Source organism: Dapis brunnea BLCC-M229 (genome assembly GCF_050015995.1).
GTDB lineage: Bacteria > Cyanobacteriota > Cyanobacteriia > Cyanobacteriales > Microcoleaceae > Trichodesmium.
This window is the reverse complement of record NZ_JBNHEP010000011.1, coordinates 1-56118: the sequence shown is the minus strand read 5'-3', so window position 1 is coordinate 56118 and position 56118 is coordinate 1. Positions and strand designations below refer to the sequence as shown.

Here is a 56118-nt window from a genome sequence, read left to right as displayed (position 1 = left end):
GGTAAGAGAAACTTTTGTTTTTGAGAGAGGGGAAGATTTCAATTTAGAGGAAATTCTATATTAGCTTCCTCCTAGAAATTTTTTGTCTGTGAGTTTTTACCTTTACCTGAGTTTTGTAAGATAAACCAAAGGAGGTAAGAGAAACTTTTACCTTAGGAGATGTTTAATTAGCTTCCTCCTATAAATTTTTTCCCTCTGAATTTTCTCTCTAGTTGAGTTTTTTAGATAAACCAATTAGAGGAAATACTATATCAGTTTCCTCCTGGAAAATTTTTCCCTCTTACCTTTACCTTATTCCTTACTTTAAAAAATGAAGCAAATACTCAAAAAAAAATTTATTATTTCCGTCTTACAAATTTTTATCCTAGGCTTAATTTTTGGAATTTCCTATACTCAAGATCCCCTATATACCTCAAATCAACATACTAAATTTTTACAAGGATTAGCAAAAGCTAGTAATGGTTATTTAAATAAAGATTGGTTAGCTAATACATTAGACCCTCTACCTGCTTTTACTTTTTTGGTTAAAATCACTTATGCCTACTTCCATCAAAATTTTTTCTACTTTTATTACATTCTGATTTTTGGGATTTATGTTTATAGTCTCCTTGGCATTGCTTCAGTGATTTTTAAAATTAATACTTCCCGATTGAAGCTGCTAATTTATTTTCTCCTTATCCTGACTATCCACTGTCTACAAATCAGAATTTTTGACTTTAAAACTCATGTACATCTTCACTATGGTTTAGCAGAGCAATATATTCTCGGTGGATATTTTCAACCTTGTACATTTGGAGTATTAATTATCTTTTCTATCCATGCTTTTCTGAGAAAAAAGTCTTTTTTAGCAGTCTTGGCTTTAGGAATAGCTGCAACTTTTCATCCCACATATCTCCCTAGTGCAGCTTTAGCGACTTTAGCTTATATGATTCTCACCTATAAAAATGAAAAGAATCTCCAAAAATCATTATTAATAGGTACCTTTTCATTCATCTTAGTTTTACCAGTAGTCAGCTATATGACTATTACTTTTAAACCCACATCTCCCGAACTTTTTCAAATATCTGAAAGTTTACTTGTTAATAGAATTCCTCATCATTCCTTCCCCGATATTTGGTTAACCGAACCTGCTGCTCCAATTCAGATTTTAGTAGTAGCGATCGCTCTCTATCTTCTCCGCAAAACTAAACTATTTTTTATCTTATTTTTTCCTTTTGCCACAGCAACTATTCTGACAATAATTCAAGTTTTTTCTAGCAGCAATACTTTGGCATTTCTTACCCCGTGGCGGGTTTCTGCTTTTTTAGCTCCTATTTCTACTTGTATGATATTGGCTTTTATTTTGGCTGTTGTTTTTGACAGGTATCATCTTTGGATTAGGCAATACAAAAAATCGATAGAAATTTTCTCTGTTATAGCAATATATCTGTTCATTCTTTCAGGAGTAGGAAAGCAATTAGAGAAACTAACTATTAATCAGGAAGATACACCAATTATTATGGAATATGTCAAAGAAAATAAACAAGCAGGTGATACTTATTTAGTTCCCATAGCTTCGGGGAAATTTGTTGATTTTAGAATTGTTACAGGTGCGCCGATTTTAATTAATCTTAAGTCTCATCCCTACAAAGATATAGAAGTTATTGAATGGCACGACAGATTATTAATGGCACAACAATTTTATGATAATTCTGGTATAGCTCAATGTCAGGCTTTACAGAATTTAATCGATAAATATCAGATAACTCATGTCATTATTGAAAATAATGATTCTGTTAACTGTCTAGGAGTAGAAAAAACTTATATCGATAATTTATATCAGATGTATAGAGTAATTGATAATTGATGATGAAAGAATAATACAATGGCTTTTTCGTGCTTGAATAAGCTTTTAACTTCTGGTATAAGTTGTCATTAATTAACATTATTCATTATCTAGCAATATGATTTGAGTTTTGAGATATTGGATACTTTTAGGGAATAGGGAATAGGGAACAGAGAAGAAGAAAAAATGAATATATATGAATATGATAAATGCTATATTAGACTTCTTGTAGAAGTCAGGGAATAGGGGAATAGGTATGGAGGGAGATTAAATTGTTTATTTTAGATATTGAATTGATTTAATTAAAACTTTTGCAAGAGGTCTATTCTATACTTTTAAGGAATACCTAAATTCTCACATCTAATTCCTGATTACTATCTATTAATTAAATTATCCATTATCCGTGCCAAAAATCCTTGTCATGCCGTGCCTTCCTTTTTGAAGTTAATTTCAAGAAGAATGTTATAGTGTTTCTCAAGTTATTCAGATAAATTCGTGTATCCGTGGCAAAATCTGTGTCTTGCCGTGCCATGCTTTCCTTTTTAAAATCAATTTAAAAATGTTCCAGAAAAAACTTTATTTTACTTGGTTAAAAATATTTATTGCCATCATCTTAGTCTTAGGTATATGTTTCAGATTCATCAATATTGACCGTAAAGTTTACTGGTACGATGAAACAATTACATCCTTAAGAATTGTCAGTTACACGAGGGGCGAATTTGACGACTTACTCTTAAATGCAGGAAGTATTACTGTAGAAAAATTACAGCAATATCAAGATATTAATCCTGATAAAAATACAATCAATCTTATCGGTTCCCTAGCAAGAGATAATCCCGAACACTTACCAATTTATTTTGTACTTTTGAGATGGTGGGTAAAATTATTCGGTAACTCTGTAACCGTAATTAGAAATTTCTCAGCCATAACGAGTTTACTAATTTTCCCCTGTATTTATTGGTTATGTAGAGAATTATTTGGTAAATCATTAGTCGGATGGATAGCAATTTCTCTCACAGCAGTTTCTCCAATTTTAGTATTATATGCTCAGGAAGCACGAGCTTATACTCTTTTTTCCGTCGTCGTTTTACTATCAAGTATTGCCTTACTCCGAGCAATGCGAATTAACACTAAACGTACCTGGCAAATTTATATAGCAAGTCTCATCTTTGCTTTATATACTCATCTCTTTTCTGTATTAGTAGCCTTTGGTCATGGATTATATGTAATCCTCACTGAAAAATTTAAACTAACCCAGAAACTAAAAGCTTATTTACTAGCATCTTTCTACGGATTTTTAGGATTTTTACCTTGGCTAATCTTGATAATCACCCATTTTGACGGCATTAATTGGGTTTCCAAAAATCTGCCATTCTTAGATTTGCTGAAAAGATGGTTTATCAATCTAGGTTTTACATTTATTGATATTCAAATTGGTTCGCCTGAGAGATTATTCGATGTTAAGAAACTTGTTTTTGATAATAATGCTTTATTACAACTAAATACTATCTGGCCGTACATTTTGGGATTGGTTTTAGTATTAATTGTCTACTCTATTTATTTCCTCCTAAAAAACGCACCTCAACAGGTAAATATTTTTATCTTAACCTTAATGGCTGTCACCCCCATAAGTTTAATAATTCCCGACTTAATATCTGGCGGGCAACGTTCTACTATTCCTCGTTATTCAATACCAGCTTATTTAGGAATTCAATTATCTGTGGCTTATTTATTAGGAACAAAACTGACTAACTTTACAAATCAAATCCAACATAAATTTTGGCAAATAGTAACTGTAGCTGTGATTTCTTTAGGCATCATATCTTGTGGAATTTCTTCTCAAGCTGAAACTTGGTGGAATAAATATAGTAGTTATTATGATGCTCAAGTAGCTAGAATAATTAATCAAACAGACCAACCACTTATTATTAGTAATCATTCTGCAAGATTAGCTACTCTAGGATATATGTTGAGACCAGATGTGAAAGTTTTATTCATCGAACAACCAGAAATTCCAAAAGTTCCAGAAGGTTTTACTGATATATTTGTATTTCGTCCTGAATGGAGTTTAATTTCAGGATTAGAAACACAAGAAAATTCTCAACTGGAGTTAGTTCATAATCCTGGGGAACTTTGGATTTTAACTAAAAAATAAAATCAATTACTTCTCCCTATTCCCTCTTTTGTGGAGATGTCTAATAGACCTCTCCAATAAGAAAAAATAAAATCAACTATTCTACATAAATCATCAATTATTTCCCCCTACTCTGTACGGACGTTCCATGCAACGTCCCTACCTACTCCTATCTAAATACTATAGGAATTTCAATAGTCAGGGAATAGGGAATTAGGATTGCTATATAATTTTTGATACTTTAAAGAAGTAGTAGCGCGTCCAGACTAAAATTGTGGGTAAAACCTTCCCCCTCTCCTCGCAGGAGAGGGGTTGGGGGAGAGGTCTTCATTACTTTATGAATATAATACCACCTTAATTCTAATAAATTTAGAACCAGACTTTCTGTCTCTCTAGAAAGTAGGTTGGGTAGAGCGACAGCGAAACCCAACAAAATCAAGTAATACTATCTTTTCTAATAGATAATTTTTTTCTTGACCTGCTTATAATCTAATAGTTTGGTTTCGTACCTCAACCCAACCTACTAAATTAATTAATGATAAATAACTATGAATAACTATGAATATTATATCGGTGGTAGTCTCCCAATTCATGCCACAACTTATGTCAACAGACAAGCTGATAACGATTTATATCAAGGTTTAAAAAATGGAGATTTTTGTTATGTTTTAAACTCCCGCCAAATGGGTAAATCTAGTTTGCGGGTCAAAACTATCCAACGTTTACAACAAGAAAATATTGCCTGTGTCACTATTGATATGACAGAAATTGGCACCCATGATATTACTCCCTCGGAATGGTATGCCAGTATTATTGATACTATTTTGACTGGCTTGAATTTGGATGATGATTTTGATATTGAGGAACTGTGGGAGGCTAATAGTCAACTTTCTCATGTCAAACGTTTTAGTAAGTTTATTGGTGAAATTTTATTACCTTCTATTTCTCAAAATATTGTGATTTTTATTGATGAAATAGATAGTACCCTTAGCCTACCTTTTAATATTGATGATTTTTTTGCAGTTGTTCGAGATTGTTATAACAAACGGGCAGATAATTCAGATTATCAAAGGTTGACTTTCGTGATGATTGGAGTCGCAACTCCCGCAGACTTAATTAAAGAGAAAAAACGTACTCCTTTTAATATTGGGAGACCGATAAAATTAACAGGTTTTCGGTTAGCTGAAGTAGAGCCACTAGCAAAAGGTTTAGTTGATCAAACTACCAATACTAATAAGTTGATGGAGGCAGTTTTAGATTGGACCGGAGGTCAACCATTTTTGACCCAGAAAGTTTGTAAATTAATTAGCAATAGTCCAGAAATTGTACCAGATGGCCAGGAAGCCGAATGGGTCGCCGATTTAGTCAGACAGAGAATAATAGAAAATTGGCAAGTACATGATGACCCAGAACATTTAAAAACAATTCGCGATCGCCTCTTGGTGAATGAAAAACGGGCGAGTCGGTTATTAGGTCTGTATCAGCAGATTTTAATCCCCCTTCCGTCCCCCTTGGAAAGGGGGAGACCAGAAGAAATCCCCCTTCCGTCCCCCTTGGAAAGGGGGAGACCAGAGAAACAAAAGCCCCCCCTTTCAAAGGGGGGGTTGGGGGGGATTCTCACAGACGACACTCCCGAACCAGAAGAGGTATCAGATGCACAACCTCAATCTAGTTCGCTCCCCCTTCCGTCCCCCTTGGAAAAGGGGAAACCAGAAGAAATCCCCTTGGAAAGGGGGAGACCAGAGAAACAAAAGCCCCCCCTTTCAAAGGGGGGGTTGGGGGGGATTCTCACAGACGACACTCCCGACCAAATGGAGTTACGCCTCACGGGTTTAGTAGTAAAACAGGAAGGGCGGTTACAAGTTGCTAACCGTATCTATCAAGAAGTGTTTAATTTGCAGTGGGTGGAAAAAGAGTTGGGAAAGTTGCGCCCCTACTCTGAGGCGTTTACTGCTTGGGAGGAGTCAGGATGTAAGGATGAGTCGCGACTGTTGCGGGGTCAAGCATTGGCAGATGCTTTAGCGTGGTCGGTTGATAAAAGTCTGAGTAATCAAGACTATCAATTTTTAGCTGCTGCTCAGGAGGTGGAGAAACAGGCGATCGAGCTGGAAAAGTTGGAAGCGCAAATAAAATTAGATGCTCAGTTAAAGGCGAATCAGATATTAGAGGAGGCGAAGCAGATAGCAGACCTGAAGTTGGCAGAAGCAGAAGCAGTGGGTAAAAGTATTACTTCTAAATTATTGTCTAATTCTGGTAAATATTTTGAGGGGTTGTTGGAAGCATTGAGAGCGGCTAGACAACTACCACCTCCTAGCCAAATATTCCAACCTCAAGCAGATAGTAAAATGCAGATAATAGATGCTCTGAGTCAAGCCATATATATAGATGATGGAAAGTACCGAGAACTCAACCGTCTTCAGGGGCATGAGGATCGGGTCTTTGATGTAGCATTTAGTCCGGATGGAGAGACTCTTGCCACTGCAAGTCGTGACAATACAGTAAAATTGTGGAACCGTCAGGGGAAATTATTGCAGACTCTGGAGGGGCATGAGGATCGGGTCTTTGATGTAGCATTTAGTCCGAATGGAGAGACTCTTGCCACTGCAAGTTGGGACAATACAGTGAAATTGTGGAACCAACAGGGGCAGTTCTTGCAGACTCTAACCGGGCATGAGTATTGGGTCTATGGTGTAGCATTTAGTCCTGATGGTCAGATGATTGCTTCTGCAAGTGATGACCAAACGGTGAAATTGTGGAACCAAGAGGGGGAGTTGTTGCAAACTTTGGTAGGGCATGAGAATTGGGTCTTGGATGTAGCATTTAGTCCTGATGGAGAGACTCTTGCCACTGCTAGTTCTGACAAGACAGTGAAATTGTGGAACCAACAGGGGGAGTTGTTGCAGACTTTGGTAGGGCATGAGGATAGGGTCTATGGTGTAGGATTTAGTCCTGATGGAGAGACCATAGCAACTGCAAGTCGTGACAAAACGGTGAAGTTATGGAACCAAGAGGGGAAATTATTGCAGACTCTCACCGGCCATGAGGATACAGTCTATGGTGTAGGATTTAGTCCGGATGGAGAGACCATAGCAACTGCCAGTTCTGACAAAACAGTGAAGTTGTGGAACCGTCAGGGGAAATTATTGCAGATTCTCACCAGCCATGAGAATTGGGTCTGGGGTGTAACATTCAGCCCTGATGGGAAGACTATTGCCACTGCAAGTGCTGACAAAACAGTGAAGTTGTGGAACCGTCAGGGGAAATTATTGCAGACTCTCACCGACCATGAGGATGCAGTCTTTGGTGTAGGATTTAGTCCTGATAGAGAGACTATTGCAACTGCTAGTTCTGACAAAACAGTGAAATTGTGGAACCGTCAGGGGAAATTATTGCAGACTCTAAGAGGGCATAATAATTCTGTCTGGGGTTTAGCATTTAGTCCGGATGGAGAGACTATTGCCACTGCTAGTTCTGACAAAACAGTGAAATTGTGGAACCAACAGGGGAAATTATTGCAGACTCTAAGAGGGCATAACAATTCGGTCTATAGTGTAGTATTTAGTCCGGATGGAGAGACTATTGCCACTGCAAGTGCTGACAAAACAGCGAAATTGTGGAACCAACAGGGGAAATTATTGCAGACTCTAAGAGGGCATAACAATTCGGTCTATAGTGTAGTATTTAGTCCGGATGGAGAGACTATTGCCACTGCAAGTGCTGACAAAACAGTGAAATTGTGGAACCAAGAGGGGAAATTATTGCAGACTCTCGTAGGGCATGAAAATTCAGTCTTTGGTGTAGTATTTAGCCCTGATGGAGAGACTATTGCTTCTGTAAGTGGTGACAAGACAGTAAAGTTGTGGAATCAAGAGGGGCAGTTGTTGCAGATTTTGCAGGGGCATGAAAATTCAGTCTTTGGTGTAGCATTTAGTCCGGATGGAGAGACTATTGCCACTGCTAGTTCTGACAAAACAGTAAAACTATGGAATATCTGGAAGTTCGATCGCCTCCACGAATGGGGTTGTAACTGGGTGCGCGACTACCTCGAAAATAACCCTAATGTCAGTGAAAGCGATAAGCATTTATGTGATGGTATTGGAGAGTAAGGTTGTGTGTAGTTTTGCTCTAGCCCCTAAAATGAGATTGCTTCTCTCCACTCCGTTCCGCTCGCTGCGGACTTGACAGTTGAAAAGTTGTCATTGCGAGTGAAGCGTAGCGTAATGTGGCAATCTCTAGAATCTACTGTGAAACCATTGAGATTACTTCTCTCTACTCTGTTACGTTCCCAATGACTTGACAGAGCAACCAGACTAAAGTTGTCATTGCGAGTGAAGGGTAGCGTAACGTGGCAATCTCTAGAATCTAGTGTGAAACCATTGAGATTGCTTCTCTCCACTCCGTTACGTTCGCTGCGGACTTCACAGTTTGACAAGTTGTATACTTATCAGTTAATGTGAGCTGAAAACTAGCTTGTTTGCAAGCTAAAGCGTTTTTGTTTGCAAGCCATTACTGATGTTTACTAAAGGGCCAAAATATAGACTATCCTAGACAAATATGTACACAATGTCTATGTTTTTACGCCATTAATCTGTGTTATTATTATTTATGTATGCTAAGACCAGAGGATTTTAGCAACAATTATGGAGTGCGATGGCACTCGACTTTTCATAAGGACGAAAACCCCAGAGGGAATCCTAAACTCAATGTGTTTGAGCGGAACATTAACCCTTCTTTGCCAGTAGACTTATGGACGGGTGAGCCGGAAAATCGCTCTTAGTCACCGATGAAGAGCGTGTCTAGGATTGTCTAGATTTTTAGAAGGTGTAATGGCTGACACTTGTTGTTTACTAACTCAAAAAATAGAACGCAAGACATGAAAAAGGTACTTCAAATACTCGGCGTTATACTCGCTTTGACATTCTTCGTAAGTAGTCCCGCCCTAGCACAAACCCAGTTTGGGTGGACTGATGCCAGTAGTTCGACTGTAGATACAACTATAGGTCAAGTGCCTGCCGATGCTTACAAAGCTGGCTATAATGGCACTCCATCAGTTCCTGATGATACTTTATATGCCTGTCGGGGTCAATACAAAGATAGTGTCCAGCCAGGTAAATTATGGAAAAGTTGGTGTCATATAGGTTGGGGTGGCAAAGAGGTTCTCCTTAATGAGTACGAAGTGCTGGTAACGGATCCTGGAAAAATGACTTTAAGCTGGATTCCTTCAGCAACGGGAGCACTCAAACCAGCAAATTTGGTGTATGGCGGTTACAATGATAACTCAGAAGGGTATGGTGGCTATCCCTTGGATTTATGTCGGGTAGCGTACAAAGGTGGTGTCCATCCGGGCAAGTTATGGCAGGATATGTGTCACATCGGTTGGGGCGGAAAAGAAGTTTACTTAAATGAATATGAAATCCTAAGATTGGATGCGAATCTATAAAGTAGCTGGGAAAATGCAAACCCAACTTCCAGGGATAGCAAAATCCCTTCTCCACCCCTTGGGTTAATGGGGATTAGTTGAAAGCAAAGAGCCAGTGCAACAATATTATCGCACTGGCTTTTTGTTTGTTAACTTGTAATGAAGGGGGAAATGATATAGATATCTAAAAATTTTTCACTCCCAAAATGAATTTACCTAAATATTTAACCACATTACCCCCAACCAAATTCTGGTTTTACCTCAGTCTAACCCTAGCTATAATTTGTGGAATTTTAGGCATAATTCCCGCCTTCAGCCATCAATATGTCGTCCAAGATGACGCTCGCTCCCATGTTTTTTGGATGGCAAAATTTATCAATCCAGAACTTTTTCCCAACGATATTATTGCCGACTATTTTCAATCAGTCGCCCCCAAAGGATATACCTACTTTTACAAACTATTTTCCCTCATCGGCATCCCACCTTTATTACTCAATAAATTCCTGCCAATAATATTAGGATTAATTACAACTGCCTATTGTTTTCGAGTCGCAATCCAAATATTACCCATCCCACTCGCCGGATTTCTCAGCACATTATTTTTGAATCAAAATCTCTGGCTAAAAGACGACCTAATCTCCGCCACCCCCAGAGCATTTTTCTATCCTTTATTCTTAGCATTTCTCTATTACCTCCTCAAACATTCTTGGTTAGGAATAGCAATAACAATCTCCCTTCTCGGATTATTTTATCCCCAAGGAGTTTTGCTCTGTGCCGCCCTCTTAGTCTTAGATTTTATCTACTTCCGAAACCAGCAAAAATTTACCATTTTAACCATTGGCTTAACCACAGCATTTTTTGTACTTCTACCCTACGCCTTAAACACTTCCAAATATAGTCCGATAATTACATTAACCCAAGCCAAAAAATTACCAGAATTTTTTCCTGGAGGTAGAGCATCCTTCTTTTCAGATAATACTTTTGATTTTTGGTTAACAGGCGATCGCTCCGGCATTATTCCTCCAGAATGGTTATCTCAATCTTTCCTCCCTCCCCAAGTTTGGGCAGGATTATTATTATTCATTTTCTTGAGTTATATAGCAATTCTCAAAGTTATGAGGTACATTTACAATCCCCCTAAATCCCCCTTAGAAAGGGGGACTTTGAAGACTCCCCTCTTGGGGGCGGGGGGAGGATATAAAACTGTACCTCTTATGTTAAAGAATTGCTATAAATACTTTCCCCTAGCCAAAAAAATTACTAACAAAATCATTCTTTTACCAGAATTAGCCTTAGCATCAACCGGAATATTCTTAGCCGCCCACTTATTATTATTTCGACTACATCATCCCAGTCGTTATAGTCAACATAGTCTCAGAATTATCATGGCATTAGCTGGTGGAATAGCCTTTACTTTAATAATTGATTTTGTCAGGCAAAAATTCCATCTACTCAACCATCCCTCCCAAACAAAACCAGTCGAAAAAATCAAAACCATATCTATATATATAGTATTAACTATCCTCCTTTTATATCCAGCTTTAACCAACAACTTTCCCGTCACTAATTATGTAGTAGGAAAAGCACCCCAACTTTATGAATTTTTAGCCCAACAACCCTCAGATATCCGCGTCGCTTCCTTAGCATTAGAAGCTAATAATATTCCCACTTTTGCCAAACGTTCAATATTAGTCGGTTCAGAATATGCTTTGCCTTATCATCAAGGATATTATGCTCAGATAAAACAACGAGCTAATGATTTAATCCAAGCACAATATAGTCCTAACTTAGAAGACGTGAAAAAGTTTATCCGAAAATATGAGATTGACTTTTGGTTGTTAGATTCTCAGGCATTAACTTTAGAATATGTCAGGAAAAATCATCGCCTTCAACAATTAAATAATACTGCCACTACTCTAGTTAGAGCGCAGATGGAAAATGGCATATTTCCCAGTTTGTTAAACGTTCCAGAAAATTGTCGAGTTTTAGATATTCAGAATTTAGTTTTATTGGATGCTAAATGTATTTTAGATATAACTTCTGGATTAAAAAAATGATAATCTTGTAGGGACGTGCGTTGCTAAATTAAGGGATGAATATTTAAGTGGGATAGGCATCCTGCCTGTCCGAAAATATCGAAAATATCAGGAACGGGCAAGATGCCCATTCCACAAAACTATTAAAATTATCCCGCATTTATGCAACGCCAGGGACTTTGGATGCAACGTCCCTACTTTGTGGTCTGCTATAAGTGAAAAGTGCTGTAAGCGATCGCTAAAATCAAAACCAACATCTGAGAAACGACTAGAATTTTCATTCTCTGAAGCATCCATAAGCAAAAGTGGCGGAGCAAGGAAAAAGCTTGCATTCGGGAAATAACTCTGATACAATAAAATTACCAGTGGGGTTTGTTAGTCCCTGTGCATGATTTTTAATTCAACACAAAAAAGTCAGATTGACAATAAAGTTATGTGAGGGTAAAGCGATCGCCAAAATCGAAAGCAACAAGAAATGACCAGCCTATCATTCTGTGAAGCACCCAAAAAAGGAAAGAAAATAAACTTGCATTCCCCAAAAAATTCTGATAGACTAAAGTTAGTTTTAGTATCTCGTCATCATGCATGACTATTAAGTCAACAAAATTTAAAATACTAGAAAGAATATTCAGGATTAAGCGATCGCTCAAATTAAAAACGAAAAAAATCCTAGATATATTAGCTCAATCATATCGATATGATATAAAGAAACCGGGCGACAAAAAGAACCCTTGAACAACTATATATTGCCAGAAAAATCTTTATGGTCATCAGTTTTGAACGAGAAAATTGTAGTAATCTCAATATAGCTGAATCACGGGAATGGTTAGTCACAAATGGAATAGGCGGTTACGCCTCTGGCACAATAACCAACCTCCTAACCCGTCGCTATCACGGACTACTAATAGCAACCCTCCAACCCCCATTAGAGCGTACTCTACTGCTAACAAAATTAGACGAAACTGCTGGATATAAAGAGGAAAACTACCCCCTATATTGTAACCGTTGGGCAGACGGAACAATAAATCCAGAAGGTTATCAACAAATAGAAAGCTTCAATCTAGAAGGAACAATAGCAGTATGGAAATTTACATTTGCAGACGCAGTATTAGAGAAACGAATATGGATGGAGCAAGGAGAAAACACAACCTACATTCATTATAACCTACTTAGTGGTAGCCAACCATTAAACTTAGCCATCAAAGCATTAATCAACCATAGAGATCATCATCATAATACCAGCGCCAGCGATTGGGAAATCCGGATCGAGAAAACCAACAAAGGAGTATGTGTAAAACCTTTTCCTAAAGCTACCCCCCTATATCTACTAACACATCCCCAAATAGACGACAAAACCTTAGTATCCACACCTGCTAACGATTGGTATTACGGGTTTAACCTAGCAGTAGAAAAATATCGGGAGCAACAAGAATTAGAAGATCACCTACACGCTGTCACATTTAATGCTCAATTAGAAGTAGGAAAATCTCTAACTATAGTTGCCAGCACAAAAGAAAATCCCACTACCAATGGCGAGCAAGCATTAGCATCCCGTCGTGCTTACGAACAAGAGATTATCCAAAAATTTGCAACTGCTCAAACACGACAACCAGAAGAAAAAAATCCACTTTGCCGACTCTGGAAAACATTAACCCAGAAAAAACCTAAATTTTCTGCACCAACACCAGAATGGATCGACCAATTAGTATTAGCAGGTAACCAATTTATAGTTGATCGCAAATCCCCCAAACATCCAGACGGCAAAACCATCATTGCAGGTTATCATTGGTTTGAAGACTGGGGACGGGACACAATGATTAGCTTACCTGGTTTAACCATCTGTACAGGGCAACTAAATGTAGCGCGTTCAATTCTACAAACCTTTGCCAAATATGTCGATCAGGGAATGTTACCTAACCGCTTCCCAGATAGTGGTGCAACACCAGATTATAATACCGTAGATGCCACACTTTGGTATTTTGAAGCCATTCGTGCATACTATGAAGCAACCGAAGATGACCAATTATTAGCAGAATTGTTTCCAGTCTTAGCAGAAATTATTGACTGGTATCGTCGAGGAACTCGCTATAATATTCAGTTAGATACTGAAGATGGTTTAATTTATGCAGGAGAAGCAGGTAGTCAACTTACTTGGATGGATGCGAAAGTAGATGACTGGGTAGTGACACCGCGGATTGGGAAACCGATTGAAATCAGTGCTTTGTGGTACAATGCTTTGCAAATCATGGATAAGTTTGCCCAAAAGTTGGGTAAAGATAATTTAGATTATGAAAGGTTATCACGGTTGATTAAGGAAAATGGTTTTGCTCGTTTCTGGAATCAAGAAGGTGGTTATTGTTACGATGTTATAGATACACCTAATGGTAATGATGCTTCTTTGCGACCGAATCAAATATTTGCTTTATCATTGCCACCAACGGGTAAATATAGTTACGCTCCCCTTCTAACAGCAGAGCAAGAAAAACAGGTGATGGATATATGCACTCACAAGTTATTAACTCCTTATGGGTTACGCAGTCTTGCTAGCGACGATCCAGAGTATAAGGGTGTTTATGGAGGAGATATTTATCAACGTGATGGTGCCTATCATCAGGGTACTGTTTGGGGTTGGTTGATAGGTGCTTATGCTGTAGCACATTTACGAATTTATAATAATCCAGCAAAAGCTGAGGAATTATTGAAACGAATGGCAGAGCATTTAATGGTGCATGGTGTTGGTAGTATCAGTGAGATTTTTGATGGCAATGAACCGATGACACCTCGTGGTTGTATTGCTCAAGCATGGAGTGTTGCAGAAGTTTTGCGAGCTTGGTCAGTGATTAATCAGGTTAATTGAAATCAAGAGGAGACCTTTATTTAGGGCAGTATTTGGCAGTGAAGTAATTTTTCAAACCAAGGAATTGCTTCACTGCAGTTAAAAGTCATTTCAGTTATCAGTTAGCCTCCTATCGGAGGAACTGCGTTAACAGTACCTCTGGCTGAAGCATTGGGATTGAAATACGTATGGCGAATATTTTTTTCATCCTCTTGAAAGACGAGGCTTGAGACTTTTTTTTTCTGGTTAAAAGTTAAAAGAAAAGTAATCTTTGAATTTATTACTATCTAATATCATGTCCGGATAATTAGTGATAGAACTCCGTTCCGCTTACGCGACCAAAAAACTTTCTCCTTCTTCTCCTCTTCTTTCTTTTCCTTTTCCTTCTTCTTTCTTGTTTCTTCCCTCCTGACTCCTGACTACTGACTCCTGACTCCTCCCTTGTTATTTATAACTGTTCAACCGGACATGATATAACCGGACATAATATTACTTTATTCGCGGCTAAAAGTAGGTTTTAAATCCGGATAAATTCCTGATATGTTGTCAAAAAAGTCCAAATTTGTATCCTCTTATATCATGTTTAGATAATTCACTTATAAATAAAATCTAGCAAATCTCAAGAATTATTAATATTTCTGAAAAAATATAAAATGGCCGTAATAATAATTTAATTATGTTAATATAAACACAACAACAAATTTAAAAACAAACTAACTAATTAATTTAACAATGTTAAGATACTTTTTTTTAAAAAATTTAGATCGAACACTCCTACTTCAGGTAGGAGATTGCTGGAGAGACCCACCTCAATTAGTCTGGCTACAGACTACTTCAAATATCTTAATAACTTTTGCTTTTTATTCAATTGCAGCTTTAATCATCTATTTTATTCACAAGCGACAGGATATAGAAAGAAGTTGGATAATTCCTATCCTAGCAATTTGTATATTATCCTACGCCACAACCCATCTAATAGAAACTTGGAGTTTGTGGTATCCCAGTGATTTGCTTTCAGGTTTACTTCAAGCTGTTACTGCAATTATTTCTATATTAATTGCCAGTATAATAGTATTATTAATTCCCACAGCATTAACTATTCCTAGTCCAAATCAATTACAGTTAGTAAATGCTGAATTAGCATCAGAAATTAAACGCCGACAACAAGCAGAAAAATCACTTCAGACCATAAATGCGTTGTTAGAACAACGAGTCGAAAATCGTACTAGAGCTCTAACTTGGTTGAACAATAAGTTGCGTCAAACTGTTAAAGAACAAGTGCAAGTTAAGGAAAAACTACAACTGAGTCAGTTTGCAATAGAACGTTCTGCTGATGCAATTTTCTGGATAGCTAAAGATGGAAAGTTAATATATGTCAATGATGCAGCTTGTCATTCTTTAGGATATTCTCCAGAAGAACTGCTATCGATGACGATCCATGAGATAAACTCAGATTTTCCTAAGAATTCATGGTCTCTGCATTGGAATTTATTAAAAAAATGCGGTCACCTGAAAATAGAAGCTTATCACTTCAATAAACACAACCATAAATTTCCAGTAGAAATAACTCTTAATCATTTGGAATTCAAAGGTAAAGAATATCAATGTTTATTTGCACGAGATATTAGCGATCGCAAAAAATTTGAAATTGCTCTGCGCAACTCAGAAGCAAGAGAAAGGAATAAAGCTGAACAACTAGAAACGGCACTCCAGGAATTGAGACAGACTCAAACTCAGTTAATTCAAACAGAAAAAATGTCTAGTTTAGGTCAGTTGGTAGCAGGTATTGCCCATGAAATTAATAATCCAATTAGTTTTATCTACGGCAATATTAGCTATAGTAATCAATACATCAAAGATCTGCTAGAATTGATCGATATTTATCAACAGCATTATCCTACTCCTGATGCAGAAATTAAATCTCACATAGAAGAAATAGAGCTAGGTTTTATCAAGCAAGATTTACCAAAAATTATGTCTTCAATGCAAAGCGGAGCAGAACGTATTCGTTCCATAATTTTATCTTTGCGTAATTTTGCCAGATTAGATGAATCAGAAAAAAAATTAGTAAATATTCATGATGGGATTAACAGTACATTGCTAATTTTAAAGAATCGATTAAATTTAGTAACCGGATTAGCAACTGGGATAAAATCAGAGGAGATTCAAATTATTAAAAACTACGGAGATTTGCCGTTAGTAGAGTGTTATCCAGGACACCTGAATCAGGTATTTATGAATGTTTTGAATAACGCAATTGATGCTTTAGAAATATCTATTTTATCGAATAGTTGGATAGCTCAAAATAAACAGCTAAGTCATACAGTTTTAGATATGAAAAAGCGGTCTCATATTCAGAGCAAAACTACTTTAAATATCAGTTCAAAAATTACCAATAACAATCGGCAAACTTCTCTAGAAAATTTAGGCTATTCTCGAAAAGCTTGGGTTGTGAATAGTAATAAAAACTCCAACCAAATACTTGATTTAGCAAAACAAAACCATCGGGAAAAACTCAAAAAACCTACTATTTCAATTAGTACAGAAATTGTAGACAATAACTTTATATCTATTCGGATTGCTGACAATGGCTTAGGTATGAATGAGCAAAGATCCAAACAAATTTTTGACCCATTTTTTACAACTAAACCTGTGGGTAAAGGCACAGGTTTAGGGTTAGCAATTAGTTATAAAATTATTGTCGAAAAACATGGAGGAAATATTCAGTGCAATCCTGCATTAGGAGAGGGGTGTGAATTTGTAATTCAGATTCCAGTCAAGCTGAAAAAACAGGAAAAAGTGACATCTTTTCATAAAGCTGGTTGAAGAAGGTGTTAAATAGAAAGTGGCAGGTTTTAGGTGGGATATATAGCTGAAGTCAGAAGTTAAATTCGCAACACGGACTAGATTTGAGAGTAGCGAGAATGTCCGCGCTGGTAATGGCGATTGCTATAAAAAACACCTAAAATCAGGTGATGCAAGAGGTAAAATAATAAGTATTTAACCGTACATAGTATTAATATTATCTCAATTCAAAACCAGATAAAGACTTTCAATATATGAAGATTCAGTAAAGATTCAGGAAAGATTTGTTTATTTTATGAAGATTTGATGAAATAAATTGTTAAGTTCTTGACATAAATACTGTTGTTCAGTAATAATAAATAATAGATTAATTAATTGGGTACATATCTAAGAGGATACCCTATCAGAATGCTTTCTTCATTTTTATTAAATAGTTTTTATCATTTGAACATATTTAGTTTCAATTCATTTTTATTGAATAGTTTTTATCATTTGAACATATTTAGCTTCAATTCATTTTTTCAGGAAAAAAAGGGTAAAACCCAAAATTAGATGACAATCTTGAAAAAAAGAACTGTAGGCATTATTTTGTTGGGAGTGGAAACCGAAACCTAACTCCCCTTACTACAGTTAAACTCCAAAATCCACAGTCAAGTGTAATTCCAAAACCTATTAATATAAGTCAGTTAATATTTTTATAGAGACTTTCTATGGAAAGTAGATAATTCTAGATATATATAGGCTATTTATTAGACATCTCCAATAATAAAAAATAAAATCAATTATCGTACAGAAAAAATCAATTATTTCCACCTAATATGTACTTCCGTTCCATGCAACTTCCCTAGCTACTCCCTCTTTTATGGACAAGTCTATTAGGAGTTAGGTAGGAGAGTAAGAAGTCAGAATAAATGGCTTCAATACCATTTCTTATATCATGTCTCATTAAATAAATGTAATAAACAATCTTTCCACAACTTCGTAGGGACGTTGCATGCAACGTCCCTACATTGCGGTTAATTAATGTTACTTGATATTAGGTCGGAAATTATCTTTTTTGTCAAAGAGATATCTCCTCTAAAAGTATGTTAATCATAATTATTAAGAGACTGTTTGTAAAATAAGTCTTAACAGAGCAAATAATGACTAAAATCTAAAAGCGGTAGTACTTCAAGAGATTGAAATTTCCTAGATACCAGAGGTTTAAAGGTACATATATTCCCAGATTTTTAACTTACAAATAGTTGTCTTGATTTCTTCCTCCCTCCATACCTATTCCCTATTCCCTGTTCCCTGTTCCCTGTTCCCTATATCCTTTTTATATTTCCTTTACAAACAGTCTCTAAGTAACATTATTTTTTTAAATTGGTATTACAGAAATATTTCCTGTTGTTGAGTAATTTGACAGATAAATTAACTAATTGGGCGCATAACTACCATCAGATCAATTGTTTTATTGTGCAATCCAAGAGGAGACCCTGTAATATGCTTTCTAACTTTTTATTGAATACTTTCTATCAGTTGAATAAATTTAGCTTCAATTCATTTTTTCAGGAAAAAAAGAGGAAAATCCAAAATTGGATGGCAACCTTGAAAAAAAGAACTATAGGCATCATTTTGTTAGGAGCGGAAACTGAAACTCAACTCCCCTTACCAGAGTCAAATTCTAAACTCCACAGTTAAGTTTAATTGCAAAACCTATTAGGAGAATTTAGTCAATATTCTTGTAGAGACTTTTCACCAAAGGTCTCTAATTTTCGCTTTGTTCCCTATTACCAATTTTTGCCGTTGCTGAATCAAGGTATGAAAATAAAAATTGAACAATCTGAAATAGTTATTATTCAATAGTTTAGCAATTACCAAAAAATACAAATCATACCCACGCATCAGCAACGCCCAATTTTTTATAAGTATTCAAGTAAATGATATTGGTATTATCTCGATTTTTATGTACGGAAGTTAAAAGTCAAAAGCCAAAAGTAAGATTTTCTAGACTCAAGACTTTGACGACACAGTAATTTCAGGAAATTATTTCATATTTAAAGTTTGAAACTATATTGTGACATCTTTAAAGTGATTTTTTATACTTTATAAGTGTTCAAAAAACTGTATTAATAACTACAAAAAGCCGAAAGGTTGCAAAAAATGTATTAATAACTACAAAAAGTCGTGTTTTTTTAAAGATTTAGTAAAGTTGCAGAAAAAGGCTTGCAATACTTGAGTGGAGTTAGCAATAATTTAGATATAAAAGCCATCCAAGCAATTTCCTTTTGGAGTTTCTTATGAAAAAGCACACTGAACAAACTGCCTCTATTATTCTGGAAATAATTCAAGTAGGAGCAGCGCTTATTACCTTATCTACTTTCACTTTGTATTTAACTCTTCTACTTACTCCTATAGCTATATTTTGTATAGCTTACAAGTACAGGATTTTTGAATTAATTCATTAATTAAGTAGAAGCTGATCGTGTAAATTTTAAAGATTCTAGAATAGGAAGATTACTATCAATCTTCCTATTTCTTCAGTCAAATCACACTTAGTTACTTCAACCGTACTTGATAGTAACTAGCTTGCATTTTTTCCTATTAGAAGCGTTTCAGATTCAGGTATTGAAGCGTTAATACCTGCATGATAATTTTGTTATATTTCTTGCTTTTACTCAGCTAGAATTACACTAATAGAATCTTACTTTTACTCACAAGTTGTTATGAGTTCCAATTAGTAGGATGTGCGGATAATGAGCGATCAAAAGTTTTTGTTTGCAGTAGGACTTTAGCCCATCAAATATCTATCTTTATATCCATAAAAGTCCAAAGTAGAAAACAATTCCAACAATGATTTATGTAATACCATTTCTCAAAAAGAATGCTATATCTGATTGAGTGGAGAAGTGTGGGAAGTAGTAGGGACATTGCATGCAACGTCCGTACGGGAGAGGTTAAAAGTAGGAAAAATCTATACTAACCGACTAATAATTGTCAAAAACAGACTTTTAATCTTGGTAACTATTTGACTGTTGAAGTATAGCTGAAGTATAGCATTAATGCATGGTAATTGGTATAACTCTTATTTATTTAAAAAGAGCGCTACTTTTGTCCTTAGTGCCATCCAAGTACAAGTAGCAGCAGCGCTTATTACCTTAATGTCTTTATTCTATGCTATTTACTTTATATTTATATGAAGATTGGGTAAAGATTACCAAAAGTTTTATGAAAATTCGGTAAAGATATAATAATCTTGGGACTAATACTCCCAATTTATAAATAGACTATAAAAAAAGTCAACCTAATGTAGAGAAGTTCCATACAACCTCCCTACATTATTTATTATTACATATTTACTTAACTGACAATATCTGAGCCAATTCTGGATGACGACCAAATAAACCAGTCATCACCCGCAAAGACAAAGACTTAAACATCGGAACTATTCCCATACCCCATAAACCTAAACGACGAACTGCCACTATAGGCAATAAAGTACCAGAAAACATTCTATCCAGAAAATCAGTAACTCCTAAAATTACTAAATTCTCCTTCCTTCGCCAACCTTCATAACGCTTCAATACCCTAATATCGCCAATATCCTCACCTTGCTGATGAGCAGCTTTAATAACTTCAGCGATCGCCCCCACATCTCGAATACCCATATTCAAACCTTGACCCCCTACCGGATGACAACAGTGAGCAGCATCCCCGATCAAAGCTAAACGATGTTTAACATAGCGGTCGCTCTGCATCAACTGTACCGGAAAAACATAGCGATCGCTCAACAACTCCAACTTACCCAACAAACCAGCAGTGCGATATTCCAACTTTGCCAAAAATTCGTCTTTATCTAACGCCTGCAACGCCTTTGCCTCAGCATGAGGAGAAGTCCAAACCACCTGACAACGATTTCCCGGTAACGGCAACACCCCCATCGGACCACTTGGCCAAAATCTCTCAAAAGCAATATTATTGTGAGATTTTTCTGTTTTTATTGTCATTGCCACACAAGACTGCCAATATTTCCAACCATGAGTACTAATACCAGCAGTTTCACGAATAGGAGACTTCGCCCCATCCGCTCCTACCACTAACTTAGACCGAACGGTAAAAGTTTCTTCCTCACCAGATAAATTATCTGTATCCTTGCATCTCAGTTCAACTTCCACAAAATCAGATTGATAATTTACCTGCAAAACTTCCGCCGGACATAACCAGGTAAGTTGCTCAGAGTCCGCCAAAAATTCTTGCATTGCCGTAAGCATGACTTGATGTTCTCCCACATAACCCAGTCCCTCCTTTGAGGTTGGTTTCTTACCAGTGGCAGCCAAATCATCAGGATAAAATTGGACAGTGCGGGGATAGTTACCATCAGAAAGACTGATTTGCCGATATGTAGTAATTTTGGGCAAAATTTCTTGCCAGACTCCAATACCCTCCAATATTCTGCCAGACATTACCGAAAGATTATAAGCAAGTTTTTTAGCTGCAACTACAGATTTAGGTTTGGTTTCGACTAATGCCACTTTTAACCCAGAATTTTTTAGGGCGCAAGCAAGAGCAGTGCCAGCGATACCCCCACCAACAATAACTAAGTCATAATCCAATTTTAGCGTAGTGGTTGTTTCAGATAGAGAATTTTGGGATAGTTCCTTGCTTACCATATTCATAAAAAATTGTCAACTATCTAGGAATTTGTACTTTCCTACATATTGTGGCGCAACTTTTAGAAAATATCTGAGTGATTGGTGACTGAACAAGGAGTCAGGATTTTTAGAGGGAGTCAGAAGTTAAATTCTTGCTGTGACTATATTTGAGAATTTGAGAATGTCTGCGCCAGTAATGGCGACTACTATAAATTCAAAAAAGGCTTTCCAATTTTTTATCTGTTTAAGACTTATATCATGTCCGGCAGTATCGGTATTATAAAGTATGGTTCAATAATTAATAATTAACAATTAATAATTAATAATTAATAATTACTTCTTCTGTAATAGAGGGATTGGTTAAAAGGAAAATTTTTTCTTCTCTTGGTTGATTGGATATGGCGTTTAGCGCTCCGCACAACCCGCGTTTTTCATGTCGCGTTTGCTTTAGCATGACCTAGGAAAGCGAAACGCGGAGGGAGATGAAAAGCGGAGCGCCTCTGTATTCTTCGGGAAACCTCGCTATCCCTAGACCGCTTTTTCTCCCATATAGGAGAGGCTTTCAACCTTATTTTTTCGGTAAGCAAGAAGGAAGAAGGAAGAGGAAAGAAGGCTTGAGAGGAGGGAAAAACTGAAATACCTGGTAGATATTTCCTAAGCTTTTATACGCTCCGATACCAACGAACATAATATTATCATGTTCGGTTGAATACTTATAAATAACTGGTAACAAGTAACAATAAACAGGGGTAGAGTAGGGACTTGCCATTTTGATTGAAACAAAAAATTGTATTTTTATGAACCTGATATATTCATTACCTTATTGCATTGCAAATAATCCTGACTAAGCTTTATTTGCACTGACAAAAAATAAAATTTAATTTCAGATTTAATCTTGACTAAACCTCGTCTAATTTGAAACCCGTAGTTTTTCTTGAAATGCTTCTAGGTGATTTTTATCCATAGGCAATCGCTAAGAATAAGAGCTGTAGAGTTTTCACAACTCAAATAGAACTGCTGTATTCAATAATGCTCTCTAAAAGTTCCCAATTAGAATTTTCTACTATCAACTTAGTTAATAAATCAAATACTTGACGGCAATGGTTATCTAATTTTAAAGCCAGTTCTTCATTTCTAATAACTATATTTATTCTGGTCTTTTCAGTAGTATTAGTTAATCTATCAAAAGTTATGTCTATAGTTACAAGTTTAGAGAAAGAAACTTGACCTGGAAATTCACGAGCAATTAAATAGTCTCCTCGATTATAAATAATTTCACAACCACAATAACTGAAAATATCTGTAAAAATTGGTTGTAAATTTTCTATCTTAACAGCAACAGTAAATATACCAGTGTAACGAGCCATAAACAACTCCAAAGATCGACCTAACTTCTTGAATTAAAGAAATATAATATTAATTACCATGAATTAATGCTATACTTAGATGACACTTCAATTATTAAGTAATTAACACGGGCTGAATAAATTTTTTGATAATTATTAGCCACCTAATGTGTTAATTATTCATATTTTTACTGGATAATTAATAATTAAATAATTAAATAATTAAATAATTAAACAGTTTAGGTTAAAAGCCTCCCCTTTCAAGGGGAAAAAAGCGGTCGTTTGCGGAGCATGACCTGGTAGATGGGATGGCGAGGTCTTCTCGCTTGCGTCCAATCGACCAAGAGAGTGCTCGGAAAGCGGAGCATTCCGTCAGGATGGGATGGCGAAGAAACCTCGCCATATCAATCGACCAAGAGAATAAATTTTTTCGGCGTTGGTCAATCTTCTCCCTAAAAGGGAGAGGTAATTATCCATTATCAATTATCCATTATCCATTAATGAATTCTCTCCTACTCCCCTACTCCCCTCTCCGCGACTCAAGAAAATGTAGAAAAGTTTTTGAGAAATGGTATAAGTAGGTTGGCACAAATAATTAGTAAAATGGAAATTACTTTGAAATCTCCAAAATAATTGAGATTTCTTCACTCAACTCTATTCCTGTCGCTTCGGACATAGTTACATTTAATTACGCCTACCTACTTAAGTAGTGCTTCCCACAACCCAAATATGACTATTATAGATTATAATAAAAGTTTGGCTTGAAATGTAAATAGGTTGATAATTATTAGCACAGTAAAAAAAAATTAATTAATTATATACAATAGTTGATGCAAAATGATAGGTAAGTTTATAGTCTTTGAAGGTGTAGAAGGAGGGGGTAAAACCACTCAAATTCAACTTTTAAGAAATTGGTTATTAGAAAAATGGTGGTCAGGTAAACTTTTATCAAAGTCTCCAGATTTAGAAGTAGTTATCACACGAGAACCGGGAGGCACAAAAGTTGGTAAGGCTTTACGAGAGTTACTTTTAAATGCAGATGTATCTGGAGAACAAATTCAAGAAAAAACTGAATTATTATTATATGCAGCAGACAGAGCGCAGCACATTGACACTTTAATTAAGCCATCTTTAGAAAGAGGAGCTATAGTTTTGTGCGATCGCTTTATTGACTCGACTATTGCTTATCAAGGATATGGCCGTGGTTTAGATTTTACATTAATTCAACAACTTAATCATATCGCTACAGGTGGCTTAAAAAGTGATTTGACTTTCTGGTTAGATATTGATGTAGAAATTGGTTTAACTAGAGCTAAAAATAGAGGAAAAATTGACAGGATGGAACAAGCCGATATTCAGTTTCATCAACTGGTAAAAACAGGCTATCAAGAATTAGCGAAAAATAATCCTTTAATAGTACGAATAGATGCTAATTTAACCATAGAAAAAGTGCAACAGCAAATTCAAGAAATGATCGTGCAAAAATTCCAGCAATGGGAAAATATAGCTGAAGTCAGAAGTCAAAATTCAGAAGTTAGAGGTTATAAGTCAGATAATAGTTTTGACTTGAGCTGATAAGGCAGTTCCTTTATAAGAGGCTAGCTAAATACTTAAAATTATATATTATATTATAGAGAATATCATGTGCAGATATTACTTATAATTTATACTAGTTAAAAAAAGAATGCTATAAAAACTGCATCTCGATTGGAGATACTTAAAAAGAGCTTCTCCAATTCATTTGAGAAAGCTATAGCAATCCTATTTTATTCGTGGCAAAAATCTTACTGCTTTTTAGGGAACACTTAACTGGGAACAGGGAACAGGTGGGAGTTTCAACTTTTTTATTTACTTTTTAATTTGTCACAACCTATTTAGGATTGCTATATATCTATCATTTTCCCTTTTTTTATTCAATCTTTATTCCAACTTCAGTCTCTCCTAGATAACCAAAGCCTTCTTCCCTCTGACCTACCCCCGTTGCATGCAACGTCCCTACCATTTGCAACAAACATTTATCACGCTTGGTATTAATTAGGCTCGTAGTTTTGCTATAGAGAGTAAATACAAACAAAGACTTTTTTATAACTAATTATCCAAACTTGACCTAATACAATTTCTTGATAAAACTGCACTTAATAAAATATAGGTGAATTGAGAAGTCGGCTTTATTTGTTTCCATCAAACATTTATGGTATCTTCCCGATAACTTGGTAATATCATGTCTCTTTGAATAACCACAATAAAAATTTAGGGATTAGGGAGTAGGGGAAAATTTAAAAAATATTCTCGCGCGAGAGAAAAGAACGTTTTTATTACGGCTAATTAATGAGACTTGATATAAGCATTCAGCGGTCAGCTATTAGCTAGCCTTCTGCGGAGAAACTTCGTTAACAGCTTTATTACTTTTAAGGGAGGAAAAAGTAATTGAGAGATTTCAAAGAATTAAAAGTTACTGTAAAAGTCCATTAGTCAACCTTAATAGACATCTCCGAAAATTAAAAATCAAATCAATTATCATCCATAAATTATCTATTCTTTCTTCCTGTTCCCAGTTAAGTGTTCCCTGTTCCCTCTTTTCCAGAGATGTCTAATAGTCTATCGAATCACATAGTTCATTTTCATTGCTGAGAGCCGACCGCTAATAGCTGAATGCTTACATAACTTGACTTCTAAAGATTGAAACTGCACTTAAATATTCAGGAGCTATCTGCGCCACCAATTAGAAATTTTGAGCAATTATTAACAGCATTTTTACAAAGAAATGGTATAATTATTATCCCTTTCCCAAGAATTAACAATATGTTAAAATTATACGAATTTTCCTCCTCTGGTAACTGTTATAAAATCCGCCTATTATTAACCCAACTAGAAATACCCTTTGAAAGAATAGAAATTGATATAACAAAGGGAGAAAGTCGCAGCTCAGAATTTTTGCAAAAAAATCCTAACGGTAGAATTCCTGTATTAGAAATAGAACCAGGTAAATTTTTATCTGAATCCAATGCAATTCTTTTTTATCTCAGTTCAGGAACAAAATTTTTCCCCACTAATAAATGGGAAAAAGCCCAAGTAATGCAGTGGTTATTCTTTGAACAATATAGCCATGAACCCTATATTGCTACCTCTCGTTATTGGATAAGTATTTTAGGAAAAGCAAAGGAATATAAAGCAGAAATAAAACAAAAACAATCAGGAGGTTATGCAGCTTTAGGTGTAATGGAAAAACACTTAGAAAAACATCAATTTTTTGTAGGCGATCGCTATACTATTGCTGATATTTGTTTGTTTGCTTATACTCATGTTGCGGATGAAGGAGGATTTGATTTAAACCAATTTTCAGCCATCCAAAATTGGATAGAAAGAATCAACAATCAACCTCTCTATCAGTCAATTAACCAATAAAATTTATGCTCAAAAAATTTTTGTTTGTAGTAGGGCTTTAGCCCTATCTAGACTGTTCGGGCTAAAGCCCTACTACAAGCTTTAATTATACTATTCACTAGACATAATATAACTTTTAACTTTTGACTTTTGACTTTATTTACCTCTATTATCGGACAAAACCAAGCCATAGAATTATTAACCCAAGCAGTCGCTCATCAACGCATTGCTCCTGCCTATCTATTTGCTGGACCGTCAGGAATAGGGCGAGGTTTAACTGCCCAATGTTTTATCGAACTCCTATTCTCCAATACCCCCTCCCCCACCACTAGCAGTTCATCCCTACAAAGTCGCATTCACAAAAGAAACCATCCAGACCTATTGTGGGTAGAGCCAACATATTTACATCAAGGAAAATTACTCTCAGCAACAGAAGCAACAGAAGCAGGAGTCAAACGCAAGTCACCACCTCAAATACGTTTGGAACAAGTACGCGATATTAGTCAATTTCTGGGTCGTCCTCCCCTAGAAGCAGCAAGGTCAGTTGTAGTATTGCAGCAAGCTGAAACAATGAGAGAAAGTGCAGCAAATGGTTTATTGAAGACTTTAGAAGAACCAGGGAAACGAGCTACTCTAATTTTAATTGCTCCTGGGGTTGACTCCTTGTTGCCAACTTTAGTGTCGCGCTGTCAACGTATTCCCTTTTATCGGTTGACTCAGGAGAATATGCAGTTAGTATTAGAAAAGGCAGGTTATAGGGAAATTTTGACTAACCCAGAAGTAATAGCAATGGCTCAAGGAAGTCCGGGAGAGGCGATCGCCTGTTGGCAGCAACTAGAACAAATTCCGGCAGATATTCTGGAAGTTGCGACTCAGGGTATTCGGGATACTCGTCAAGCATTGACAGTGGCGCGGGATATTAGTAAAAATTTGGATACAGAAGCACAGTTATGGTTAATAGATTATTTACAGCATTATTATTGGAGGGAGCAGCAACTTTACGGAACAGAGTTTCTCCAGCATTTGGAGGCAGCAAGAAAATATTTGCTTTCTTATGTACAGCCTAGGTTAGTTTGGGAATGTACGTTGATGGCTATTATAGCTGAAGTCAGAAGTTAGAAGTTATACTAAATCGGCTATAATTAGCAAACGGCCGTTTGCCCCTACAGATGGCGTATTATTTGATATTTTGCGTAAGTCCTGACTATAAAAAAAGTTAGTAGTCCCCCATAGTAATGGTATACCAGAAAAAAGAATACCTCGCACGGGAGCAAGATGCTCCCGCTGCTGTGCCTCACAAAAAACATTGCCGGACAATGCACGACCATTACAATGCACCACCACCAAAAAGTAAACTTCATGTAGAGGAGTTCCACTCTTCTTACTTCTTACTTCTTACTTCTTACTTTTGACTTTTGAATTAATCAACAGGACATGATATTATACTAAACGGCCAAAAAATAGAAAAATAAATGACAGCAGTAAACACCCAAAAATTAGACGTATTTGGTGTCGGTAACGCCTTAGTTGACATCCTAGCACTTGTAGAAGAAGACTTTATCGCTAAATATTCCCTACAAAAAAGCGGAATGACTCTGATGGATGCTCAAACACAAGGAGGAATTTTGGCAGGACTAGAAAACATATCTTTAAAAAAGCGCTCCGGAGGTTCAGCAGCAAATTCCATGATAGCGATCGCTCAAAGTGGAGGAACAGGTATTTTTGTGGCAAAAGTTGCCAGTGATCCTAACGGAGAACTATACCGTCAAGATATGCTGGACTTGAAAATAGAGTTTAACGTAGCTCCTGCACCTACAGCAGATGAACCTACTGGTACCTGTGTCGTACTGACAACTCCTGATGCTGAACGTACCATGTGTACAAATTTGGGAGTATCAGTAAATCTTAGTGCTAGTGATATTGATGCAGAACAAATTAGGCGTTGCAAATATAGTTATGTAGAAGGTTATTTGTGGACTGGAGATAGTACAAAGCAAGCTTGTATTCAAGCTATGGAAGATTCTAAGCGTCAAGAAGTGGGGGTTTGTTTTACCTTCTCAGACCAGTTTTTAGTAGATATGTTTGCTGATGACTTCCGTCAGGTACTTTCAAAGTATTGTGATGTATTATTCTGCAATGCTGATGAAGCGCGTAGTTTCTGTGGAATAGAGTCTTTAGAAGAATCTGCAATGAAAATTGGGGAGTTAGTAGAAACAGCCTTTATTACCGATGGCAAGGACGGTTGTCTAGTGGTTAAGGATAAACAAGTTATTTCTGTACCTGGGTTTCCTGTAACAGCGATCGATACTGTTGGTGCTGGAGACGCTTTTGCTGGAGGTGTGTTATATGGTCTTACCCATGGTTATCAACCTGCTCAAGCTGCTCGTTGGGGCAATTATCTAGCTTCTAATGTTGTACAAATTCAAGGTCCACGTTTAGAAGGATCTTGGGTAGATAAAGTTGAGCAAGTAATTAATGCCTAATTATTTCATCAAATTCAGAAAACTGCATTGATCTTTAGTGCATAATTTGTAGGGTGCTTTAGACTGCTTCAATTCAGGTTATGAAATAGATTTAGCAATCTGTCGTAACGCACCATTTTAGTTGTGTCAGTATACTACTAGACCTGAACGGTGCGTTACGGCGCAATGTAATATTCGAGCGTTCTACCATAATTTGTGGTAAGCGCCTTTTCATGTCGCGCAGCGTTTCATGTCGGCTCTTAGCCAAAAACGCACCCTACTAGACTTTATCCGAAGGGTAAACCCAACAACAATCTTTCTCCCCTACTCCCCTACTCCCCTACTCCCTACGAACCAGGGTTTGGTTACCAAACCCCTACGGAACACACTTAAGCATCTATACTTCCGCACCCCTACGGAATACACTTAAGCATCTATACTTCCGCGATCGCCAACCGAGAAAAAACTCAGGTGATAAATCTCAGGTTTATAGGGATGATATTGAACTTCCCTAAGAATAGTTTTGCCATCCCAGGAAATCTCAGGAACTTTAAGGTCAATAATAGTTTTGTTAGCGGAGGCATCCTTTAACAACTGCTTTGCTTTCTTAACATCAATGGTTAATTCAACTGATTCTGCAACCTGATGACCATACAAGACCGCTGGAATTAATCCTTCTCGTCGTAGCGCTTTAGTTTTGCTACCTTCAGGTCTTTTTTGACATTCTACTGTAACTTCCATCTTGACTTTTTTCTCTTAATTTGCTTATTGATTATACCAAAATTTGGTAGTCCTGCATAGTAATGGTCAATAGGATAGGTACGGGAGCAAGATGTTCCCACTACTCCCTACTCCCTACTCCCTACTCCCTATTATTAAGAAGATAACAGCGCCCGCTTAGGTCCATGAATAGGGTCTTCCACCACAATAGTCTGGTCACGACTAGCCCCAAGAGACACAATAGCAATAGGAACCTTCATCAACTCTGCCAAAAACCGTAAATAATCCAAAGCTTGCTTGGGTAAATCTTCCAGAGTTCGACAATCTACAGTTGACTTTTGCCAACCAGGCAAAGTTTGATAAATGGGCTTACACTTAGCTAATTGTATAGAACTACTAGGAAAATCTTCACAACGCTCACCCTCCATATCATAAGCCACACAAACCTTAATCTCATCCAACTCATCCAACACATCCAACTTAGTAATCGCCATACAGTCCATACCATTAATTCGGACTGCATAACGTCCAATCACAGCATCAAACCATCCACAACGACGCTTACGACCAGTAGTTGTCCCAAATTCCGCTCCGCGATCGCCTAGTAATTCCCCAACCTCATCTTTAGCTTCTGTGGGAAATGGTCCTTCTCCCACTCTAGTAGTATAAGCCTTAGCTACTCCAATCACTCGGTCGATCATTGTCGGTCCTACACCAGTACCTACACAAGCACCTCCTGCCACTGGATTTGAGGAAGTAACATAAGGATAAGTACCGTGGTCTAAATCCAATAGAGTACCTTGCGCTCCCTCAAACAAAATATTCCGCCGCTGTTGAATGGCATTATAGATATTCAAAGACGCATCTATAACATGAGGTCTTAAGCGATCGGCAAACTTCAAATATTCACTTATCACCTCATCTGGGTCTAAGGGCGATAGATTATAAAGCTTTTCTAGTATTACATTTTTATAGTTAACCGTCCAATTTACCTGCTCTCTCAATCTCTCTGGACTAATCAAATCAATCATCCGAATCCCTGTCCGCTCAGACTTATCAGCATAAGTTGGACCAATACCCCTGCCTGTCGTCCCAATTTTTTGACTGCCCCGACGTTCCTCCGATGCCTTATCTATCAGTCGATGATAAGGCATTGTTACATGAGCAGCTTGAGAAATCATCAACTTTGCCGTAGAAATGCCTAAAGCCTCTACCTGGTCTAGTTCCTCAATTAGAACTTTAGGGTCTATAACTGTTCCCGAACCAATGATACACTCAGTATCAGCATACAAGATACCTGAAGGAATTAAGTGTAGTTTAAATGTCTGGCCTTCAACAACTACTGTATGGCCAGCATTGACGCCCCCTTGGTAACGCACAACTACATCTGCTGATTTGCTCAGTAAATCAGTAATTTTTCCTTTTCCTTCATCGCCCCACTGGGCACCTATTACAATTACGTTAGCCAAGGGTTTTCTCTACGGATACTAAACACAATTTCTCATTCTTGCATCAACTTAAAATTAAGTCAATTGATTTTTGTTAACTTTTGTTAAAATGAACCCGATCAAGTAAATTTCTAGATATGGAGGAGGCCTACCTTAATTTTTTCAATACCAGGGGTGGTTGATATGTAGGTAGATAAAGTATGAGATTTTTTTGGTAAGTTAGGGTACGGATAAAAACAATACTAAAGATTCAACCCTTTTCTAGGTTAGGAAACGGTTGAAAAAATTCATACTCGTCGCTTAATGATTGCTATTGACCGTAACACATATACCGAATACTGGATACTTAATTCCTATTTGAAGATTTATTTTTATAGATAACTTCTTAGGAGAGCAGATATTTTTTATTCAACAAAATAAATAGTTTTCTAGTAGCAAAAATTATCTCCTATCTATCTCCTAACCCGAAAATACGATCGGCTTAATTTGCACCTTTACCACCCAAATATATAGAGCTAACAAGCTCAGATTTTCATCATAATTTCTCCCACACTAAAATATTAAGGATAAATCAGATTTCTATGGCTTTACACGCAGAATTACATCGACATTTAGGAGGCTCCGTAGTTCCTAGAGTTTTATGGAGATATTTTCAACGTCAAAACCAGGAACTAGCAACTCGTTTTCCCGAATATCAACAATTTGAAGAATTTTATACCAAACCACGGAATACTTTAGATGAATATTTAGAACTACATACTTTAGTAGAACAGGTTCAAACTATCGAGACATTACCATACTTTATTTATCGCTTAATTCGCGGTGCTTATACATTTGAAAATTTAGCTTATTTAGAGTTACGTTATACTCCTTACTTGAGAACTCCAGACAATTTACCCCAGTCTCAACGTATAGATTTAATGTCAGAAATAGTTACGACTGTAGGTAAAGCAACTCAACAGAATGAGTATCCAATTGTTACCAGCCAAATTTTATGTACTCACACTCGCTTACCCACTGAAGTAAATCAAGCAATTGTCGATTTAGCGGTGCAAATGCCAGAATATGTGTGTGCTATAGATGTAGCAGGAGGGGATAATCATTACAAAGAACGCATAGATGAATTTATTAAACTGTATAAATATGCTCGTGAACAAGGTGTAAAAACAACCGGACATCTTTATGAAACTCCCAATGGTTGTCATCCAGAATTACTACCTTATTTAATGCGAATTGGTCATGGAATTCAAATTCCTTTAAAATATCCAGAATTATTAAAAGAAGTAGCAAACAGGGGGCAATGTTTAGAAGTTTGTCCTACTACCTATTTTAAAACAGGTACTATGGATAATATGAGTCAACTCAAGAGAGTATTTGACAAATGTTTTGATGCTGGAGTAGATATTGCTATTTGTACAGATAATGCTGGTTTACATAATGTACGTTTGCCATTTGAATATGAGAATTTATTGACACTTGATGTGATTGATTTTCGACAATTACAAGCTTGTCAAGATGCAGCTTTTCGTCATGCTTTTGCTTGGCCTCATGGTCAACGACCAGAGAAAATGTTAACAGGATTATTAAAGCCAGAACCTTTAGTAGCAGGAGTTGTAAATGTCAATTAGCAATTAGCATTATTTAGTTATAATAATTTTTTTGTTTGTAGTAGGGCTTTAGCCCCTTAAATGTTTATGTTAGGGCTAGAGCAATACTACTAGCCTAATTATAAGTGTTTTACCGAATATGATATAATACCAGTCTATCTGCATATTTGGTACAAATAGAACATCAGTTTGTATCAAAGGAGAGCAAGGAGAGCCTTGAAGACTTAATTATTTCGGTAAATAATGATAGAAATAGGTAATACCATTTTCATTAACTTAGGCTACAGTATTCTTATACTTCAACGTGAAATAATTTCCTGAAATTACTGTAGTGTCAAAGTTTTGAGCCTATAAAATCTGACTTTTAACTTTTGAATGCATGACTTCCATGAAACGGTATAACTTATCCAATTCTAGAAGCTTCTTCTAAGTATAAATTCATAGCTTCCCTTTTTCTGGTATAAAACTATTGCTCATTGTCTATTTTCCATTTACCTGCCTTCACACCTATAACTTTTTCAGCAAGTTATACCTACTTAGAAATCCAATCTTTATAACCGAACAAGACCACAGATTTAGACTTAACCTAATTTAACAATTAAAGTTAAGATTTATTCGGTTTTATCGACGTTTCATAAAGAGCGTTATTAATATGTAGTATATAACGTCTCGAATGAATGGAAGGGTTAAGTTATGAAACCTATGATTTGGCATCCTGAACCGAATGACGAAAAAGTTAATCAGTACCTTGACAGCAGCAATAAAGAACCGTGGTTAGCTATCTTGGCAATTGGAGTGATCATTGTTTGTGTTTCTACACTCTTGATTTTGTTAGGAACTGTTTAAGTGGAGTGGTTTCTACTGCGATAGTCGTGGAAGTTGTTAGTCAACCGTTGTCATTAAAATACTTTAAAAATCGAATTTAATATTTAGAGGATCTGCCTCTTGCCTCCTCCGAAGGAGCTAAGACTAACAGAGTATCTGCCTTTTGCAGAGAAACTGCTTTTTTGCGAAGAGCTGGCTCTTTGTTAAATTAATGGGAATTCAACAAAATCAAATGAACCCGCTCCCATTCCACCAGGGGCGGGGCGGGTTTTGATCGATTAATATCATGTACCAAGATTTTTGGTGAAACCCGCCCCTACAATTTTTTTGACGTTGATGAGGTAGGGGCGGGTTCGACGTTAAATTAATGGAAATCACTCCCAATCAAATAAACCCGTCCCCATTCTGGGTTCAATTAATATCAGCATTACCCAAGATCGGGTTGAAAGCGGGGCGGGTTTAGATAAATTAATTATTGATCGCCAGATTTTTGTTGAAACCCGCCCCTACAATTTTTTTAACGTTGATGAGGTAGGGGTGGGTTCGACGTTAAATTAATGGAAATTACTCCCAATCAAATAAACCCGCCCCCATCCCACGTTAAATCAATATCAGTATTTTGCAATGACCATGAGGTAGGGGCGGGTTCCACAGGCAATTTGTCGGCAGTAGCATTAAATTAAATAAACCCGCCCCCATCCCACGTTAAATCAATATCAGCATTACCCATGGCGTGACCATGACCTAGGGGCGGGTTCCACAGGCAATTTATCGGCAGTAACATTAAATCAAATAAACCCGCCCCCAGGGGATATCGTGCAGCACCAAAGCGGGGCGGGTTTAGATAAATTAATTAGTTATCACCAGATTTTTGGTGAAACCCGCCCCTACAGATCGCACTCATTGCCGAAACCAATTAACAGCATCCTGGAGCGCAACTCTAATTGAAGACTGAGGCAAACCTAATTCTTTTACCGCCTTAGAAGCATCATAATACATCTTTTGTTGAGACATCCGCACTCCATCCAAAGGAACAGAGGGTTGTTTTCCCAATGGTGCAATAATTTTTTCATCAACCCACGCTACAGTCAATGGCAACCATACAGGAATAGTTTGTCTGGGAGCAGGTAAACCTGTAATTTCCTCCAATAGATCGAGTAATTCCTTAAGTGTAATATTTTGATTACCTAAAATATAGCGATCGCCACTTTTCCCTTTTTTCAAAGCTAACAAATGACCCCATGCCACATCCCGAACATCTATAATATTTAAACCAGTATCAACATAAGCAGGCATTTGGCGACGCAAAAACCGCAGAATAATATCACCAGTCGGAGTAGGTTTAATATCCCAAGCACCAACAGGGGCAGTAGGATTAACAATTACCACATCTTGACCAAGCTCAAACGCCTTCACTGCTTCTTGTTCGGCCAAAAACTTAGACTTTTTATAATCTCCCACCAACTTCTCCCCTGGAGACTGATGCGTTTCATCCACAACTGCTCCAGAAACTCCCACTCCAATAGCAGCAACAGAACTTGTATAAACCGTCCGCTCAATTTTTGCCCGTCGCGCTGCTGCCAAAACATTGCGCGTACCCAACACATTATTTTTGTAAACTAACTCTCTATCTTTTTGCCACAAAGAATAATGAGCAGCTACATGAAATAAAACTTGACACCCCTCCATCAACTTAGACAAGTCAGAGTCATTTAAGTCTCCCACTACAACTTCTACATCTAAACCCTGAAGATTATCAAGACAACTTGTAGAGCGAACCAGCGATCGCACAGCATAACCCTGCTGTAATAACAACCGCACCAAATTCGCCCCAATAAAACCACTTGTACCAGTAACAAAAGCTTTCAATTTCTAATAAACTATTTGTCAACTTATAATAACCTCTCTCCTACGAGGACAGAGGCTTATTCACCCCCCTTCCCTTGCAGGGAAGGGGGGCAGGGGGGTTAGGTTTTAAACCTTTCAATTTCTAATAAACTATTTGTCAACTCATAAAAACCTCTCTCCAAACCTTTCTCCTACGAGGACAGAGGCTTATTCACCCCCATTCCCTTGTAGGGAAGTGGGGCAGGGGGGTTAGGTTTTGAGGATTCATCGGTTCCATGCAGCACTTCTCAAAGACCTTCTAAAATCCTACAGGATCGACTATTCCACTCTTGCAAGATCTTCTACTTCTCGGCACTAAAACATCTGCCAACTTTTCCCCAACTAGAGGTCTGCGCATTTTAATTTGAAGTTCACTAATCAACCCATCCTTACATCTAATTCTCACACTTTCACCTGCACCTTCTCCAAACGAATTGTCAAAAGCTGCTTCAATTTGAGACTGAGTAATAGTTTTACCAATATTTTCTGCAAATAAATCTTGTACTTGCGAAGCATTAACTTCATTCAATAAATCTATAGAAATGTCGTAGTAAGTATCCTCATCTCGACCATCGCAAGTACCATGTTTAATCCACTCGTGGCGATGTAGGTAAGACTGCTTACCAGGCATCACTATATCTAATTCAGAGGTAGTCTGTTCATCCAAATTTAGGGGCGGTAAATCATCCCAGTCTCTCTGCTTAGAATCATTTATATCTTCAGAAGAAACTCCACAGTAGGCAAGTTTGTCAGGCCACAAACCATGTAAAGTAAAGTTAGTCGCATCATAGCGGTCTTCTGTTTGAGAGATACATTCAGGTTTACTTCGCCTTGTCTGACAAAAACTAGGTTGCCAGCTAATAGCAAGTACATATTTCTCTGCACAACCTTCATCAGGACAACCTACTCCAGTTTTATTTCCTTCTGGTTTACTTTGCCCAGCAGAATTAAATTGACCACAGTTTTTGTTTACCCATTTACTTTCTTCATCTACTTTTAGATAAAAATAGTCTCCAAATTCTTTATTTTGTCCTAAGACTGGGTAAGTTTTTCCTTGTTCAACAGTTACAGGATTGGTTTTCTTTCTGATACTTGTGTAAGCTTCACAACTATTGTTAATAGTAAAATTTCCATTAACTTCATAGAAGGCGAAAGCTGGATTTTGTCCAAGTAGGAAAAAACATAGTAAGAATGTGATTATTAATCTCACGACATCTCCTTTTTAATTGTTGTTGTACAACTACTTCAATATATCTGAAGCAGTAACAGCATACAAGCATTAGTTTCAGAATATCCAATACCTAATCTCCTGAAGTTATTTAACTACAAAGGAAAGGAGAGAAATTGAAGTATTTTCTACATTATAGAAAACTTTGACTTTTTTGATTTTTACTTTGGCATTGGTGATGGGTGGCTATGATTTTTCTGGCATTGTAGAAACCGGGTTTGTATTAGACATCTCCAGAAAAGAGGAAGTAGTAGGGACGTTGCATGCAACGTCCCTACGAGGTTGGGAAAAGATTGTTTATTACAGTTATTTAATGAGACATGATGTTAATTTATGAAACTTACCCACACTCATAAATCTAGACACGCTACTACAGATGGTGTAGAACCTGATATTTTGCGCAAGTCCTGACAAAAATATAGCGATCGCTGCCTTATCGCTGAAGTCAGAAGCAGTAGACATCTCCAGAAAAGAGGGAACAGGGAACACTTAACAGGGAACAGGGAAGAATAATCGATCATTTCTGGATAAGAATTGATTTTACTTTTTATTTTTGGAGATGTCTAGTAGTAGACTGACACATATTCAATGGTGTAATAAGTGTAGATTGGGTTGAGGAACGAAACCCAACAACTATCTTTCTCTCCTACTCCCTACTCCCTACTCCCTAACAAAGACAAAGACTTCTCAACAGAAACCAAAGTATTTGCACAAATTACCCCTGAAGCAGCAACCGCTGGTACGCCAATACCAGGCATTGTACTATCTCCCACCCGATACAAACCAGAGATAGGAGTTTGAGGTCCAGGAAAACTACCTTTACCAGCAGCAATAGCAGGTCCGTAAGTACCCTGATAACGACGCAAAAAGCGAGCATGAGTCAGAGGTGTACCAATTAACTCTAGAGTTATACGTTGGCGAATATCAGGAATTACTTTTTCCAAAGCTAGAAATAAAGACTCTGCTTTTTCCCGTTTCCGTTGGGGATAAGATTCATCTTTTTGCCAACCAGAAAAAGACTCTAAAGTATAAGCATGAACAACATGATGACCGGGAGGTGCTAAAGTAGAATCCCAAACCGAAGGAATAGAAATCATACAAGTATTGCCTGGAGTAGAAATATCAACATCTCCATCCAAAACAACCACATGATGTCCAGTCAAACCTTCTAAACCATCAGCACGAATACCTAAATGTAAGTGCATAAAGCTTTCCACCGCAGGAGTCGCCAAAGCAGTTTCACGCAAAGAGGTAGGTAAATCTTCAGGTCTCAATAACTGAGTATAGGTATCCCAAATCGTGGCATTAGAAATAACAATAGGAGCTTCTATAATTTCATCACCTCTCAAGCGGACCCCTACAACTTTACCAGACTCTATTAATATTTGTTCCACATGAGCATTCAAGCGTAATTCACCACCCCAACGTTCCAAACCTCTAACCAAAGCATTAACTATTGCACCACTACCACCAATAGGATATTCAATAACCGAGTTAGAACGTTCTCCAAACATAAACGCCACTTCTGGAGCAACAGTACCATCAGCTTTTAACCCAGACAGGAGAAAACATTCCAAATCAATTAAACGGCGCACCCAAGGGTCTTTTACCCATTTATCCATGATTTGTCCGACGGAACCTCCTATATCCCCAAGGGAAGGTAACATCTTCAGTAAAGATAGTCCATATTTTCCCAATAAAATTGGTATTAACCAAAAATCAGCCCTTAAAGCTATAGGTGGAACTTCTTTGAGACCAGCATATAACCGTAAAAGATTATCTTGAAAAAGTTTTAATTCCTGAGCGCCTTGAGTTGTGAAGTGAGCAACAGCTTCTAGATAAGATAACCCATTACTATAGACAGGCAGACTACCTTCAGGAAAATGGTAATGTCCGAGGGGGTTATAGACAACTGTCTCAATAGATTCGCCCAAAATGTTGAGGACTGTTTGTAAGGGATTAAGACTATAAGGATCAGCTAACCCACAATAAAAAGATGGACCAGAATCAAAATGGAAACCTTGACGGGAGAAAGAGTGAGCTGCCCCTCCAGGAATAGTATGGCTTTCACAAATTACTACCTTTTTGCCATAGTAAGCAAGCATTGCTCCAGCAACTAAGCCTCCTATGCCACTACCAATTACAATCACATCTATATTTTTAAATACCATATAAATTTATTTTTGACAATAATATTTACAGTTATTATTGTTAACTTAATCACTTTAGACTCTAGCAAAGTGGCTGATTGATGACAAATCGACTTAGTTAGTAAGCATTCAGCCGTCAGCTAGCCTCCTGGGTCGTGACTACCTCTTACCTCCGGAGGAGGAGCTGTGCTAACAGAGGAGCTATCCTAGGTCATGCTCCGCAAACGCAATTCAAGTCGCTCCGCGTTTCATGTCGGCTCTTAGCCGAAAACGTTAACAGCTAGCCTCCTGGGTCGTAACTACGTTAACAGCCATTGCTTTTGACCTTAAAGTCTATATTCATTTATAGCGCTTTTCATTAACATAGAATACAGAGATTTTGGCTTAAAGGCACTTATGCTGAGGGGAGAAAGAAGGCAGAAGTTTTGTAGTCAACACTTTGGAAAACCTCTATAAATCACGTCCTTAAGGCTATCCATTATATAGAATCAATTAGTTATCCCATCGCGCTCGGAGTCATAATTTAGAATTTAGAAAGGATTTGAATAGCATGAATTTTTAAATTCTTATTCAATTTCAATATATAACATCTGTATTCAGAGGAAGTAATTTGGTGATTACTGTATAACCGGATTTTATATGATAGCTAGAATGGGCAGATTTGGAGGTGGGGGAGAGTGAGCGCCAAATTACGGCTTGCAGAAAAAAACCTATTTTTAAATACATAGGACTTACGCAGTAGAACGTATTTTCGTCATTGCGACCGACAGGGAAGCAATCTCAAATTCTAGTTTTTCGTACCTCATGCGTAAGTCCTGATACATTTTAATGGCCAATACATAACTTGTCTCTTTTGTCAAGTTTTATCTTAAGTAAAGATGTTTATAAAGCATAAGTCCTTAAGGGCGGGGTCTTATTGCTGAGAGCCGACAGTTAATAGCTGAAAGCTTACCTTATTGCTGAGAGCTGACAGCTAATAATTGAATGCTTACCAGAGTTATATCATTATATAATAGCTTGATTATAGTTTATAGTTAAACTAAATCAAAGACAGCAATTAAAGTAATATTTCTGGCTAAAATTGAGGTTGAAAAACTGACTATTATCAGTAAATTACTTTAATCTTAAATAATTAGAAAGTAAACATTCAGGTATTAGCAGTTAGCTTTTTCTAGATTATAATGCACTAATAGCTTTTTAATTCATGAGTAAGATTGGCTAATCTGCTTTAAGAGTAACTTTTAATTTTTGCTCAATCTTTCAATTATACTTCATCTTTCAAAGATAATAAATTAATAGCTGATAGCTAACGGCTAAATGCTGACATTAGGAAAATATTTTGCTTATTTGGGAATCAAAATTATGGAATCATTTTCAATGATAGATACAATAGTTAAAGAATTAGAAAAAGATGCAGATTTAATTAGGATTAAGAAAGTAATTTATTGTGCTTGTGAAGGTAGATGGGAGAATGATGAAACTAAATTATCAGAAATTAACCTGAAGGAATTAATAGAAGAATTATATAACAAGACAGGGAATATAGAAATCTTAGATCATAGATTATCTCGCATAGTTTCTAAAGTCAATAAAAAAACAGAATATAGTTTATTAGCACAGAAAATTATTGGCAGTGTAGGTAAACTATATCCTGAAGAAGAAGAAGAAGATATGACAGTTATGGAATCTACTCCGAACTGGAGTCTTGAGAATTCAGATGAGCAAACCGTTTTAAAAGGGAAATTAGCAGTAGAAGAATCCTATGCAAGAGACCCTGGAAAATTATTTGATGTTCGGGAAAAAATCATGCAAGGCACTAATCCATTAAAAGCCAAAATTATGATTTTTTCTACCGTAGAACATCAATTTAATTTTAGTGAAAGGGATTGGCTATTACTGAAAACAAAGAACTTAGATAGTTTACTCAGACAAATATTTAATTTATGCTCATCTATAACAGACTTAGAATCTTCTTTATATAGCACAGCTAATAATTTTGAAGAACCAGATGAATATACCCAAGTAGCTCATGTAATTATTAACGCTTTAACCTCCTGCTATTCAGAAGAAATTATCGTTCCTCAAAGTGAAGCACAACCTGAAAAATCTCAAGTATCAGCATCAGATACAAAAAGAACTGATATAGACAGTAATAATTATTTTCAAAAAGCCGGTATTGCTCTGGTCAGTCAAAAAGAACCAGAAATTACGAATGAAGAAAACGAAGCACAATCTATAAGTTCATCTGAACATTCTAGAGCAGAAATCATCAACGAGAGTACAAATCAAACAGAAGAAAAAAATATTGCCGACTCAATTGATTACCAACAAATCGTAAATCCTATTCCTACAAAACCTAAAATAGTAACTCAAGATAATAATAAAAAATTTCCTTTAGGAGGGAAAAATATCCTAGATTCAATCAAACAAAAATTAGAGATAGAAAATGAAATTTCGGACTTAGTCAATCAAAGAGTTGATGCTGTAATGAATGCGATAGAAGTACAATTTATTTCCTTAGAAGAAACTTTAAATAACCTTTTACAAGGTGAGCCAGAAGAAAAACGTTTATCATTAAAATATAAAGCTTTAGGAGATTTAATTAGTAATTTACAGGATAAGTCCACAAAATTCAGAGAAATTCTCAGGCAATTAGAAATAGAAGAAAGGAAAACAATAAACCCTAATAACTCTGGCAATACTATCAATACAGAATTGGAGCAAGAAAAAGAAATTTATCATGAAAACCAACAAAAGATTATTGAATTAGCAACCCAAGGAAATCCCAAAGCAGTTGCTATAATAATTAATCAATTACTTCAGCAACAAGGCATTACAGTTATAGCTGGAAGAAAAAATGGTTATCTGCATATTGTTGTAGAATCAGAACAAATTCCCAATCAAGAAATTGTAACTCCAGTAGTCCAAAAAGAAATCGCTCATTTACAATCAGAATATCTCAAAAATGTCAAAATTCATGGTAGAAAATCAGGCAATAAATCAATTATTTGGACACAAACAATTTCGTTTTAGGGAATAGGGAAAACCCTTAGTCTTTAATTTAATTTTTCTGTATGCCAAAATCCAGGTTTTCCCCAACTACAAAAAAAATTAATGTAGCAGTATTTTTTGAAACTGGTATTATTACTTCTTTAAGCACTTTAAACAAAGGAAAATCATAATGAGTAGTGTTGAAATTCTCAGGAAATATGCAGCAGGAGAAACCAATTTTCGAGGCATCAATCTTAAAGGTATCCAATTAAATAGAGCAGACTTGATTGGCGCAAATTTTTCCGAGGCCGATCTTCAGGGAGCAGACTTGGTGCTAGCATTTCTAAATCGAGTTAATTTCCAACGCGCTAATTTAATTACAGCTAAACTTAGTGGTGCATATCTCACTCAAGCTAACTTGCAAGCTGTTAACATGGCTGATGTCGATCTTCATGGAGCAAACTTACAGAATGCAGACTTTCGACTGGCCAATCTAGAGTTAGCAACCTTGATTGATGCTAATCTGAGTGGGGCAGATATGCGAGGAATTAATCTACAGGGTGCTGACTTGCGTGGTGCTTATATGCGTGGGGCAAATCTCCGCTATGAAAAACGAGCTTATGAAATAGCTAATCTTCGGGGAGTAAATCTGCGGGGAGCCGATATGCGTGGTGTTGATTTGACTGGAGCTGATTTAACTAAAGCTGATTTGAGAGGAGCAAACCTAAGTGAAGTTTTACTTAGAGATGCCAAATTAACTAAAGCAAATTTATCTCAAGTAATTTTAGATGGTGCATTTTTAACAGAAGCTAATTTGGCAGGAGTTAACTTATCTGGGGCGAGTTTAATTAATGCCAAAATTGAAAGAGCTGGATTAATTGATACACGTCTTAATCAGGCTAACTTAACTGGCGCAATTATGGCAGATGTAAAATTGGGTAAAGCTCAGTTAGTAAGAGCTAATCTAACTCAAGTTAATTTAGTCAGGGCAGATCTTAGTCGAGCTAATTTAAGTCAGGCAAATCTCACTAAAGCTGACTTAACTGATGCCTACCTAGCAAAAGCAAATTTCCGTAACTCTAACCTGAATGACTCTATTTTAACTAGGGTTGAATTAAGCACAGCTAATTTAAGTGGTGCTCAAATGCAAGGTGCTTCGATGCCTAATGGAGATATTCACGATTAAGTTTTGATAGGTATTTTCTGGATATTTACAGGGCAATTCATTTAAGTAGACCACAAAATTATTTTGGGATAGGAAGTAGGGAGTACGTCGGAGGAAAATGCTTTTGGGTTGCTCGTACTAACTGTAGTCTATCTATGTGAAAAGCGTTATAAAAATCTTGAGCGCAGAGGTTTTGCAGACAAATTTCACAAAACCTCTACTGCTGCTTCTTGATGATTAGATATCTCCAGAAAATAAACTTGCTCTTTATTTAACATCAGCTATAAGTTGTAAAATTATCTTGCAAAATCATTTTTCGTATTTTTGTATTCAAAATCTATCCCCTATTCCCTATTTCCTATTCCCTATTCCCTATTTCCTGTTCCCTACTCTGGCAAAAAGTCTATTGACTTCTAAATTTGGACTTCCATAAAATTATTGACATATCAAATTTTTTTGTTATATTAATTTTATCCAATATATCAAATTTTCTTGTAATGACAGCATGAAAGAAAACCTACAAGTCCTGGTGAAAGGTTTGAATAAAAAGACCCTCACCATTGGAGTAGCAGTAATGCTAGCTGCTTGTGGTTCCAGCCAGGTAAAACAACAACCGATAAAAATTGATGGCTCTAGCACTGTATACCCCATCACCCAAAAAATTGTCGAAAAATTCAATGCCACTGATAAGCCTGATGTAGAAGTCAGTGCGAGTTTTTCCGGTACAGGTGGAGGGTTTAAAAAGTTCTGTGCTGGAGAAACAGATATTAATAATGCTTCGCGCCCCATACTTAAAGAAGAGATGGAAACTTGCAAGCAAAACAAAATATCCTATATAGAACTACCTATTGGCTTTGATGCTCTAACGATTGTCGTAAACCAGGCCAATAGTTGGGCTCAAGATATTACTCTGTCTGAGTTAGCCAAAATGTGGGAATCTCAAGCCCAAAGAAAAATCACCAAATGGAATCAAGTGCGTTCTTCATGGCCAGATCGACCATTACTGCTATTTGGTCCTGGTGCTGACTCTGGAACTTATGACTATTTTACCGAGGCTATCGTCGGCAAAAATAAAGCTACTCGTAGCGACTACATAGCTAGTGAAGACGACGAAGTGCTAGCACAAGGAGTTAGCAACGATCCCAATGCTTTAGGTTATTTTGGTTACGCCTATTATGTAGAGCATAAAGACAAATTAAGATCTCTAGCTGTTGATAGCGGTAATGGCGCGATCGCACCAACTAAAACAGCAGTAGAACAGGCAAAGTATCAACCCCTAGCTAGACCACTATTTATTTATGTAAATGCGGTATCAGCACAGAATAACCCATTAATGAATGAGTTCATTGACTTTTACATGAACAATGCTCAAAAAGCTGTCAATTCTGTAGGTTATGTTGCGTTTGGGGAAGAGAGCTATATGAAACTTTACCGCAACTATCACAAAACAAAAGTAGGAACTGTGTTTGGTGGAGAAGCACAGCTCAACTTAACTATTTATCAAGTTCTCACGAAACGAACAGAATATTAATTTTACAAATTATGACTATAGATGTACCCCAAGTTAATACATCTGCTGTGCAAGCAGGTGGTAAACTTAGTTTCTTTGAAAAATATTTGACTGTCTGGGTAGCATTGTGCATTTTTGCAGGTATAGCTTTGGGGAAAATATTTCCTGGTGTTGCCAGAACATTAGATGCTATGAGCATTTATCAGGTATCTATCCCCATTGCTATCTGTCTATTTTTTATGATGTATCCGATCATGGTTAAGATAGACTTTACCCAAGCTAAAAATGCTGCCCGCGCTCCTAAACCTGTAATCTTAACTTTAGTTGTTAATTGGGTAATCAAACCTTTCACAATGGTAGCATTTGCCCAATTTTTTCTTGGTTGGTTATTTCGCCCACTGCTAACAGGTACAGAAATATTACGCGGTACAGAAGTATCTCTGGCAGATTCTTACATTGCTGGCACAATATTACTTGGTATCGCACCTTGTACTGCAATGGTATTAATGTGGGGTTATCTTTCTTATAGTAACCAGGGACACACATTAGTAATGGTGGCGATTAATTCCTTGACAATGTTGTTTTTATATGCTCCTTTAGGGCGATGGTTATTGTCAGCAAATAATTTAACTGTGCCTTGGGAAACTATTGTTTTATCAGTCCTAATTTATGTTGGTTTTCCTTTGGCTGCAGGAATGTATAGTCGTTACTGGATTTTTAAATATAAAGGTAAAGCTTGGTTTGAGGGTAAGTTTATCAAGTATTTAAGTCCTGTTTCTACTGCTGCATTATTGATAACTTTAGTTTTGTTATTTGCTTTTAAGGGTGAATTAATTGTAGAAAATCCGTTTCACATATTATTAATAGCAGTACCACTTTTTATCCAGACTAATTTTATTTTCTTAATTGCTTATGTAGCAGCTTTGAAAATGAAACTAAATTACGAAGATGCTGCTCCTGCTGCTTTAATTGGAGCGAGTAATCATTTTGAAGTAGCGATCGCTACTGCTGTTACTTTATTTGGCTTAAATTCTGGAGCTGCATTAGCAACGGTAGTGGGAGTTTTAATAGAAGTGCCAGTAATGTTAATGTTGGTGAAAGTATGCCAACGTACAGCTTTTTGGTTTCCTCGCGAACCAGAAAAAGCAACTTTGTTAGACCCCCGTTGTTGTAAATTATAGTGCGAGCATCTTGCTCGCTCATCCATCTTGCTGGCCGATTTTTCCTACTTTGGCAAATATTTGACAGACCCCTATAGTTAATATCAGAAAAACTAACAATGGAACAACAAACAACTCAACCAATAGCAGAAAACTTGTGGTGGGTGATTCCAGATAAACTAGCAGGAGTTCGGAAACCGATGCCAGAAGAGTTACCAGAACTACAGAAATTAGGTATTGGGGCAATAGTCTCTGTAATGGATGACCCATCTAATTTAGAATTTTACCAACAAGCTAACTTACCTCACCTGTGGTTACCAATTAAAGGAGGAACTGCACCAAGTCCAGAACAAATTAAACAATTACAGGATTTTATTGATAGTCAAAATCATGCAGTTGTAATTCATTGCAGCAGTGGCAGAAGGCGAACAGCGACTATTCTTGCTGGGTATTTGATTAATTCTGGAGCATCCTACGATGATGCTCTTAAGACTATATTAACAGCAAATCCAGAAATTGATTTACGGGAATCTCAAAGTAGCTTTTTACGAGATTTAGCCAAAAATTAAAGAAGCGGTCAGTACTGAGAAAAGGAATCCCAAAAACCTAACCCCCATTCCTTACAAGGGAAGGGGATTAATAAGCTTCTCTCCTACCAGGAGAAAGGTTTGGAGAGAGGTTTTTATAAGTTTACAAACAGTTTATTAGCAATCAGTAGGATTGTTTTAGCTGTTGGCGCAGCATTCCGGAATGCAAATATAAAAGCTGATAGCTAGTTAATATCATGTTCGGATAATCACTTATAATGAAGTTTTTGTTTGTAGTAGGGCTTGATCCCGAACTGTAGATAGGGCTGAGTGAGAGCTATACTACGAACTTTAATTATAATAACTATTTAACCGAACATAATATAAGTTGTTTAAATCATTAAATTTGAGGAATCAAAAATATGTCTATTCTCAAAACTCATATTGCTTTAACAGCAACCAACCTAGAAAAATCTGTTGAATTTTATCAAGTTTTATTTGGAATTGCTCCAATTAAGTATAAATCTGATTACGCAAAATTTGATATTGCTAACCCACCTCTGAATCTTACTCTCAACTTAGCGGAAAATGTACAACCAGGTGGAAACTTAGACCACTTGGGAATACAGGTAGAAACTTCCCAGGAAGTAGCAGCAACAATTGAGAGATTTAAGATTTCCGGATTATCAATATTTGAGGAACATAATACAGACTGCTGTTATGCACTTCAAGATAAAGTTTGGGTTACAGACCCCGATGGTAACCGTTGGGAAGTTTTTGTAGTGAAAGTTGCGGATACTGCACCAGAAAAAAATCTAGTTGTTAGTGTTGAGTCAAATTTAGAAACATCTACACCATGTTGTCAGTAAATTTTTCCGCAACTGCGGGATGATATTTATGCAAAAGTCAAAAAAATAATGACTCAGTTGAGTGGTTAAATTTTGACTTTGGTGCTTTGATAGAGTCTACTAAGTAGGTAGGTGAAAAAATTTACAAGTACGTCCGCAGCGACTGAAGCGGAGCGGAAGGAAGCAATCTCAAGGGTTTCAACTTCTTTAACATTCCGTTACATAGTGATGTTTATTCGTGCCTACCTACTTATTTAATAGCAGAGTATTTACAGAAATAAATTTTAGTTATTCAAAAAAGTAGGGAAAAAATATGGCAATGCGTATAGGAATAAATGGATTTGGTCGTATGGGAAGGTTGGCACTCCGCGTCGCTTGGGAGTGGTCGGAACTAGAGTTTGTTCATATTAATGAAATTAAAGGAGGTACGGCAGCGGCAGCACATTTACTTAAGTTTGATTCTGTACATGGCAGGTGGTCGCCGGAAGTAGAGGCAGCAGGAGATCGAGTAATAATTGATGGTAAACCTCTCAGTTTCAGTCAATATTCTCAACCAGATGAAGTACCTTGGGAAAATTTTGGTATTGATATTGTGTTGGAATGTTCTGGGAAGTTTAGGACTAAAAAAACCCTCGAACCTTACTTTCAGCATGGTGTCAAAAAGGTTATTGTTGCAGCACCAGTTAAAGAAGAAGCTTTAAATGTAGTTATGGGTGTAAACGATAATCTCTATGAACCTGAAAAACATCACTTACTCACGGCAGCGTCTTGTACTACCAACTGTTTAGCTCCCGTGGTCAAGGTGATTCACGAAGGATTAGGAATTAAACATGGAGTTATTACCACTATCCACGACAATACTAATACTCAGATTATTGTTGATGCACCTCATAAAGATTTGCGTCGTGCAAGAGCTACAAGTCTTTCACTGATTCCTACGACAACCGGATCTGCAACAGCGATCGGATTAATTTATCCAGAACTTAATGGTAAATTGAATGGTTTAGCAGTGCGAGTTCCTTTATTGAATGCTTCTTTGACAGACTGTGTATTTGAAGTGATTCGCCCCACTACAGTAGGAGAAATTAACAGTTTATTAGAAGTTGCATCAAAACAACCACCACTCAAAGGAATTTTGGGTTATGAAGAACGTCCTTTAGTTTCCATTGATTATAAAGATGACCCCCGGTCTTCTATTATTGATGCTCTCTCAACAATGGTAGTAGATGAAACTCAAGTAAAAATTTTGGCTTGGTATGACAATGAATGGGGTTATGCTAACCGTATGGCAGAGTTAGCTCGAAAAGTTGCTCTGAGTTTGAAAGAGTCATTGTAATCTTAAAACCTAGGGTAGTCCTGCTCGCGTAATGGTAGATTGGGATGAACAATGCAACTTTATGGGAGCAAGATGCTCCCACTGCCGTTCTTCTTGCAAAACTGCTACAACTAGAAAAAAAATTGTTAAACTTAGAAATAGGAAAATAAATCAAATAAACTAGGGTCAGAATATGGCTGAAGTTTATATTACTATAAAAGATATTTTTAAGTACAGAGTAATTCCAATTGTAGAGAATTTCCTACCTACTGAGAATTTGTTTGAAAATTTAGAAAGAGATGAAATGGTTGAAGTTATAGTTGAGACCTTTATGATAAATGCTTCTCCAGAACAATTCCAAGAAATGAATGACGAAATACTTAGTAATAAAATCAGACCTATATTGGGGGGCAAGTATTGTTTGGATTATTCAGGGATCTAACACCTAAAGAAATAGAATAATTTGATGCAGCAATCAGAGATTTGAGGAAAGTCTAGTAATGCAATATTTATTAGATACAAATATTTTAACTGCTTTTATTAAAAAAGATTCTAGACTATTTTATGGCCTAAATGATGTTAATTATAGAGAAGCAAAACTTTTTATCAGTTGTATTACCTATTTTGAAAGTAAGGGAGGTTTATTAGCGGTTAATTCCCAGAAAAAGTTAGCTATTCTTGAGAATTTGTGTAAAAGCTATATCAATGTTTTGTTTTTAGACAAAATAGAGATAATTAATATCTCCTCTGGTATTTATGCAAATTTAAGGAAAAAAGGAACCCCTATACAATTTGCCGATATTCTGATTGCAGCTACGGCAATTTATCATAATCTAGTTTTGGTTTCTAATAGACATCTCCAGAAAATAAAATTGCCCTTTATTTAGGATGATATATAGTTGTAAAAATTCCTCACAAAATTCTTTTTAGTACCTTTTTCCTAAAAATATATTACCTGTTCCCAGTTAAGTGTTCCCTGTTCCCTACTAGATGCAAAAAGTCTATATCTTTTAAAGTTAGCTATTCTTGAGAATTTGTGTAAAAGCTATATCAATATTTTGTTTTTAGACAAAATAGAGATAATTAATATCTCCTCTGGTATTTATGCAAATTTAAGGAAAAAAGGAACCCCTATACAATTTGCCGATATTCTGATTGCAGCTACGGCAATTTATCATAATCTAGTTTTGGTTTCTAATAGACATCTCCAGAAAATAAAATTGCCCTTTATTTAGGATGATATATAGTTGTAAAAATTCCTCACAAAATTCTTTTTAGTACCTTTTTCCTAAAAATATATTACCTGTTCCCAGTTAAGTGTTCCCTGTTCCCTACTAGATGCAAAAAGTCTATATCTTTTAAAGTTAGCTATTCTTGAGAATTTGTGTAAAAGCTATATCAATATTTTGTTTTTAGACAAAATAGAGATAATTAATATCTCCTCTGGTATTTATGCAAATTTAAGGAAAAAAGGAACCCCTATACAATTTGCCGATATTCTGATTGCAGCTACGGCAATTTATCATAATCTAGTTTTGGTTTCTAATAGACATCTCCAGAAAATAAAATTGCCCTTTATTTAGGATGATATATAGTTGTAAAAATTCCTCACAAAATTCTTTTTAGTACCTTTTTCCTAAAAATATATTACCTGTTCCCAGTTAAGTGTTCCCTGTTCCCTGTTCCCTACTCTTATAAAAAGTCTATATCTTTTTCGGAGATGTCTAATGATTCAGATATGTTGAGAATTGAAGATTGAATTTTAGAAAATTGGTTGCAATAGTTTAAATTAATTAATAAAAATCATGGCTTCTACCACAAGTGCTAGTTTAAGAAATTATGCCCTCGTCACCCTTGCCTACTGGGGTTTCACCATTACTGATGGTGCTTTGCGAATGTTGGTGCTACTGTACTTCCACCAAATTGGCTATACTCCTCTAGAAATCGCCTTTTTGTTCTTATTTTATGAAGTTTTTGGCATCTTTACTAATTTTTTCGGTGGTTGGATCGGTTCACAATTTGGATTAAAAGTCACTCTGTATTGTGGTATTGGTTTACAGGTTTTCTCCCTGATTATGCTTTCTTATGTAGACCAAAGTTGGGCGCAATGGTTAGCTGTGTTTTATGTGATGATAGCACAAGCATTTTCTGGAATTGCTAAAGACTTAACTAAAATGAGTTCTAAAAGTGCCATTCGTTTAGTAGTTCCCCAAGATGCTCAATCATCTTTATTTAAGTGGGTGGCAGTGTTAACTGGTTCCAAGAATGCTCTTAAAGGAGCTGGTTTTTTTGTAGGTAGTGCACTCCTGACATTATTTGGATTTGTCAATGCTCTCTGGATAATGGCAGGAGGTTTGTTTTTGATTATGTTTACTGGTTTAATGTTGCCGAAGGGAATGGGCAAAATTAAGCAGAAGGTGAAATTTAAACAACTTTTTTCTAAAAGTCAGGAAATTAATATTCTTTCTGCTGCTCGCTTCTTTTTATTTGGTTCGCGAGATGTCTGGTTTGTAGTAGCATTACCCGTTTTCTTGCAAGGTACTTTGGGTTGGTCATTTTATCAAGTTGGTGGATTTATGGCTTGTTGGGTGATTGGTTATGGTATTATTCAATCTTTAGCACCGACACTTATACAAAAATTTGGTTCCGGTCAACCTCCACAATCAAAAACTATTCAATTCTGGACATTTACATTAACTGGTATTCCCTGCGCAATCGCTCTAGCAATACAGTTAGGTTTACCTGCTAATTTAGTTATTGTTGGTGGGTTGATGTTATTTGGCATAGTATTTGCTTTTAATTCTGCCGTTCATTCCTACCTGGTATTAGCATTTACTGATGATGACAAAGTAGCTTTAAATGTTGGTTTCTACTATATGGCTAATTCTGGTGGTCGTCTTGCAGGTACAGTTTTATCTGGGTTGGTTTATCAGATATTTGGTTTAGTTGGTTGTCTGTGGGTATCGATGTTGTTTGTGTTAGCTGCAGCTTTAATTTCTTTGAAGTTACCCGATCCTCAACCTAGTAAAGCTATAGCTTGGAAAGCTGGGTCTGGGGATTAATATTATGTCCGTTTGAATAGTTATAAATAACGAGGGAGGAGTCAGGAGTCAGGAGTCAGGAGTCGTACGGGTGATTCGCGAATCACCCGTACAGGTAGGGAAACCGTCGGTAGGGCGATGTACAGGAGGAATAGCCTCTTACCATTTCTTAGAGTGAGGCTATGTTTTTGGTCAAAGAGACATCACCCAGAAAGTCTTTCAATCAATCTTATTATACCAATTTGATAAATATTTGCTACAAATAGTTAGGCTGTTGCTAGGAAGACAGAGTCATGATAAATAGCCTCTAATAGCATTTCTCAAAAACTTTTCTACATTTTATTCAGTGCTTGAGTAGGGGAGTGGGGGAGTACAGAGCAGTAAAATAGGAATAATATACACTGACGCTGCTGATAATCTAATAAAAAGTGATTTAGTTCTACTAATTATATTATGTGCCCCCTCCGGAGGAGCTACGAATTGCGGATAATCAGTTAAAAAAAGTATTAGTTTGTAGTTGGGCTTGAGCAACTGATATATATTTAGCGGGCTAAAGCCCAACAAAAGAGCCTAATTATAAGTATTCAAGCGAACATGATATTACTTAATCATTGAAGTGTTGCCTAAGTATAGGATTATTTTTGGTAATTGGAATAATACAATGCACGATAAATATTTGCCACAAATACCTTTTGCCTCTTGCCTATAAACTCGGTTTTGTCACATTCTTTAAGTGGGCAAAATTACCATCTTCAACATTAACATCAGCCTATTTTTCAAGTAGTGGCCAAGTTTTATGAAGATTCGTAAAGACAAGCCTTCGTGTCTCTGGGAATCTACTATAAATTGTACTTATGAGTCTAACCTATCTCCGTTGTTACACGGCTTTTACCTCTTCATCTTCTAATCCGTTTTTTCAAAGCCATACATCCGGAAATCAATTAGTAGTTTAACTACCTAATTATTGATGGATTTTTGATTGATACATCAGGGGTATATATGAGCAGGATTCACTTGCTTGTTAACAATAATTAACATTATTTTGTCAGTAAAATTGTGACTATAGATAGCCTAGATATTAAATATAAAGATCGTTAATAGTCTTTTTTCAAGCTAATTCCGTTAATTGAATATGTTAGTATATAAGTAGAAATTTTTATTGGTTTATCTATAATTTATCAGGATTGGAAAAACTAATATAGTTACATATTGTCAATATATAAATATTAGTAAAGATGCATATTTATTCCTGTTGTTATTTATTTTTTGGAGTATTCTGAAATTAGAGAAACAAAAGATTGTTCTCAAACATAATTCAAGTTTTTTAGAGGAAAAAAAGATGAGAAAATTTCTCTTTTCACAGAAGTTTGCTCCCCTAGGAGTTGCTGCTCTCAGCGCAATCGCTGCTACTAGCATCGCCACCGCTCCTGTTCAGGCTGCTACTGTTAGTAATGGCGATACAGCTGGTTGGGGTAATGGAACCGATGATTTTTATGCGGGTGTAGGAAACGATAATTTTAGCGTTGACCTTAATAATGGTGCTTTTTTACTGTTCCCTAGCGGTACAGGAATTTTTGAAGATTTTGATTTTCCTGAAATCCTACCTCCAGCCCAATTTCCTATCACAATGAACTTTACTAAAATTGGTGGTACTGGTGCAGTAACAGACCCTTTCAAATATACTCTTGATAACAATGTTATCTTTAATTTAGGAATCAGTGGAGATGCTGTAGCTCCTATTACTTACACTCAAATTGCAGGCAGTCAGTTTGATTTTATAAAAGATGCTGTAATAACTGAGGGAGAGCTTGACCTTAATTCTAATCAAAATGGTTTCTACACAATTGATGGCGTTAATTATCAAGCAAATGAAACCTTTCAACTAAGTGATCTTGCAACGATAGGACCTGGTGGAGAATATGATGTGGAAGCTGAGATTTCATCTGTCCCCGAACCAGGTACTATCCTTGGACTTCTCGCTGTTGGCGGTTTAGGCTTAGGTATGAAGCGCAAGAAGCAACAGTAAAACACCGATGGCTGTTGCTTGTTAAAGGCTAATTTTATTGCTTCGCTCGTTTGCGCAGCATAACAAACGGAAAGTCAGAAATATGACTTCAGATGTCCCCGCAATAAATTTCATTTAAGCAGATTAAAATTAGTGGCGAGTTTCAATCTCCCACTAATTTTTACTTCTGACTTCTGAGTTCTGATTGATAGCTGTTAACTGTATAGCGTTTTAGCAAATTTAGCTAATTCGTCGAGAAGAGAAATTTCGGGAGTATAAATGAATCCATTCTCAGGTATTGCAAGATTGCATTAAGCGGTTCAACAATTAATAATTAATAATTACCTCTCCTTGAAAAGAAGAGGATTGACGCTTAAGGAAAATTTTTTCTTTTTTCTCCTTTAAAGGAGAGGCTTTAAACCTTAATTATTCAGTAAAGTTAGCATTTGAACCCTAGTTGAAAACAAAACAGACAAAAACGGGCAGCGCTTAGGACGAGCAAGATTTAAAAATAAAAGCCGTTATCGCAGTTTCACATCCCACACCATCGTCATCAATTTGCAGATGAGAAATTATCCTACACAGAAAAGCATCAGTTCTCTGTGTAGGTTTCTGATGTTTTTGTAAATAGATATTATGTTAAATATATTAGCGATCGCATATCATCAAAATTCCTTTTTCCGAACCTATTGGAGATATGAACTTATTTCCTCCTAATGCTGTTTTACCAAGAACTTTACCAGAAGCAGTTATTCGTCTGATTACGATAGGAAGATATCTGCGAGTATTACAATCAATTTGCACGCCCATATAGACTTCTCTCATTCCATCTTTGTCGTCCTGGTCGTATTGCTTTAATATTTCTGCTCCCCACAAATTATCGCCCAGGTATTCAATAGTGTTCATGTTGATTGACGTTGTTACTATACGGTTAGCACCTACGGGATACCAATCTAACATCCGTTGTGTTATCAGCAGACTTGCAAAAAGTTCAAACATAATTTATTTCTCCATAACTGTAGTTAGTTTAGCTGACTTTGAACTTTCGTGTACAATTTATTCTAGAATTGCTCTACATAACAACATATAGGTGTAGGGGCAAGTTTTGAAGAGTGGACTGACTGAATTATCAATCTACTTCATATAGATTGGAAAATTTTTAGATTTAAAGAATGGTAAAGGAGAAAAAGTTAATGATGTACCTAACTCAAAAAAAGCTGGATGCCATTGAGTAATGCCATCCGTGGTTAGTTGTTCATAACTGCCATAGTTACTGAAGTCGTAGAAAAAGCCTTCTCTCATCCCTGCTGCTTTGGGGTTGGCATGAATATAACGGATGGTGTTTAATGCTCTTTCTTTGTCGGAGTTGGGGAAGCCATGACAGGTGTATCTTTGCTCCCAAAAATGACCTTTGCGGTTTAGGAGGGCGTTGAATGACATGGCAGAATACCAGTTGATCCAGTGCATGATTTTGGGTATATCATCGGGGTTTTCTGCTTCCATCAAGTAATGGACATGATTCAGCATGATGCATAAGGCGTACTTTGAGAATGGGTATTTTTCCTGTGCTTGTTTGATTATGTGTAGTAGAATTTTCCTGGTTTCTCTGCGTGTGAGGTTGAAATCTCTGTTGTTGCACCGAGTCGTAATGCGGTAGGAATACCCTGATTTAAATTCTCTTTTTGGTCTGCCCATGTCTTTTCAGTTAACACTTAACAGTTAACAGTTAACAGTTATCAGTTACCAGTTGCCAGTTATCAAGTACAGGAGCACTTCTAACTTCTGACTTTAAACTTCTCCTCGAACTTCTGACTTCTGACTTCTGACTTCTGACTTCCGAAGTGCCCTCCTTTAAATTCTCTTTTTGGTCTGCTCATATCTTTTCAGTTAACTGTTTTTAGTTTTTAGTTGCTCGTTACCAGTTAATTATCACAGTTATCATTTTTCAACTTCTTCATTCTGTCTCCTAACTACTGAACCAGTTAGTTATCACAATTATCATTTTTCAGCTTTTAATTACTCCCAACTTCTTCATTCTGTCTCCTGACTCCTGACTCCTGTCTCGTAAACACTGATAACTGATAACTGAAATGTGCCAGGTATCGGGTAGAAAAAAATATTTGGCTAAAGCTTTGATTTTTCCTCTTTTAAGCTATTTCCTTTTTTCTACTGCCTAGCATTAAACCGCCAAGTGTGATAAAACCTAAAATTAGGCTGGGTTCCGGTGTCGTCGCTGCTGCTGTCGGTGCCCCTTCCCCTCCCCCTGCCTCGGTGAACACAGCAAAGAAACCATGATGAGAGAGGTCATGACCCTGAATGGCTCCGCCAACCAGACCACCGAGCTCGCAGCAGTTCACCGGCCTCTGCGGCCAAACTATTACACCTTCGAGCCGAGTGAGCCCCACGAGTTGATATCCTATCATAAAGGCATTCGAACTCATACCGCCCGGAAACTGCTGGTCCTCAATTGGAGCAGATCCCAATGCTGCATGCACAGCAGAAGCAGCGACCTCGGCACTAGCCAACGTATCGAAATCGAAGCCATCCGAATACACATCACTACCGGGAGCTGTCACAAAGTCCACATTGAACAGGGAGCCATCAACGGCAAGGTCCTCTATAGCATCAATAAAGCTATCGTTATCGGAGTCTATGAGTGTGAATGCCTGACCTGCCTCTGGCGCGAACACTGCGAAAGAAGAAGCCAAGACGGCGGAGCTAACAAAGGCGAAGCAGGAAGAAAATAGTTGTTTCATAGTATCCACTCAATATGATGGGGTAGGGAATGATTATAACTGCCAAGAGCAACT

General features: G+C 36.7%; 38 protein-coding genes. 26 read left to right on the top strand and 12 right to left on the bottom strand.

What is annotated here, in order from left to right:
* The first annotated feature begins 310 nt into the window (after positions 1-310).
* The 3 genes from ACP6PM_RS01390 (at position 311) to ACP6PM_RS01380 (ending at position 8065) form a co-directional block, all read left to right on the top strand.
* A complete protein-coding gene (locus ACP6PM_RS01390) occupies positions 311-1846 on the top strand; it encodes a DUF6798 domain-containing protein (RefSeq protein WP_426581153.1) in 1536 nt (511 codons plus the stop codon).
* A gap of 538 nt (positions 1847-2384) precedes the next feature.
* Positions 2385-3980 carry a glycosyltransferase family 39 protein gene (locus ACP6PM_RS01385; RefSeq protein WP_426581151.1) on the top strand — a complete coding sequence of 532 codons (1596 nt, stop codon included), beginning with the start codon at positions 2385-2387 and terminating at the stop codon, positions 3978-3980.
* 527 nt (positions 3981-4507) lie between these two features.
* Positions 4508-8065, top strand: coding sequence for a WD40 domain-containing protein (locus ACP6PM_RS01380; RefSeq protein ID WP_426581149.1), 3558 nt, complete (start codon positions 4508-4510; stop codon positions 8063-8065).
* A gap of 26 nt (positions 8066-8091) precedes the next feature.
* Here ACP6PM_RS01380 and ACP6PM_RS01375 read toward each other — a convergent pair whose 3' ends face one another.
* Positions 8092-8391, bottom strand: a complete 300-nt coding sequence (locus tag ACP6PM_RS01375) for a hypothetical protein (protein ID WP_426581147.1) — start codon at positions 8389-8391, stop codon at positions 8092-8094.
* A 177-nt stretch (positions 8392-8568) separates the two neighbouring features.
* Between ACP6PM_RS01375 and ACP6PM_RS01370 the strand changes: the two genes are divergently transcribed.
* The 3 genes from ACP6PM_RS01370 to ACP6PM_RS01360 all read left to right on the top strand — a co-directional run bounded on the left by ACP6PM_RS01370 (position 8569) and on the right by ACP6PM_RS01360 (position 11435).
* Entirely contained in the window at positions 8569-8736 is a 168-nt protein-coding gene (locus ACP6PM_RS01370) for a hypothetical protein (protein WP_426581145.1), read from the top strand.
* Positions 8737-8871: 135 nt separating this feature from the next.
* The gene (locus ACP6PM_RS01365; protein WP_426581143.1) at positions 8872-9399 is read left to right on the top strand and encodes a DM9 repeat-containing protein; all 528 of its coding nucleotides are present in this window, start codon (positions 8872-8874) and stop codon (positions 9397-9399) included.
* Between the two features lie 185 nt (positions 9400-9584).
* Positions 9585-11435, top strand: a complete 1851-nt coding sequence (locus ACP6PM_RS01360) for a hypothetical protein (RefSeq protein WP_426581141.1) — start codon at positions 9585-9587, stop codon at positions 11433-11435.
* 87 nt (positions 11436-11522) lie between these two features.
* Here ACP6PM_RS01360 and ACP6PM_RS01355 read toward each other — a convergent pair whose 3' ends face one another.
* Positions 11523-11711, bottom strand: a complete 189-nt coding sequence (locus ACP6PM_RS01355; RefSeq protein ID WP_426581139.1) for a hypothetical protein — start codon at positions 11709-11711, stop codon at positions 11523-11525.
* A gap of 466 nt (positions 11712-12177) precedes the next feature.
* Between ACP6PM_RS01355 and ACP6PM_RS01350 the strand changes: the two genes are divergently transcribed.
* Positions 12178-14271 (top strand): amylo-alpha-1,6-glucosidase, encoded by a 2094-nt coding sequence (locus tag ACP6PM_RS01350; protein WP_426581137.1) that lies wholly within the window; start codon positions 12178-12180, stop codon positions 14269-14271.
* 711 nt (positions 14272-14982) lie between these two features.
* Positions 14983-17076 carry a sensor histidine kinase gene (locus ACP6PM_RS01345; protein WP_426581135.1) on the top strand — a complete coding sequence of 698 codons (2094 nt, stop codon included), beginning with the start codon at positions 14983-14985 and terminating at the stop codon, positions 17074-17076.
* A gap of 3317 nt (positions 17077-20393) precedes the next feature.
* On the opposite strand, the gene ACP6PM_RS01340 is transcribed toward ACP6PM_RS01345, so the two are convergent.
* Positions 20394-21707, bottom strand: a complete 1314-nt coding sequence (locus ACP6PM_RS01340; RefSeq protein WP_426581133.1) for an FAD-dependent hydroxylase — start codon at positions 21705-21707, stop codon at positions 20394-20396.
* Positions 21708-22693: 986 nt separating this feature from the next.
* Positions 22694-23056, bottom strand: a complete 363-nt coding sequence (locus tag ACP6PM_RS01335) for a hypothetical protein (protein WP_426581131.1) — start codon at positions 23054-23056, stop codon at positions 22694-22696.
* Positions 23057-23872: 816 nt separating this feature from the next.
* Here ACP6PM_RS01335 and tmk point away from each other — a divergent pair.
* The 5 genes from tmk (at position 23873) to ACP6PM_RS01310 (ending at position 28902) form a co-directional block, all read left to right on the top strand.
* Positions 23873-24610 (top strand): dTMP kinase, encoded by a 738-nt coding sequence (gene tmk / locus ACP6PM_RS01330; protein WP_426581129.1) that lies wholly within the window; start codon positions 23873-23875, stop codon positions 24608-24610.
* 1104 nt (positions 24611-25714) lie between these two features.
* Complete coding sequence (locus ACP6PM_RS01325; RefSeq protein WP_426581127.1) at positions 25715-26440, top strand: glutathione S-transferase family protein; 726 nt, start codon at positions 25715-25717, stop codon at positions 26438-26440.
* Between the two features lie 129 nt (positions 26441-26569).
* Entirely contained in the window at positions 26570-27538 is a 969-nt protein-coding gene (locus ACP6PM_RS01320; protein ID WP_426581125.1) for a DNA polymerase III subunit delta', read from the top strand.
* 116 nt (positions 27539-27654) lie between these two features.
* Positions 27655-27831: a hypothetical protein gene (locus ACP6PM_RS01315; RefSeq protein WP_426581123.1), complete on the top strand. Its 177-nt coding sequence runs from the start codon at positions 27655-27657 to the stop codon at positions 27829-27831.
* Between the two features lie 60 nt (positions 27832-27891).
* On the top strand, positions 27892-28902 hold the full coding sequence (locus ACP6PM_RS01310; RefSeq protein WP_426581121.1) for an adenosine kinase: 1011 nt from the start codon (positions 27892-27894) through the stop codon (positions 28900-28902).
* A gap of 405 nt (positions 28903-29307) precedes the next feature.
* Here ACP6PM_RS01310 and rplY read toward each other — a convergent pair whose 3' ends face one another.
* Both rplY and ACP6PM_RS01300 read right to left on the bottom strand, forming a co-directional pair.
* On the bottom strand, positions 29308-29622 hold the full coding sequence (rplY, locus tag ACP6PM_RS01305) for a 50S ribosomal protein L25 (RefSeq protein ID WP_426581119.1): 315 nt from the start codon (positions 29620-29622) through the stop codon (positions 29308-29310).
* A 134-nt stretch (positions 29623-29756) separates the two neighbouring features.
* Positions 29757-31070 carry an adenylosuccinate synthase gene (locus ACP6PM_RS01300; protein ID WP_426581117.1) on the bottom strand — a complete coding sequence of 438 codons (1314 nt, stop codon included), beginning with the start codon at positions 31068-31070 and terminating at the stop codon, positions 29757-29759.
* A gap of 560 nt (positions 31071-31630) precedes the next feature.
* Here ACP6PM_RS01300 and ACP6PM_RS01295 point away from each other — a divergent pair.
* On the top strand, positions 31631-32677 hold the full coding sequence (locus ACP6PM_RS01295) for an amidohydrolase family protein (RefSeq protein ID WP_426581115.1): 1047 nt from the start codon (positions 31631-31633) through the stop codon (positions 32675-32677).
* A gap of 1704 nt (positions 32678-34381) precedes the next feature.
* On the opposite strand, the gene hpnA is transcribed toward ACP6PM_RS01295, so the two are convergent.
* The gene (hpnA, locus tag ACP6PM_RS01290; protein ID WP_426581113.1) at positions 34382-35350 is read right to left on the bottom strand and encodes a hopanoid-associated sugar epimerase; all 969 of its coding nucleotides are present in this window, start codon (positions 35348-35350) and stop codon (positions 34382-34384) included.
* 277 nt (positions 35351-35627) lie between these two features.
* Positions 35628-36578, bottom strand: a complete 951-nt coding sequence (locus tag ACP6PM_RS01285; protein WP_426581111.1) for a ribonuclease T2 — start codon at positions 36576-36578, stop codon at positions 35628-35630.
* A 163-nt stretch (positions 36579-36741) separates the two neighbouring features.
* Here ACP6PM_RS01285 and ACP6PM_RS01280 point away from each other — a divergent pair, with 163 nt between their 5' ends.
* The gene (locus ACP6PM_RS01280; RefSeq protein ID WP_426581109.1) at positions 36742-36933 is read left to right on the top strand and encodes a hypothetical protein; all 192 of its coding nucleotides are present in this window, start codon (positions 36742-36744) and stop codon (positions 36931-36933) included.
* A gap of 316 nt (positions 36934-37249) precedes the next feature.
* Here ACP6PM_RS01280 and ACP6PM_RS01275 read toward each other — a convergent pair whose 3' ends face one another.
* On the bottom strand, positions 37250-38767 hold the full coding sequence (locus tag ACP6PM_RS01275) for a phytoene desaturase family protein (RefSeq protein WP_426581107.1): 1518 nt from the start codon (positions 38765-38767) through the stop codon (positions 37250-37252).
* 1341 nt (positions 38768-40108) lie between these two features.
* Between ACP6PM_RS01275 and ACP6PM_RS01270 the strand changes: the two genes are divergently transcribed.
* The 11 genes from ACP6PM_RS01270 (at position 40109) to ACP6PM_RS01220 (ending at position 53329) form a co-directional block, all read left to right on the top strand.
* Positions 40109-41779, top strand: a complete 1671-nt coding sequence (locus ACP6PM_RS01270) for a hypothetical protein (RefSeq protein WP_426581105.1) — start codon at positions 40109-40111, stop codon at positions 41777-41779.
* Between the two features lie 148 nt (positions 41780-41927).
* On the top strand, positions 41928-42923 hold the full coding sequence (locus ACP6PM_RS01265) for a pentapeptide repeat-containing protein (protein ID WP_426581103.1): 996 nt from the start codon (positions 41928-41930) through the stop codon (positions 42921-42923).
* 484 nt (positions 42924-43407) lie between these two features.
* The gene (locus ACP6PM_RS01260) at positions 43408-44433 is read left to right on the top strand and encodes a PstS family phosphate ABC transporter substrate-binding protein (RefSeq protein WP_426581101.1); all 1026 of its coding nucleotides are present in this window, start codon (positions 43408-43410) and stop codon (positions 44431-44433) included.
* Between the two features lie 11 nt (positions 44434-44444).
* Positions 44445-45593 carry an ACR3 family arsenite efflux transporter gene (arsB, locus tag ACP6PM_RS01255; protein ID WP_426581099.1) on the top strand — a complete coding sequence of 383 codons (1149 nt, stop codon included), beginning with the start codon at positions 44445-44447 and terminating at the stop codon, positions 45591-45593.
* A 98-nt stretch (positions 45594-45691) separates the two neighbouring features.
* Positions 45692-46141, top strand: coding sequence for a phosphatase domain-containing putative toxin (locus ACP6PM_RS01250; protein ID WP_426581098.1), 450 nt, complete (start codon positions 45692-45694; stop codon positions 46139-46141).
* 380 nt (positions 46142-46521) lie between these two features.
* A complete protein-coding gene (locus tag ACP6PM_RS01245; RefSeq protein ID WP_426581096.1) occupies positions 46522-46968 on the top strand; it encodes an ArsI/CadI family heavy metal resistance metalloenzyme in 447 nt (148 codons plus the stop codon).
* 292 nt (positions 46969-47260) lie between these two features.
* A complete protein-coding gene (locus ACP6PM_RS01240) occupies positions 47261-48283 on the top strand; it encodes an ArsJ-associated glyceraldehyde-3-phosphate dehydrogenase (RefSeq protein ID WP_426581095.1) in 1023 nt (340 codons plus the stop codon).
* 172 nt (positions 48284-48455) lie between these two features.
* Positions 48456-48704 (top strand): hypothetical protein, encoded by a 249-nt coding sequence (locus tag ACP6PM_RS01235; RefSeq protein WP_426581093.1) that lies wholly within the window; start codon positions 48456-48458, stop codon positions 48702-48704.
* 58 nt (positions 48705-48762) lie between these two features.
* Positions 48763-49149 carry a PIN domain-containing protein gene (locus ACP6PM_RS01230; RefSeq protein WP_426581091.1) on the top strand — a complete coding sequence of 129 codons (387 nt, stop codon included), beginning with the start codon at positions 48763-48765 and terminating at the stop codon, positions 49147-49149.
* Between the two features lie 918 nt (positions 49150-50067).
* Complete coding sequence (gene arsJ / locus ACP6PM_RS01225) at positions 50068-51324, top strand: organoarsenical effux MFS transporter ArsJ (RefSeq protein ID WP_426581089.1); 1257 nt, start codon at positions 50068-50070, stop codon at positions 51322-51324.
* A gap of 1318 nt (positions 51325-52642) precedes the next feature.
* The gene (locus ACP6PM_RS01220; protein WP_426581087.1) at positions 52643-53329 is read left to right on the top strand and encodes a PEP-CTERM sorting domain-containing protein; all 687 of its coding nucleotides are present in this window, start codon (positions 52643-52645) and stop codon (positions 53327-53329) included.
* 627 nt (positions 53330-53956) lie between these two features.
* On the opposite strand, the gene ACP6PM_RS01215 is transcribed toward ACP6PM_RS01220, so the two are convergent.
* From ACP6PM_RS01215 to ACP6PM_RS01205, 3 genes are all read right to left on the bottom strand, one after another.
* Positions 53957-54307: a hypothetical protein gene (locus tag ACP6PM_RS01215; protein ID WP_426581085.1), complete on the bottom strand. Its 351-nt coding sequence runs from the start codon at positions 54305-54307 to the stop codon at positions 53957-53959.
* A gap of 135 nt (positions 54308-54442) precedes the next feature.
* Positions 54443-55003 carry a transposase gene (locus tag ACP6PM_RS01210; RefSeq protein ID WP_426581083.1) on the bottom strand — a complete coding sequence of 187 codons (561 nt, stop codon included), beginning with the start codon at positions 55001-55003 and terminating at the stop codon, positions 54443-54445.
* 452 nt (positions 55004-55455) lie between these two features.
* Entirely contained in the window at positions 55456-56064 is a 609-nt protein-coding gene (locus ACP6PM_RS01205; RefSeq protein WP_426581081.1) for a PEP-CTERM sorting domain-containing protein, read from the bottom strand.
* Between the last annotated feature and the right edge of the window lie 54 nt (positions 56065-56118).

What these genes read in the sequence shown, in the direction of transcription:
- ACP6PM_RS01270 (WP_426581105.1), top strand. Translation starts at nt 40,109, where the DNA reads ATGGAATCATTTTCAATGATAGATACAATAGTTAAAGAATTAGAAAAA.
- ACP6PM_RS01295 (WP_426581115.1), top strand. Translation starts at nt 31,631, where the DNA reads ATGGCTTTACACGCAGAATTACATCGACATTTAGGAGGCTCCGTAGTT.
- ACP6PM_RS01335 (WP_426581131.1), bottom strand. Translation starts at nt 23,056, where the DNA reads ATGGCTCGTTACACTGGTATATTTACTGTTGCTGTTAAGATAGAAAAT.
- ACP6PM_RS01370 (WP_426581145.1), top strand. Translation starts at nt 8,569, where the DNA reads ATGCTAAGACCAGAGGATTTTAGCAACAATTATGGAGTGCGATGGCAC.
- ACP6PM_RS01385 (WP_426581151.1), top strand. Translation starts at nt 2,385, where the DNA reads ATGTTCCAGAAAAAACTTTATTTTACTTGGTTAAAAATATTTATTGCC.
- ACP6PM_RS01350 (WP_426581137.1), top strand. Translation starts at nt 12,178, where the DNA reads ATGGTCATCAGTTTTGAACGAGAAAATTGTAGTAATCTCAATATAGCT.
- ACP6PM_RS01390 (WP_426581153.1), top strand. Translation starts at nt 311, where the DNA reads ATGAAGCAAATACTCAAAAAAAAATTTATTATTTCCGTCTTACAAATT.
- ACP6PM_RS01310 (WP_426581121.1), top strand. Translation starts at nt 27,892, where the DNA reads ATGACAGCAGTAAACACCCAAAAATTAGACGTATTTGGTGTCGGTAAC.
- ACP6PM_RS01380 (WP_426581149.1), top strand. Translation starts at nt 4,508, where the DNA reads ATGAATAACTATGAATATTATATCGGTGGTAGTCTCCCAATTCATGCC.
- ACP6PM_RS01265 (WP_426581103.1), top strand. Translation starts at nt 41,928, where the DNA reads ATGAGTAGTGTTGAAATTCTCAGGAAATATGCAGCAGGAGAAACCAAT.
- ACP6PM_RS01260 (WP_426581101.1), top strand. Translation starts at nt 43,408, where the DNA reads ATGAAAGAAAACCTACAAGTCCTGGTGAAAGGTTTGAATAAAAAGACC.
- ACP6PM_RS01245 (WP_426581096.1), top strand. Translation starts at nt 46,522, where the DNA reads ATGTCTATTCTCAAAACTCATATTGCTTTAACAGCAACCAACCTAGAA.
- ACP6PM_RS01220 (WP_426581087.1), top strand. Translation starts at nt 52,643, where the DNA reads ATGAGAAAATTTCTCTTTTCACAGAAGTTTGCTCCCCTAGGAGTTGCT.
- ACP6PM_RS01230 (WP_426581091.1), top strand. Translation starts at nt 48,763, where the DNA reads ATGCAATATTTATTAGATACAAATATTTTAACTGCTTTTATTAAAAAA.
- ACP6PM_RS01250 (WP_426581098.1), top strand. Translation starts at nt 45,692, where the DNA reads ATGGAACAACAAACAACTCAACCAATAGCAGAAAACTTGTGGTGGGTG.
- ACP6PM_RS01210 (WP_426581083.1), bottom strand. Translation starts at nt 55,003, where the DNA reads ATGGGCAGACCAAAAAGAGAATTTAAATCAGGGTATTCCTACCGCATT.
- ACP6PM_RS01355 (WP_426581139.1), bottom strand. Translation starts at nt 11,711, where the DNA reads ATGGATGCTTCAGAGAATGAAAATTCTAGTCGTTTCTCAGATGTTGGT.
- ACP6PM_RS01235 (WP_426581093.1), top strand. Translation starts at nt 48,456, where the DNA reads ATGGCTGAAGTTTATATTACTATAAAAGATATTTTTAAGTACAGAGTA.
- rplY (WP_426581119.1), bottom strand. Translation starts at nt 29,622, where the DNA reads ATGGAAGTTACAGTAGAATGTCAAAAAAGACCTGAAGGTAGCAAAACT.
- ACP6PM_RS01240 (WP_426581095.1), top strand. Translation starts at nt 47,261, where the DNA reads ATGGCAATGCGTATAGGAATAAATGGATTTGGTCGTATGGGAAGGTTG.
- ACP6PM_RS01205 (WP_426581081.1), bottom strand. Translation starts at nt 56,064, where the DNA reads ATGAAACAACTATTTTCTTCCTGCTTCGCCTTTGTTAGCTCCGCCGTC.
- ACP6PM_RS01340 (WP_426581133.1), bottom strand. Translation starts at nt 21,707, where the DNA reads ATGGTAAGCAAGGAACTATCCCAAAATTCTCTATCTGAAACAACCACT.
- ACP6PM_RS01345 (WP_426581135.1), top strand. Translation starts at nt 14,983, where the DNA reads ATGTTAAGATACTTTTTTTTAAAAAATTTAGATCGAACACTCCTACTT.
- ACP6PM_RS01315 (WP_426581123.1), top strand. Translation starts at nt 27,655, where the DNA reads ATGGTATACCAGAAAAAAGAATACCTCGCACGGGAGCAAGATGCTCCC.
- arsB (WP_426581099.1), top strand. Translation starts at nt 44,445, where the DNA reads ATGACTATAGATGTACCCCAAGTTAATACATCTGCTGTGCAAGCAGGT.
- ACP6PM_RS01275 (WP_426581107.1), bottom strand. Translation starts at nt 38,767, where the DNA reads ATGGTATTTAAAAATATAGATGTGATTGTAATTGGTAGTGGCATAGGA.
- arsJ (WP_426581089.1), top strand. Translation starts at nt 50,068, where the DNA reads ATGGCTTCTACCACAAGTGCTAGTTTAAGAAATTATGCCCTCGTCACC.
- ACP6PM_RS01360 (WP_426581141.1), top strand. Translation starts at nt 9,585, where the DNA reads ATGAATTTACCTAAATATTTAACCACATTACCCCCAACCAAATTCTGG.
- ACP6PM_RS01215 (WP_426581085.1), bottom strand. Translation starts at nt 54,307, where the DNA reads ATGTTTGAACTTTTTGCAAGTCTGCTGATAACACAACGGATGTTAGAT.
- tmk (WP_426581129.1), top strand. Translation starts at nt 23,873, where the DNA reads ATGATAGGTAAGTTTATAGTCTTTGAAGGTGTAGAAGGAGGGGGTAAA.